Origin of the sequence: Rhodococcoides kyotonense (genome assembly GCF_001645385.1) — a bacterium.
In the GTDB taxonomy this organism is placed as follows: Bacteria; Actinomycetota; Actinomycetes; order Mycobacteriales; family Mycobacteriaceae; genus Rhodococcoides; species Rhodococcoides kyotonensis_B.
Window position 1 is genome coordinate 113,828 of record NZ_LVHI01000038.1, and the last position, 57,076, is coordinate 170,903.

At 65.2% G+C, this 57,076-nt stretch carries 54 protein-coding genes, 1 tRNA gene and 1 riboswitch (2 of these 56 cut by a window edge); of the genes, 25 read left to right on the plus strand and 30 right to left on the minus strand.

Annotated elements, in window-relative coordinates:
- Nucleotides 1-527: the 5' portion of an amino acid permease gene (locus A3K89_RS22215; protein ID WP_068430820.1), read on the minus strand. It extends 1,018 nt beyond the left edge of the window; only the first 527 of its 1,545 coding nucleotides appear in the window; its start codon is at nt 525-527; its stop codon lies beyond the left edge, outside the window.
- A gap of 207 nt (nt 528-734) precedes the next feature.
- Between A3K89_RS22215 and A3K89_RS22220 the strand changes: the two genes are divergently transcribed.
- On the plus strand, nt 735-1,448 hold the full coding sequence (locus tag A3K89_RS22220; RefSeq protein WP_068430823.1) for a TetR/AcrR family transcriptional regulator: 714 nt from the start codon (nt 735-737) through the stop codon (nt 1,446-1,448).
- A gap of 38 nt (nt 1,449-1,486) precedes the next feature.
- On the opposite strand, the gene A3K89_RS22225 is transcribed toward A3K89_RS22220, so the two are convergent.
- The gene (locus A3K89_RS22225; protein ID WP_068430826.1) at nt 1,487-2,830 is read right to left on the minus strand and encodes an MFS transporter; all 1,344 of its coding nucleotides are present in this window, start codon (nt 2,828-2,830) and stop codon (nt 1,487-1,489) included.
- A 227-nt stretch (nt 2,831-3,057) separates the two neighbouring features.
- Here A3K89_RS22225 and A3K89_RS22230 point away from each other — a divergent pair, with 227 nt between their 5' ends.
- Together A3K89_RS22230 and A3K89_RS22235 are read left to right on the plus strand one after the other, a co-directional pair.
- On the plus strand, nt 3,058-3,888 hold the full coding sequence (locus A3K89_RS22230; protein WP_068430829.1) for a spermidine synthase: 831 nt from the start codon (nt 3,058-3,060) through the stop codon (nt 3,886-3,888).
- Between the two features lie 38 nt (nt 3,889-3,926).
- Nucleotides 3,927-4,220 carry a putative quinol monooxygenase gene (locus A3K89_RS22235; protein WP_068430832.1) on the plus strand — a complete coding sequence of 98 codons (294 nt, stop codon included), beginning with the start codon at nt 3,927-3,929 and terminating at the stop codon, nt 4,218-4,220.
- A gap of 15 nt (nt 4,221-4,235) precedes the next feature.
- Here the strand turns inward: A3K89_RS22235 and A3K89_RS22240 are convergent, their stop codons facing one another.
- Together A3K89_RS22240 and A3K89_RS22245 are read right to left on the minus strand one after the other, a co-directional pair.
- Nucleotides 4,236-6,023 (minus strand): bifunctional diguanylate cyclase/phosphodiesterase, encoded by a 1,788-nt coding sequence (locus A3K89_RS22240; RefSeq protein ID WP_254303633.1) that lies wholly within the window; start codon nt 6,021-6,023, stop codon nt 4,236-4,238.
- Nucleotides 6,024-6,229: 206 nt separating this feature from the next.
- Nucleotides 6,230-8,605, minus strand: coding sequence for a lysylphosphatidylglycerol synthase transmembrane domain-containing protein (locus tag A3K89_RS22245; RefSeq protein ID WP_068430835.1), 2,376 nt, complete (start codon nt 8,603-8,605; stop codon nt 6,230-6,232).
- A 131-nt stretch (nt 8,606-8,736) separates the two neighbouring features.
- Between A3K89_RS22245 and A3K89_RS22250 the strand changes: the two genes are divergently transcribed.
- Entirely contained in the window at nt 8,737-9,903 is a 1,167-nt protein-coding gene (locus A3K89_RS22250; RefSeq protein ID WP_217266282.1) for a macrolide family glycosyltransferase, read from the plus strand.
- Here A3K89_RS22250 and A3K89_RS22255 read toward each other — a convergent pair.
- The 5 genes from A3K89_RS22255 to A3K89_RS22275 all read right to left on the minus strand — a co-directional run bounded on the left by A3K89_RS22255 (nt 9,884) and on the right by A3K89_RS22275 (nt 13,845).
- Nucleotides 9,884-10,252: a hypothetical protein gene (locus A3K89_RS22255; RefSeq protein ID WP_068430840.1), complete on the minus strand. Its 369-nt coding sequence runs from the start codon at nt 10,250-10,252 to the stop codon at nt 9,884-9,886. The two genes, A3K89_RS22250 and A3K89_RS22255, sit on opposite strands and share 20 nt — an antisense overlap.
- Before the next feature lie 439 nt (nt 10,253-10,691).
- Complete coding sequence (locus A3K89_RS22260) at nt 10,692-11,468, minus strand: AIM24 family protein (protein ID WP_068430842.1); 777 nt, start codon at nt 11,466-11,468, stop codon at nt 10,692-10,694.
- A gap of 7 nt (nt 11,469-11,475) precedes the next feature.
- A complete protein-coding gene (locus tag A3K89_RS22265; RefSeq protein WP_068430845.1) occupies nt 11,476-12,153 on the minus strand; it encodes an AIM24 family protein in 678 nt (225 codons plus the stop codon).
- Nucleotide 12,154: 1 nt separating this feature from the next.
- Nucleotides 12,155-12,748 (minus strand): AIM24 family protein, encoded by a 594-nt coding sequence (locus tag A3K89_RS22270; RefSeq protein ID WP_068431065.1) that lies wholly within the window; start codon nt 12,746-12,748, stop codon nt 12,155-12,157.
- Nucleotides 12,749-12,867: 119 nt separating this feature from the next.
- Nucleotides 12,868-13,845 (minus strand): LLM class F420-dependent oxidoreductase, encoded by a 978-nt coding sequence (locus tag A3K89_RS22275; protein ID WP_174551494.1) that lies wholly within the window; start codon nt 13,843-13,845, stop codon nt 12,868-12,870.
- Between the two features lie 79 nt (nt 13,846-13,924).
- Between A3K89_RS22275 and A3K89_RS22280 the strand changes: the two genes are divergently transcribed.
- Nucleotides 13,925-14,302 (plus strand): VOC family protein, encoded by a 378-nt coding sequence (locus A3K89_RS22280; protein ID WP_068430847.1) that lies wholly within the window; start codon nt 13,925-13,927, stop codon nt 14,300-14,302.
- A 1-nt stretch (nt 14,303) separates the two neighbouring features.
- On the opposite strand, the gene A3K89_RS22285 is transcribed toward A3K89_RS22280, so the two are convergent.
- From A3K89_RS22285 to A3K89_RS22300, 4 genes are all read right to left on the minus strand, one after another.
- On the minus strand, nt 14,304-15,374 hold the full coding sequence (locus tag A3K89_RS22285) for a S1C family serine protease (RefSeq protein WP_068430848.1): 1,071 nt from the start codon (nt 15,372-15,374) through the stop codon (nt 14,304-14,306).
- A gap of 97 nt (nt 15,375-15,471) precedes the next feature.
- On the minus strand, nt 15,472-16,158 hold the full coding sequence (locus A3K89_RS22290) for a nuclear transport factor 2 family protein (protein WP_068430849.1): 687 nt from the start codon (nt 16,156-16,158) through the stop codon (nt 15,472-15,474).
- 141 nt (nt 16,159-16,299) lie between these two features.
- Nucleotides 16,300-17,832: a metallophosphoesterase gene (locus A3K89_RS22295; protein WP_068430850.1), complete on the minus strand. Its 1,533-nt coding sequence runs from the start codon at nt 17,830-17,832 to the stop codon at nt 16,300-16,302.
- 7 nt (nt 17,833-17,839) lie between these two features.
- A complete protein-coding gene (locus A3K89_RS22300; protein WP_068430851.1) occupies nt 17,840-18,637 on the minus strand; it encodes an IclR family transcriptional regulator in 798 nt (265 codons plus the stop codon).
- Nucleotides 18,638-18,786: 149 nt separating this feature from the next.
- Here A3K89_RS22300 and A3K89_RS22305 point away from each other — a divergent pair, with 149 nt between their 5' ends.
- From A3K89_RS22305 to A3K89_RS22325, 5 genes are read left to right on the plus strand one after another with little or no spacing between them, the layout of a single operon-like run.
- Nucleotides 18,787-19,659: an isocitrate lyase/PEP mutase family protein gene (locus A3K89_RS22305; RefSeq protein ID WP_068431076.1), complete on the plus strand. Its 873-nt coding sequence runs from the start codon at nt 18,787-18,789 to the stop codon at nt 19,657-19,659.
- 11 nt (nt 19,660-19,670) lie between these two features.
- Nucleotides 19,671-20,924: a 3-isopropylmalate dehydratase large subunit gene (locus A3K89_RS22310; RefSeq protein ID WP_068431074.1), complete on the plus strand. Its 1,254-nt coding sequence runs from the start codon at nt 19,671-19,673 to the stop codon at nt 20,922-20,924.
- Nucleotides 20,921-21,457 carry a LeuD/DmdB family oxidoreductase small subunit gene (locus A3K89_RS22315; RefSeq protein ID WP_068431071.1) on the plus strand — a complete coding sequence of 179 codons (537 nt, stop codon included), beginning with the start codon at nt 20,921-20,923 and terminating at the stop codon, nt 21,455-21,457. The genes A3K89_RS22310 and A3K89_RS22315 overlap by 4 nt, the downstream gene beginning before the upstream one ends.
- Nucleotides 21,454-22,785, plus strand: a complete 1,332-nt coding sequence (locus A3K89_RS22320; protein WP_068430856.1) for an MFS transporter — start codon at nt 21,454-21,456, stop codon at nt 22,783-22,785. Before A3K89_RS22315 ends, A3K89_RS22320 begins: the two co-directional genes overlap by 4 nt.
- Nucleotides 22,786-22,812: 27 nt before the next feature.
- Nucleotides 22,813-23,661 carry a DUF72 domain-containing protein gene (locus tag A3K89_RS22325; protein WP_068430859.1) on the plus strand — a complete coding sequence of 283 codons (849 nt, stop codon included), beginning with the start codon at nt 22,813-22,815 and terminating at the stop codon, nt 23,659-23,661.
- Here the strand turns inward: A3K89_RS22325 and A3K89_RS22330 are convergent.
- Nucleotides 23,658-24,401, minus strand: coding sequence for a GTP pyrophosphokinase (locus tag A3K89_RS22330; RefSeq protein ID WP_068430861.1), 744 nt, complete (start codon nt 24,399-24,401; stop codon nt 23,658-23,660). The genes A3K89_RS22325 and A3K89_RS22330 overlap by 4 nt on opposite strands.
- Before the next feature lie 101 nt (nt 24,402-24,502).
- On the opposite strand from A3K89_RS22330, the gene A3K89_RS22335 reads away from it, so the two are divergent.
- The 4 genes from A3K89_RS22335 to A3K89_RS22350 all read left to right on the plus strand — a co-directional run bounded on the left by A3K89_RS22335 (nt 24,503) and on the right by A3K89_RS22350 (nt 27,247).
- The gene (locus A3K89_RS22335; protein ID WP_157105413.1) at nt 24,503-24,745 is read left to right on the plus strand and encodes a hypothetical protein; all 243 of its coding nucleotides are present in this window, start codon (nt 24,503-24,505) and stop codon (nt 24,743-24,745) included.
- Between the two features lie 164 nt (nt 24,746-24,909).
- Complete coding sequence (locus tag A3K89_RS22340) at nt 24,910-26,010, plus strand: serine hydrolase (protein ID WP_068430866.1); 1,101 nt, start codon at nt 24,910-24,912, stop codon at nt 26,008-26,010.
- On the plus strand, nt 26,007-26,492 hold the full coding sequence (locus A3K89_RS22345; protein WP_068430869.1) for an ArsR/SmtB family transcription factor: 486 nt from the start codon (nt 26,007-26,009) through the stop codon (nt 26,490-26,492). Before A3K89_RS22340 ends, A3K89_RS22345 begins: the two co-directional genes overlap by 4 nt.
- Nucleotides 26,493-26,563: 71 nt before the next feature.
- Nucleotides 26,564-27,247 carry a hypothetical protein gene (locus A3K89_RS22350; protein ID WP_068430872.1) on the plus strand — a complete coding sequence of 228 codons (684 nt, stop codon included), beginning with the start codon at nt 26,564-26,566 and terminating at the stop codon, nt 27,245-27,247.
- Here the strand turns inward: A3K89_RS22350 and A3K89_RS22355 are convergent.
- The 3 genes from A3K89_RS22355 to A3K89_RS22365 all read right to left on the minus strand — a co-directional run bounded on the left by A3K89_RS22355 (nt 27,213) and on the right by A3K89_RS22365 (nt 32,868).
- A complete protein-coding gene (locus A3K89_RS22355) occupies nt 27,213-30,470 on the minus strand; it encodes a BTAD domain-containing putative transcriptional regulator (RefSeq protein ID WP_068430875.1) in 3,258 nt (1,085 codons plus the stop codon). The genes A3K89_RS22350 and A3K89_RS22355 overlap by 35 nt on opposite strands.
- A 20-nt stretch (nt 30,471-30,490) precedes the next feature.
- On the minus strand, nt 30,491-32,401 hold the full coding sequence (locus tag A3K89_RS22360; RefSeq protein WP_254303634.1) for a helicase-related protein: 1,911 nt from the start codon (nt 32,399-32,401) through the stop codon (nt 30,491-30,493).
- Between the two features lie 71 nt (nt 32,402-32,472).
- Nucleotides 32,473-32,868, minus strand: coding sequence for a VOC family protein (locus A3K89_RS22365; RefSeq protein ID WP_068430881.1), 396 nt, complete (start codon nt 32,866-32,868; stop codon nt 32,473-32,475).
- Nucleotides 32,869-33,004: 136 nt separating this feature from the next.
- Here A3K89_RS22365 and A3K89_RS22370 point away from each other — a divergent pair, with 136 nt between their 5' ends.
- From A3K89_RS22370 to A3K89_RS22385, 4 genes are all read left to right on the plus strand, one after another.
- Nucleotides 33,005-34,165 carry an alpha-hydroxy-acid oxidizing protein gene (locus A3K89_RS22370; RefSeq protein ID WP_068430884.1) on the plus strand — a complete coding sequence of 387 codons (1,161 nt, stop codon included), beginning with the start codon at nt 33,005-33,007 and terminating at the stop codon, nt 34,163-34,165.
- Nucleotides 34,162-35,448 carry an alpha-amylase family glycosyl hydrolase gene (locus A3K89_RS22375; RefSeq protein ID WP_068430886.1) on the plus strand — a complete coding sequence of 429 codons (1,287 nt, stop codon included), beginning with the start codon at nt 34,162-34,164 and terminating at the stop codon, nt 35,446-35,448. Before A3K89_RS22370 ends, A3K89_RS22375 begins: the two co-directional genes overlap by 4 nt.
- A gap of 68 nt (nt 35,449-35,516) precedes the next feature.
- Nucleotides 35,517-35,612, plus strand: a riboswitch (TPP riboswitch).
- Nucleotides 35,613-35,638: 26 nt separating this feature from the next.
- Nucleotides 35,639-36,394 carry a 3-oxoacyl-ACP reductase gene (locus A3K89_RS22380; protein WP_068431080.1) on the plus strand — a complete coding sequence of 252 codons (756 nt, stop codon included), beginning with the start codon at nt 35,639-35,641 and terminating at the stop codon, nt 36,392-36,394.
- Nucleotides 36,395-36,397: 3 nt separating this feature from the next.
- Complete coding sequence (locus A3K89_RS22385; RefSeq protein WP_068430890.1) at nt 36,398-37,669, plus strand: LLM class flavin-dependent oxidoreductase; 1,272 nt, start codon at nt 36,398-36,400, stop codon at nt 37,667-37,669.
- Here A3K89_RS22385 and A3K89_RS22390 read toward each other — a convergent pair.
- Nucleotides 37,633-38,553, minus strand: a complete 921-nt coding sequence (locus tag A3K89_RS22390) for an alpha/beta fold hydrolase (protein WP_068430894.1) — start codon at nt 38,551-38,553, stop codon at nt 37,633-37,635. The genes A3K89_RS22385 and A3K89_RS22390 overlap by 37 nt on opposite strands.
- Before the next feature lie 70 nt (nt 38,554-38,623).
- Between A3K89_RS22390 and A3K89_RS22395 the strand changes: the two genes are divergently transcribed.
- Entirely contained in the window at nt 38,624-39,100 is a 477-nt protein-coding gene (locus A3K89_RS22395) for a hypothetical protein (RefSeq protein WP_068430897.1), read from the plus strand.
- 48 nt (nt 39,101-39,148) lie between these two features.
- On the opposite strand, the gene A3K89_RS22400 is transcribed toward A3K89_RS22395, so the two are convergent.
- Nucleotides 39,149-39,520, minus strand: a complete 372-nt coding sequence (locus A3K89_RS22400) for an alpha-isopropylmalate synthase regulatory domain-containing protein (RefSeq protein ID WP_254303635.1) — start codon at nt 39,518-39,520, stop codon at nt 39,149-39,151.
- Nucleotides 39,521-39,908: 388 nt separating this feature from the next.
- On the opposite strand from A3K89_RS22400, the gene A3K89_RS22405 reads away from it, so the two are divergent.
- Nucleotides 39,909-41,099: an ATP-binding protein gene (locus A3K89_RS22405; protein ID WP_068430903.1), complete on the plus strand. Its 1,191-nt coding sequence runs from the start codon at nt 39,909-39,911 to the stop codon at nt 41,097-41,099.
- A gap of 61 nt (nt 41,100-41,160) precedes the next feature.
- Here the strand turns inward: A3K89_RS22405 and A3K89_RS22410 are convergent, their stop codons facing one another.
- Nucleotides 41,161-42,279 (minus strand): alkane 1-monooxygenase, encoded by a 1,119-nt coding sequence (locus A3K89_RS22410; RefSeq protein WP_068430906.1) that lies wholly within the window; start codon nt 42,277-42,279, stop codon nt 41,161-41,163.
- A gap of 146 nt (nt 42,280-42,425) precedes the next feature.
- Between A3K89_RS22410 and A3K89_RS22415 the strand changes: the two genes are divergently transcribed.
- Nucleotides 42,426-43,256: an alpha/beta hydrolase gene (locus A3K89_RS22415; RefSeq protein WP_068430909.1), complete on the plus strand. Its 831-nt coding sequence runs from the start codon at nt 42,426-42,428 to the stop codon at nt 43,254-43,256.
- Here A3K89_RS22415 and A3K89_RS22420 read toward each other — a convergent pair.
- Nucleotides 43,253-44,131, minus strand: a complete 879-nt coding sequence (locus A3K89_RS22420; RefSeq protein WP_068430912.1) for an amidohydrolase family protein — start codon at nt 44,129-44,131, stop codon at nt 43,253-43,255. The genes A3K89_RS22415 and A3K89_RS22420 overlap by 4 nt on opposite strands.
- Complete coding sequence (locus A3K89_RS22425) at nt 44,118-44,804, minus strand: dienelactone hydrolase family protein (protein WP_068430914.1); 687 nt, start codon at nt 44,802-44,804, stop codon at nt 44,118-44,120. The genes A3K89_RS22420 and A3K89_RS22425 overlap by 14 nt, the downstream gene beginning before the upstream one ends.
- An 87-nt stretch (nt 44,805-44,891) precedes the next feature.
- On the opposite strand from A3K89_RS22425, the gene A3K89_RS22430 reads away from it, so the two are divergent.
- Nucleotides 44,892-45,881: an NADPH:quinone oxidoreductase family protein gene (locus A3K89_RS22430; protein WP_068430917.1), complete on the plus strand. Its 990-nt coding sequence runs from the start codon at nt 44,892-44,894 to the stop codon at nt 45,879-45,881.
- Between the two features lie 29 nt (nt 45,882-45,910).
- Here the strand turns inward: A3K89_RS22430 and A3K89_RS22435 are convergent, their stop codons facing one another.
- The gene (locus A3K89_RS22435; RefSeq protein WP_068430919.1) at nt 45,911-47,266 is read right to left on the minus strand and encodes an ABC1 kinase family protein; all 1,356 of its coding nucleotides are present in this window, start codon (nt 47,264-47,266) and stop codon (nt 45,911-45,913) included.
- A gap of 182 nt (nt 47,267-47,448) precedes the next feature.
- On the opposite strand from A3K89_RS22435, the gene A3K89_RS22440 reads away from it, so the two are divergent.
- Entirely contained in the window at nt 47,449-48,024 is a 576-nt protein-coding gene (locus tag A3K89_RS22440) for a DUF998 domain-containing protein (protein WP_068430922.1), read from the plus strand.
- Between the two features lie 9 nt (nt 48,025-48,033).
- The gene (locus tag A3K89_RS22445) at nt 48,034-48,381 is read left to right on the plus strand and encodes a helix-turn-helix domain-containing protein (RefSeq protein WP_068430925.1); all 348 of its coding nucleotides are present in this window, start codon (nt 48,034-48,036) and stop codon (nt 48,379-48,381) included.
- Here the strand turns inward: A3K89_RS22445 and A3K89_RS22450 are convergent.
- Together A3K89_RS22450 and A3K89_RS22455 are read right to left on the minus strand one after the other, a co-directional pair.
- Nucleotides 48,378-48,968: a ClpP family protease gene (locus A3K89_RS22450; protein ID WP_068431082.1), complete on the minus strand. Its 591-nt coding sequence runs from the start codon at nt 48,966-48,968 to the stop codon at nt 48,378-48,380. The two genes, A3K89_RS22445 and A3K89_RS22450, sit on opposite strands and share 4 nt — an antisense overlap.
- 5 nt (nt 48,969-48,973) lie before the next feature.
- The gene (locus A3K89_RS22455) at nt 48,974-49,597 is read right to left on the minus strand and encodes a ClpP family protease (protein WP_068430928.1); all 624 of its coding nucleotides are present in this window, start codon (nt 49,595-49,597) and stop codon (nt 48,974-48,976) included.
- A 155-nt stretch (nt 49,598-49,752) separates the two neighbouring features.
- Between A3K89_RS22455 and A3K89_RS22460 the strand changes: the two genes are divergently transcribed.
- Nucleotides 49,753-49,826: transfer RNA gene (locus A3K89_RS22460), tRNA-Met, on the plus strand.
- A 47-nt stretch (nt 49,827-49,873) separates the two neighbouring features.
- Here the strand turns inward: A3K89_RS22460 and A3K89_RS22465 are convergent.
- The 5 genes from A3K89_RS22465 to A3K89_RS22485 form a co-directional block, all read right to left on the minus strand.
- The gene (locus tag A3K89_RS22465) at nt 49,874-50,524 is read right to left on the minus strand and encodes an LON peptidase substrate-binding domain-containing protein (protein WP_068430931.1); all 651 of its coding nucleotides are present in this window, start codon (nt 50,522-50,524) and stop codon (nt 49,874-49,876) included.
- Between the two features lie 16 nt (nt 50,525-50,540).
- Nucleotides 50,541-51,431 (minus strand): alpha/beta fold hydrolase, encoded by an 891-nt coding sequence (locus A3K89_RS22470; RefSeq protein WP_068431085.1) that lies wholly within the window; start codon nt 51,429-51,431, stop codon nt 50,541-50,543.
- 125 nt (nt 51,432-51,556) lie between these two features.
- Entirely contained in the window at nt 51,557-54,103 is a 2,547-nt protein-coding gene (locus tag A3K89_RS22475; protein ID WP_068430934.1) for a non-ribosomal peptide synthetase, read from the minus strand.
- Nucleotides 54,104-54,233: 130 nt separating this feature from the next.
- Nucleotides 54,234-56,771 carry an ABC transporter permease gene (locus A3K89_RS22480; RefSeq protein WP_084424005.1) on the minus strand — a complete coding sequence of 846 codons (2,538 nt, stop codon included), beginning with the start codon at nt 56,769-56,771 and terminating at the stop codon, nt 54,234-54,236.
- A gap of 22 nt (nt 56,772-56,793) precedes the next feature.
- Nucleotides 56,794-57,076 carry the end of an ABC transporter ATP-binding protein gene (locus A3K89_RS22485; protein ID WP_068430941.1) on the minus strand. Its footprint extends 449 nt past the window's final position, so 283 of the gene's 732 nt are visible here — the last part of the coding sequence; the start codon falls outside the window, past its right edge; the stop codon is at nt 56,794-56,796.

Sequence of the window (57,076 nt, forward strand, 5' to 3'; positions counted from 1 at the left end):
GTCAGCACCAGAAGGGCCGAGCCGAGGATGACGGCATTGGCAGCGCCGCTCGGGGACGTGAGGGCGGTGTCGTCGCCGACGATCTGAAATCCGCTCCAGACGCTCGGCAGTACTACCTGCAGCGCGATGGCCGCTGCCGCTGCCGTGACGATCTGCGCGATGATCATGAACCAGCCGGCGAACCATCCGACGATCTCACCGCCCATGCGCCTCGACCACTGATAGATCGCACCCGAAATCGGGTATCGCGCAGCGAGTTCGGCGAAGTTCAGTGCCACCATGAACTGACCCAGGAACACCAGCGGCCACGTGAAGAAGAAGGCGGGACCACCGAAGCTGAAGCCGAGTCCGAAGAGCTGGAAGATCGTCGTCAGGATCGAGACGAACGAGAACCCTGCAGCGAACGACGCGAACTTCCCGAGCGAACGATGAAGCTGCGGTTCGTATCCCAGCCCGACGAGGTCGGAGTGATCGCTCGTGGTCGATGTCGCCGGCCCCTCGGGTGCGGGCAGAGTAGTCGAGCTCATACGTGTCTCCTGAACGGAAGTGAGAGTGACCGCCCGTCTGCGCTGCCGGTGCGGGGGTTTCTGTCACTCGATAGTTTTCCGTCCGGGATCGCTCGTTGGGTGACGAGCATGTAGCGAACGTGTGCCGTCGTGAAACATCTGTGTTTCGTACGTTTCTGCCCGGTGACAGAAACTTCACACCAGGCGATTCGATGCCAGGATGAGCACATGGCCACCACCACCGGCGCAGGCCGACCGAGACTCAGCACGAAGAAGCGCCCGGGTGACACGGCACGCGAGGAGATTCTGGACGCGTCTGCCGAGCTGTTCACGACGCGGGGTTACACGAGCACATCGACGCGCATGATCGCCGACGCGGTCGGGCTTCGTCAGGCATCTCTGTACCACCACTTCGCGGGCAAGGACGACATCCTCGACGCACTCCTCGGCGGAACCGTCGACGAGCCGTTGGCTGTCGGTCGCGGGGTGGCGGAGAGCGACGCGTCGGCGGCGGTGAAGATGTACGCCCTCGTGCTGTTCGACGCGGATCAGCTGGCTCGCTCCACCTGGAACCTCGGAGCGCTCTATCTCCTGCCGGAATTGAGGGCGGATCGGTTCGACGCCTTCCGGCAGCACCGGTACGCGCTCATGAACATCTACGCGTCGCTGGCCTCGGCCACGGCATCCGAGCTGGGCGTCGATGCACTCCCCGGCACCGAGGAACTACCGTTTCGTCTGGTGGAGACCGTCGTGAACGGGAGGGCCGACGCCGAGAACGGCCGAGGAGTCCCCGCCGTCGAATACGCGAGGACCATCGCCGACGCGGCGGTGCGGGTGCTGGGCTGGGTCGGTCCCACCGACACCCTCCGCACGGAGGCAGTGCGGCTGTTGGACTGCTCGGCCGGCGTCGAGACCGTCTGGACGGCACGGCTCCCGTCCTGACCGCCGACGCGGCGAGAACGGGAGCCGGTGGTAGAGCGTCAGGCCATGTTGACTTCTTTCGTCTCGACGAGCGCCTTGGTGCACACGATGCTCAGAAGCGCGAGCACAGCGAGCATGATGCCGACCGACATGCTGCCGAACGACGCAGTCAGAGGCGCGGCCAAGATCGGAGGAACGGCACCGCCGAGCACCCCGGCGAGGTTGTAGCCGAGTCCCGCTCCCGTGTAACGAAAACGGGTCTGGAACAGCTCGGGCAGCAGTGCGCCGGTGGGACCGTATGCGATGCCGAAGATCAGGAGAGTGATGCACATTCCGAGGACGAATGCCGTCTCCGATCCCGAATCCAACAGTGGGAACAGAGCGAGCGACCACGGGACGGCGACGATGCACGACGTCATGATCACCCGGCGACGTCCGATGCGATCGGAGTAGGCCGCGGAAATCGCAGTTGCCAGGCCGAAGACGACGGCCGCGACGATGCCCGTGATCAGGACGAACGGGCGATCGAAGCCGAGTGTCTTGGTGCCGTAGCTCGTGAGGTAGGCGGTGCCCATGTAGAAGAGCGAGAACAACGACGCCAACGCGCCGGCGGCAAGCAGGATCTCTTTCTTCTGCACACGCCAGGCATCGAAGAACGGCAGACGCGACGGTCGATCGGTTCGGGTGTCGCGGAGCTGTCGATCGGCGCGGAAGATCGGTGTCTCCTCGATAGCAAGTCGCATGTACAGCCCGATCAGAACCAGTACGGCGCTGAACAGGAACGGAATGCGCCATCCGTAGTCCAGGAACGTCTGGTTGGTGTCGCCGAGCAAGGCTCCGGTGACCAGGAAGGTGGCACTGGAGAGTACGAATGCCGCGGACGGTCCCAGCTGGGGGAACATCGCGTAGAAGCCGCGTTTGTTCGTGGGTGCGTACTCGGCTGTCAGCAGTGTGGCCCCAGCCCATTCGCCACCGACGGCGAAACCCTGTCCGAACCGTAGGAGCACGAGGATGATCGGCGCGGCCACCCCGATGGTCTCGGCACCGGGGAGCAGTCCGATGACGAATGTCGAGATACCCATCAGCAGCAGTGTGGAGATGAGGGTCTTCTTGCGACCTATCCGATCGCCGAAGTGCCCGAACAACACTGCGCCCGCAGGACGCGCGACGAATGCGACGGCGAACGTCGCGAAGGACGCCACGGTGCCTGCTGTCGAGCCGAGCGCGGGAAAGAACACCGTCGGAAAGACGAGAGCGGCTGCGGTTCCGTAGATGAAGAAGTCGTAGAACTCGATCGTCGTCCCGATTCCGCTCGCGAACGCGACTCGGCGAACGCTGGTGGTCGGTCTGGACGTAGTCGGTCGCTCGGGGGCGGCTACGTCGGGTTTGGAAATATTGCTCATTGCACTCCTCGTGGACAGTGCTGGCTCGATGACCAGTACGAGGAAGGTATGTGACCGACGACACAGTGGACTACCCCCTGATGGGGGTAGCCGCACGGTCGCGTTCCCGGGCGACGACGAGCGGGTCTCGCCTCCTCGACGGGCGTAGTCGCATACTGGCAGGGTGACTGTTCTACCGAATCGGGCCGAGCGCCCCGACACGATGACGCCGCCGGCGCTGGAACCGCATGCCTAGGAAGAAGGATTCGGCCGGTCCGACGGCAGGCGTCTACGACATCGACACCGGTACGTGCGAGTTGATCAGGGACACACTCGTTTCCGACGGCTGGACCGTGCAGATCAACGGTGTGCCCAGTTCGCACATCGACATGGACGACCCCACCCAGCTCGACTTCGAGTACATGCGGTGGATGGCCGGACTCGTTCGGCACCACGACTTTCCGGGATCACGATTGCGAACATTGCATCTGGGCGGTGGAGCCTGCACTCTCGCACGGTATTTCGCCGCGGCGTACCCGGACGCGCGGCAGGTGGTCGTCGAACTCGACGGTAGGCTCGCCGAACTCGTCCGCGACTGGTTCGACCTTCCGCGCGCACCGCTGCTGCGCATCCGCGTCGGCGATGCACGTGAGGTGACCGAGACGCTCACCGAGAACAGTCGAGACGTGATCGTCCGTGACGTGTTCGCCGGCAGCACCACGCCGGAGGCGTTGCAGACGAGGGAATTCACCGATCATGTTCGACGCGTCCTCGCGCCCGGCGGTGTGTACGTCGTCAACTGTGGCGACACCCGGGACCTCCAGCGGACGCGGCGGGAGGCGTCGACCATCGGTTCGGTCTTTCCACACACGGCGATCGTCGCCGATCCCGCGATGCTGAAGGGCCGACGCTACGGCAACGTCGTCATCGCAGGCAGCGACGTCCCGCTGGCGCAGGAACCGGCTTTGGCTCGTGAGCTTCTCGGTGGCGGCGTACCGGCCCACGTGTGGCAGGACGAGCAGGTGCGCACGTTCGCTCGCGACGCGAAAGTTCTTCGAGACCCTGTGCAGAAACAGTAGTGTGAGCGGCGGACACCGTTCGCACACGAGGAGAGAAAATGGCACTGATCGCACTGCTCGATCTGAAGCTGAAGCCCGAGGTTCTCGACGACGCCAAGGTCGTGCTCGGCCGCGTGCTGGGTGAGACCCGCGCGTTCGACGGCTGCCTCGGTGTCGACGTCCTGATCGACGAGGCGGACGAGACCCATTGGATCGCCTACGAGCGGTGGGAGTCGTCGGACGCCGACGCGAAGTACCGCGAATTCCGGGCCGGCCCAGGCAAGATCACCGACCTCGCGCCGCTGCTCGCCGGCGCGCCGAGCCTCACCAAGTTCACGGTCGCCGACGTCTAGGACGAACGAAACATCTCAGGACGCGCTCGGCGCCTCGGGGCGACCGGTGAGGAAACCCTGCACCATGTCGACGCCCAGTTCGAGGGCGACGCGTAATTCACCCGCGGTCTCGACGCCTTCCATGATGAGGGTGGAGCCGACGTCGTGCGCGAACTTCGCGAGCGCGGCGGCTACGGCTCTGCGGGTCGGGTCGGTGTCGATACCGCGGACGAGAGAGATGTCGACTTTCAGCGCATCGGGTTTCAGCTCGACGACTTGGCGCAGACCGGAGAACCCTGCGCCGACGTCGTCCACCGAGATCCGAACCCCGGCGGCGCGCAGGCCCTCGACCGACCGCGCAACCGAACGGTAGTCGTCGACGCGTTCGTGTTCGGTGATCTCGAGATACAGCGTGCGTGAGCAGACGTGCGGTGAGAGCCTGGCGAGAAGGTCGGTGGTTCTGATGGTTTCGGCGGAAGCGTTGATCGACACGAAAGCATCGGGCGGCAGGGTGGCCATGGCGCGAAGTGCTTCGTCGATGGCGGCCAGTTCGAGACGGGGCCCGATTCCCGCCTGCGACGCGTCGCGGAACCAGATCAACGGCGACCCGTGACCGAACGGAAAGCGTGACAGCGCTTCGTAACCGACGATTTCGGTCGTCGCGGTGTCGCAGATCGGTTGGAACACCACGCTCGGGCCGCCTGCCGCGATCATCGAGTCGATTTGGTCGCGTACCTGTAGTGGATCGATTCGGTGCACGGGCACCAGCGCCTGCGGGTGAACCTTGCTGCGGTACAGGTCGATGTCGGCGATCGCGATCAACTTGCGAAGCTGCGCCCCGGTCGTGTCCCCCCGCGTCGCGGCTTCCCCGGCCGAGCCGACACTGGCCGTGAAGGGTGGGCCGTCGACGGTTTCCTCCAGCGCGGCCCGAATCCGCCGCTCGATACCGTCGACGTCGGTTCTGGATCCGACATGGACGCAGACGAATTCGTCGCCTCCGAGCCGGGCGACGACCGTGTCCGACGACGCGGCACCGCGGAGCCGGTTCGCGACGTCGACCAGGACCGCGTCACCGGAGGGATGGCCGTAGCGGTCGTTGATCGCCTTGAACCCGTCGATGTCGATGACCAGTACGCCGATCACGATGTCCTCGCGCGGCGAGTCCGGTACGGACTCGTTGAACTCCTCGACGGCCTCGAACAGTCCGCGACGATTGAACAAGCCCGTCAACGAGTCTCGTAGCGCGACCTCGGCCTTTCTGCGGAGGTCGTGCAGATACGGCCGAACCGCGAACGGCACGACGAACAGGGCGCCCAACGTGACGCACCGCGAACCGGCCAACCACGGATCGATTCCGTCCAGAACCGACAGGACGGCGAAGACGGCGAGCGCCCCGATCGAGAACACCAGATGCAGGACCAGCATCTGCTGCGAGGTCGCCACGATCGCGAACACGGCGATGACGGCGAACATCGCACACCCGGGCATCGCGGCGAACGGTGACTCGAAAGCCAGCAGGACACCGAGGATTCCGACGTCGGCCCACAGCACGTTGAGGGCGGCGAGACGCGGGCTGGGCCAACTGCCGAGGCACCACGCCACGGCGACAGGAACGGTCGACAGAGTGGCAAGTCCTACGAAGATCGATTCACCGGTACTGAACTGGCCCGACGGAATGACCAGCATTCCGGCCAGCCCGAACGAGAGAGTCATCGCGCCGACGAGCAGACGTGCCCATCGCTGATCGTCTGGTGCAGGGGACCACGATCGGTCACCGGTCAGCAGGTCGAACGTGGCCGACCGCGACGGGAGAATGTCGCCCACCGATATGTGGCCTCTCGTTCTAGGACCATGTGCACCACGGGATCATCCGTGAATCACTCGATCATGTCGTATCGGCCCCGACCCGATGAAAGAAACCGTACCAGTGCCGGGTTCGAGTGTTCATTCGAATCCCGCACTTGGCTTGTCGTGTCGAAACAGTCCGCTGTCGAGCGTTCGAGACTTTCCGCCGACGGCCGTCGGTCACGTCAGACCATGTCCTTGCGCGTCAACCAGCGCAGTGTCGGCCAACCGCAGAAGACCGGGAGCCAGCATGTCAGGACGCGGTACAGCAGCACCGACGGCACCGCGACGCTCGCGGGCAGGCCGAAGGTGGCCAGGCCGCCGATCAGAGCTGCCTCGACGGCGCCGACGCCGCCGGGCGTGGGCGCGGCCGATGCGAGCGTTCCGCCGATCATCGTCACGACGGTGACGGTCACGAAGGTGGTTCCGCCGCCGAATGCCTCGACGCTGGCCCACAGTGCGAGCGCGGCGCCGAGTGTGGTTGCAGCACAGCCGAGAACGATCAGCAGGAATCGCTTGGGGTCCTTGGCAAGCTGTCCGAGTTCACCGAACACCTCGGTGAGCTGGGGGCGAACGGCGTTGCGCAACCACCGCCGTAGCGTCGGGACGAACATGAACGTGCCGACGATGCCCAGTGCGACACCGGCGATCAGGTACAGAACCGTCGGATCCGGAACGAAGTGCGCGAGATCGGCCGACGTGCCCGCGACCACGCTGAAGAACACCAACAGCGATACGTGCGTGATCACCTGGACCGACTGTTGCAGTGCGACAGCGGCCGTCGCGCGGACAGCGCCGAGCCCGCCCTTCTGCAGGAATCGCACGCTGAGCGCCAGGCCGCCGACACCTGCGGGCGTCGTCGTGGCCGCGAACGTGTTGGCCACCTGCATGATCGTCAGATTCTTGAAGCTGACCATGCCGAAGGCGCACGCCCACAACGCCGCGGCGGCACCGATGTACGTCAGTGCCGACACGGCGAGTCCGAGCAGTGCCCACCACCAGTTGGCCGTTCGCAGTTCGCTGACGAACGTCGGGACTGCGCTGATGAACGGGTAGGCGACGTAGACGAGTCCGATCAGCAGGACGAGTTGGATGATCTGGTTTCGCGTGAAACGTGTGACCTGCTCGGCGCGAATCTCGTCGGTGCCGGTCTGCTTCACCACCTCGTCGCGTACCGCGTTCATCACGCCGGTGCCGTCGGGTACGGACTTTCGCACCCGCGCGGGAATCGCGGAACGGGTGAGTCGTCCCGACGCGGTCAGCACGGTCTGCGTGCCCAGCGTGTCGATGGCGATGCGGACCGCGCGTTCCTCACCGAAGAGTGCCGACGTCGAAATCAACAGCTGCGCGACGTCCGACTGCATCTGAGCGTCCGACGCGCCGAGCTCGGCGTTGGAGAATCCGCCGAACAGGGCGGTCCCCTCGTCGTCTCTGAGCTCGGCGCTGCGCAGGTCACCGTGCGAGATCTGATGTGAATGCAGTATCTGCAGTCCCTTCCAGATACTGGTGGCCAGTGCGTCCTCCGACGATTCGTCGACGGGAACACCGCGCGGCGCGGTGTGTGCGTACATCGCCCAGCCGCGCGCGAGCGCCGAAACCGCCAGCGGTCTGCTGCTGGCCACGCCCAGGTCACCGATGGCGATACCCATCAGAGCGCGATGTTCGACGGCTCGTCGCATCGACGCGTGCAGTGGCGCACTCTCGCTGTTGCGGAACGACAGCCAGCGCCACGCCTGCCGGAGAGCGCCCCCGCTGCGTTGGTTCTGCCCGTACATCTCGACGACGATGTTCGGTTCCGCACCGCGCACAGCCGCGGCGAGCACGAGCGGTCCCGGCCCGGCGGGCTTCAGAACGCGGAACGAGTCGACGGGATGGCCCCGCTCGGCGAGCAGGCGAGCGGCCGCGTCGAGCGGAACCTCGAGTGCCGGGGTGCCGACGAACAGCACGATGATCGCGCCGACGCACCAGCCGACCGACAGGCCGAGCAGCGACCGCGCAGGCACGACGGTGCTGACGAACAGGTGGATCGGGACGAACGCCAACAGCAGGAACCACCACAGCCGACGCCATCGCGCGGGCAACCAGGGGCCGGACACCGTCAGGACCGCGGCGAGCATGGCGATCCACCGGGAGTCGTCGAGGAATTGAGACAGGAACGTGTCGAGGCGGTCGGGTACGTCGAGGTGCCATGCGGGCGTCGAGATTCCGGTGCCGGTGATGGACAACGCCAGCCCCGCGATGAGTCCTGCTGCCGCATACCCGGCCAGCAGCTTCCATTGCCGACGCGCGATCAACCCGATCAGAATGCCGAACGGCAGAGCCAGGATCGCGACGCCGTACAACAGGTAGACGAGGTTGGACTGGTCGGGGCTGAGGACACCGACGATGTTCGACACCGACTTCTCGAGCGCGTCCCACTGCCCGCGAGTGATCAGCGACCCGGCGATGACGGCGGCCAGCAGAACGAGCGACAACACGAGACGCAGGATGTCGCTCGTGCGCCGATTCAAAGGCTGCAGCAGGCTCCCGCTGACCGGAATATCCCGCCCGTCGACCCGCATGCTGTGTCTGTTCCTCGTCGGTTGCCTCGCTGGTTGATGTGGGGTCAACCTACCGTGCCGTGCCGTGGACCCGCGAACGTCTCCCGTGAAAATCGGTGGAATCGGACATCGCATCGGGTTACCGTCACCGAGTGCACATCGCCATGATCGGCTGTACCGCGCCGAGTCATATTTATCCGTCGCTCGGCCTGATCGCCGAGCTGGTGCGACGCGGACACCGCCTCACGTACGCGGTCGGCGCATCGATGGCCGGCGTCGTCGAACCTGCTGGTGCTCAGCTCGTTTCGTTCGATTCGATACTGCCGCAGGGTGAAGCGGCCTGGCCCGAGGATCCGGCGTCGGCGATGCGGGTGTTTCTCGACGAGGCGATCGAATCGTTCCCGATTCTCACCGAGTTCTACGACGCCGACCGTCCGGATCTGTTGCTGTACGACATCGGCGGTCTTGCGGCTCCGATCCTCGGGCGCCGCTACGGTGTTCCGGCAGTGCAGCTTTCGCCGACCTACGTCGCGTGGCGAGGCTACGAGGACGAGATGGGTGAGGCGCTGGAGTCGATCCGGCAGTCCGATGCCGGCAGGGACTACCGCGACACCTACGCGAAGTGGTTGCAAGACAACGGGATCGAAGCCGACCCATGGGAGTGGATCACGTATCCGGAGAGCGTGCTGTCGCTGATTCCACGCGCGATGCAGCCGAATGCCGATCGGGTGCCGGGTTCGGTGCAGTTCGTCGGGCCGTGTCTCGACCCGGCTCGGATGGCAGACCAGTGCTGGAGCGCACCCGCCGGCAGGAAAACTCTGCTCGTCTCGTTCGGCACCGGATTCAACGAACGCCCCGACTTCTATCGCCTGTGTATCGACGCGTTCCGTGACTCGGATTGGCACGTCGTCATCGCGATCGGCTACCGCGTCGACGCGGCATCTCTCGGTGAAGTGCCGTCGAACATCGAACTGCATCAACAAGTTCCGCAACTGACGGTGTTGGCGGCCGCGTCGGCGTTCGTCACACACGCCGGTATGGGCGGGTGCACCGAGGCGCTGTGGTTCGCCGTGCCCACCGTGGCCGTTCCTCAGGCTGTCGACCAGTTCGGCAACGCGGCGATGCTCGAGGAGTTGGGCGTCGGAGTGCAACTCGCCGACGGCGACGTCACCGCGAACGCGCTGCGTGAGGCCGTGGACACCGTCGCCGGCTCGGCGGACATCGCCGCACGACTGGCAGGCATCAGCGCCGACATCAGAGCGCACGGCGGCATCGAGAGTGCAGCAGACGCCGTCGAAGCTAGTCTTCGAGCACGCTGACGCTCACTCCGTACGGCAGGAACCGCACCTTGCGCGTCGGATCAGTGTTGTCCTTGTGCGCACGCAGCGCGTCGAGTTCCGTCGCGAAGACCTGGTCGATGCGTGCGGAACCGTCGTCGGCTGCGGTGTAGATCGCCCACACGCCGTCGCCCTTCGCGCCCGTCGTCTCGGGCTCCGGGGCAGGCCGCGACGGCGTCTCGCCGAAGAACGCGCCCCAGGGCGTTCCCCCGCCGGATTGTCCGATGAACTTGCCCACCTGGTCGACGACGTCGCGCAGTCCGTCGCTCGCCTCTTTCGCGAAGCGATCGAAGTCCTCGGGGTCGATTCCGAAAGGTCCGTTGTTGGTCATGTCTCCAGTGTGCGCTCGCTGTACGTCGACGCGCACCTCGGATCGCTCTCCGTCGCGCAGGTTGCAGCAGGCGCGCACGTTGYAACCTGCGCGTTTGCYGGAAGGTGCGCGGCTACGGTTGCGGCCTCGACCTCACCCCTGATCTGCGCAGGTTGCAGCAGGCGCGCGCGTTGTAACCTGCGCGTTTGCTGGAAGGTGCGCGGCTACGGTTGCGGCCTCGACCTCACCCCTGATCTGCGCAGGTCTCGACCTCACCCCTGATCTGCGCAGGTTGCAGCAGGCGCGCACGTTGCAACCTGCGCGTTCGCTGGAAGGTGCGCGGCTACGGTCACGGCCTAGACCTCACCCCTGATCTGCGCAGGTTGCAGCACGTGCGCGCGTTGTAACCTGCGCGTTCGCTGCAAGGTGCGCGGCTACGGTCACGGCCGGTGCAGCCGCACTACTGCTGAAGCCGTGACCCGATGGTCTGGTGCAGCGCCCGCAGACTGTTCTGCCCCAACGAGACGGTCTGCGACTCGATGTGGCGGAGCAGGTGACCGTCGTCGAGAACCTTCTCACTGGACTGGATGAGAACGGTTCCGGCGCCCGTGAAGTCGAACTGCCGCTCTTCACCGCTGTTCGCGCCGAGGAATCCGCGGGCCGCACCGAGGAAGTTCTGCATCCACCCGGCGTCGAAGTGATGCGACGGCGACGGGCAATCGGCCCATCCGACGAGCGCTTCGGGGTCGATGCGCAGCGGCGGTTCGGCGAACATGACCTGCCCGTTCGACGACGCCAGGAATTTCCCGGTGCCGAGGAGCGTCAGGAACCCGGGCACGATCGACTGCTTCAGATCGAGCGTCGGCTCGAACGCGAGGAGGTTCGCGGCGCGGATCGTCAGGTTGCCCTCGTCGAGGTCGTAGGAGTTGATGTTGAAGCCCCGGTCACCGAGGATCAGCTTCCCCTGCCCCTGCGCGAGAACCCAGTCGTTCGAGTACAGCGGCGACGAGAAACGCGCGGCGACGATGGCGGGCATCGACGTCTGTCCGAGCGGCTCGAACCGCACGTTGCCGTAGTACGCGATCATCGCGCCCTTCGACGTGAACCACGGCTGACCTGCTAGTTCGACGCAGAAGGCGTAGTCGTTGCCGGGCACGTTGTCGTTGACCGGGAGGGTGTAGGGAGTGTGCACTTCGGCGGGAGTGGAGCCCGCGGAATGACCCGGAAAAGTAGTCATGAGGGCCTCAGAATTTCTGCTCGGACGCCTGGACCCACACGGTGCCCATGCCGGTCATCTTCAGTTGCATCGCCTCACCGCTTCCGCGGCCGACGGCGTCGCGCCAGCCCACGTTGGCCGAGATGTCGACCTGGATGTTTCCGATGTGGCAGACGTACGCCTGCGGATCGACCACCACGTGCGGGCGTTGCGGCCCGACCTCCAGCGGAATCGCACCGCCGTGTGAGAGAACCGCGACGGTGCCCTGCCCGCTGAGTTGGGTGGTGAACAGACCTTGGCCGGTCATCGCGCCGCGCACGGCTCCACGGACACCGCCTTGCGACGTCAATGCCACGACCGAGGTCTGCAGGTACCCGTCGTGCGCGAGGAGGCGATCGGCTTCGACGGTCAGCAGCGACGAGCCGTCGAGATGAATGACTTCGACGTACAGGCCTGCGTGGCCGTAGAAGACCTCGCCCTGGCCTTCGGCGGCCATCATCGAGACGTGTTCACCGGACATCATCCGTCCGGCCATTCCCGCGACCCCACCCAGACTCGGCATGCCTGCCGCCGAGCCGCCCATCGAATGAGGAACGAAGCGGACATCGCCGGTGTAGTAGAGCATCGCGCCCTTGCGGGCCAACACGTTCTGGCCCTGCGCGAGTGTCGTTTTGACGACCTTGCTGTTGACGACTTCGAGCGGCACGTCAGCGCTCCTCGGGTTGGATGTAGACGACGCCTTGGCCGTCGAAACGAAGCGAGAACGCCTCACCGCTGCCGCCGCCGATGGCGGAACGCCACGTGACGTCGGTGACGAAGCTCTGGTTCAGTGGGCCGCGGTGCGCGACGAAGGCGTCCGGGTCCACGACGAGGGGGTACTGCGGGTCGACGGCGAGTGCGATGAGCGGACCACCCGCCGACAGCAGCGCGACGGCGCCGGATCCGCTGACGACGGTGGTGAACAGACCTTGACCCGACGACGCGCCACGCAGGCCGCTGAACTTCACCTCGGTTTTCAGCTGACCCGTCAGTGCGAGAAGTTGTGACGCCTCGACGTGCATCGAGTCGCCGGCCAGTTCGACGACCGTGATGTCCTGTGCGTCGACGGCGAAGTAGACGGTGCCCTGGCCGGAAACCTCCATGAGAGAGAGGGATTCACCGGCGACCTTCTGTTTCAACGCGGCTCTCAGTCCGCCGCCGCCACCCATGCCCGCGTTCTTGAAGGAAACGTCGCCTTCGTAGGCGACCATCGATCCCGACATCGCGCGCAGCGAATCGCCTGTCAGATTCGCGACGAGCACGCGGTGCCCGTTCGTCGTCAGCTGTGCCACGGGGGAACTATGCCACGGCCCGTTCCCCCGTGCCAGCTGTTGCGCCCCGTGCGTGGGAATGTACAGCCCGCTATACATTCCCACGCACGTCAGACGAGCGGTTTCAGCGTCTTACCTGCGAGTTCGACGATGCCGGGCTGGTGTCCGTTGGTCACCAGGTTGATGATCACGCCGTCGATGCCCTGGTCGAGGACGCGTCGCTGGACTTGCTCGGCGACGTCGTCGGGGGTGCCGCAGAACTGGCGATCGGTGGCTGCTGCCTTGTCGTCGTCCGAGAGGTTCGACAGGTCGACGCCCGTCGACAGCAAGTAGTCGTGTTGGAGCTGCCGGGCCTTGTCGCCGTCCTCGTCGATGATCACGAACGCGAGGAAGCTGGTCTCGAGGTCCTTCGGGTCGCGATCGATCTCCTCGCACCGGGCCTCGACGGCCTTGACCTTGCGTGGCAATTCGCTTGCGTCGCAGATGATGTTGAGGTGATCGGCGAACTGGGCGGCCAAGCCGAAGGTCTTCTTCTCACCGCCACCGCCGAGCATGATCGGAAGGTCGTCGCGAATACGGGGTTCGTTGATGGCCTCGTCGACCTGGTACCAGAGTCCGTCGAATGTCGGACGCTGTCCGCGCAGCATCGGCTCGATGATCTGCAGCGCCTCGTCCAGGCGTTCGAACCTGTCGGTGAACGTACCGAACTCGAGCCCGAAGCTGTTGTGCTCCAACTCGAACCAGCCTGCGCCGATACCGAGGATAGCGCGGCCGCCGCTGACGACGTCGAGCGTCGTGACGGTCTTGGCGAGGATTGCCGGGTTCCGATAGGTGTTTCCGGTGACGAGTGCCGACAACTGGATGGTGTCGGTGGCCGTCGCGAGGCCGGACAGTGCGGTGTACGCCTCGAGCATGGGCTCGTCGGGCGCACCGATTCCGGGCAGTTGGTAGAAGTGGTCCATGACGAAGGCAGTGTCGAATCCTGCTGCCTCAGCCTCGCGCGCCTGCGCGATGACCGTGGGGAACAGTTCCTTCACGGAACCCGAGTAGCTGAAGTTGGGCATCTGGTATCCGAGACGAATGGTCACCTGGTCAACGCTACTCGCGGTCCGGCGGTGATGCGTCGTTTGCGCCCCGATACGCGCGGACGAGGCGCACCATGGACCGATGACACTCGAACTGACCCGATCCCCGTTCTCCGGATTCGCCGTCGACGACATCGAGGCGGCCCGATCCTTCTACGCCGACACACTCGGAATGACCGTGGTCGACGGCGAGATGGGGCTGATCCATCTTCGCCTGAGCGAGAACTCCGAGGTGTTGGTCTATCCCAGGCCTGGGCACACGCCCGCCCCGTACACGATTCTCAACTTCCCCGTCGCCGACATCGAGGCCGCGGTCGACGCGTTGACGGCCAAAGGTGTGGTGTTCCAGCAGTATCCGGACATGGGCACCGACGAGCGTGGCATCTTTCGCGGTGGTGGGCCGTTGATCGCGTGGTTCACCGACCCGGCAGGCAACGTTCTGTCCGTGTTGGAGGCGTGACTCAGGCTGTCGGACTGCCTGTTTCGAGTGTCGCCATCTGCGTTCGCCGGACGCCGGTCGTGGTCACCCACTCCAGCCGCACGATCTCGCCGGGTCGTCGTCCCACCATCTCCGCGGCGAGATCGTCGGACGAGCGGACCGGGCGGCCGTCGAACGAGACGATGACGTCACCGCGTACGAGGCCCGTCCGTTCTGCAGGCGAGTTGTACTCGACTCCGACGACCGAGGCCCCCTGTGACGGGTTCGCGTTCCAGGCCGACACATCTCGGACCTGCACGCCGAGGAACGGCGTCGGGCCCACGTGAACCGTTCCTGCAGAACGGCCTTCGCGAATCTGGTCGACGACGGTCATGGCGATGTCGATCGGGATCGCGTACGCTTCCGGCGCCTGAGTGAGCCTGGCTTCGTCGGACAGGCCTGCCGCGTCGACGCCGATGACACTCCCCCACGCGTCGACGAGCGGCCCTCCCGAGTCACCTGCTCGGACGTCGGCGTCGATCTGGATCATTCCGGTCAGCTCGTTGCGTGAGCCGTCGACGGAACTCTGCGCGGTGACGGTCTTGTCGAGCGCGACGACCTGTCCCGGGGCCGGAACGAGAACCCCTGCGCCCGAAGCGTTTCCGATTGCCGTCACTGCGTCCCCGACGGCTACGTCCGCGGAACGTCCGATCACGGCCACCGGGAGGCCTGCTGCCGAATCCAACTTCAGGACCGCGAGGTCACGCGTCTTGTCGTACCCCAGAACCGATGCGTCGTACATCAGTCCGTTGCCCACCGCGGTGACCGAAGCTGCGGTCTCGATGACGTGGTAATTCGTCAGGACGAGACCGGCCGGGTCGACGACGAATCCCGTCCCTGCAACTCCCGACGTTCCCCACTCGGCGGTGATCGTGACGACGGACGGGTCGACCTGGCTCGTGATCTGCTCGGGGGTGAGCGGGAGTGGCGACGGTGCGGCGACCGGCGGAGGTGACGGCGGTGCGTCGACCACGCCAGGGGTGAGCGGCGCCGCGAACGCCGACGCAGCAGCGGTCAGCACGACGAGGAGTGCCGCTCTGCCAGCCGCCTGCATGAGGGTCGATTATTGCTCAGTTCTCACTAAGCGCGCACCTTTCAGCGAATGCGCAGGTTGCAACCTGCGCATTCGCTGAAACGTGCGCGTACGGGGCTCAGCGAAACAGCGTCACGGATTCGACGGTCAGGGATCCGGGTGCGAAGTTCACGAACACGACACCTCGTTCGGTACCCCATCGAACTGTCGCGCTGACGGTGCGTCCGGCGGCGATGAACTTCTCGAACGTCGCGCCGTCATGGTCGGAGCGCAGTCGGTCTGCCGCGACGGACTTGCCCTTCGCGCCGACGGATCGAAGGCCGGACATGAAACCGACAAGGCCTGACACACCCTGATTTCCGATCATCTGAGGAGTCAGGGCGATCGACGACCGCACTCCCGCGAATCCGCCGCGCAGCAGTTGGCCGATCATGGACGCCAACTCCCAATGCGCGGCGAGTCGTGCGATCTCGAGCGAACCACCGTCGTCGACGAGGTCGTAGCGCAGATGCATCGGGACCGTCACGACCCCGCCCGCCGACATGGTGATCGTCAGCGACAGGTCTCGAACGACGGACATCCCGGACACCATGTCGTGCTCGACGTGGAATTCGATCGTGTTCGGCGCGATGAACGTGTCGTAGAAGCGCGCGATCGCGTCGTGACCCCGATGGGGCCGCGACCCCACCGGATCGTTGACGACCCCGTCCCGGGCGTAGAGATCGACCCACGCGGTGCGGTCGTGCACGGCCACCGCGGCAGGCGAGCCCTCGACGAAGGCCAGCAGTTTATCCGAGGCGTACACGCTTCGACGCTATATCGGCGCGCCAGGTCAGGTCTTGGAATCGGCGAGATCGAGTAGACGCGCACGCTGTGGTCGGACGCACGTCGAATTGCTGGCTATTCGGCGTGCGTGTGGCCATTCGGTGCGCGTTTGTCGTGTTGCCTACCGCGCCGTCACGGCCCTCGGCACATCCGCCCGCAACGTGAAGTCGGTGACGAACTCGCCGTCTTCGGGCACGAAACGCCGTCGCGGATCGAAATTCTCGACGTCGAATCGGTCGAGCGACGGCGAATGGGTCGTGACGGCCATCGTGCCGCCGTCCAGGTCGAACTGCAGCAGTCGCTGGAAGCCCGTGGTGCGTTCGCCGTCGACCTCGAAGTACTGGTAATCGGCGAGCAGCTGAACGACGGTGCGATCGGTGTCCCCGATCTGCCGGTCGACGACGGTCGCCTGCCCGTCGACGTGGCCGGACAGTACGAGGAACACCGAATCATGCGGTACTACAAGCCGATTCCAGATCTGCTGTCCCGAACTCGCGCCGATGTCCCCGAAGGCCATCAGCTTCTTCTCGCCACCTTCGTCGAGGTAGTAGTGCGTTCCGATGACGACGTTGCGATCCGGGTGCTCGTCCAACACTTGCTCGGCCCATTGCATGACCTTCTCGGGCGGGTTGTACCCGATGTACAGCATCAGGAATTTGGCACCTGCGATGTCGATCAGGTCGTAGTGTGCCGAATTGTCCGTAGGTGTAAAGGAATCCCCCCACCACGGCTGATTCTCGTACCGCTGCGGACCGAAGTATTCGTTGTAGAGCTCGTGGTTCTGCTCGTGCATCCCCGGTACGAGCTTGCCTGCGACGTTCCACAGATTGTCGTGATTTCCGGGCAGTACGCCGTGGGGGATCTCGGCGTCCTCCAACACTTTCATGGCCTCGCTCGCAGCGTCGAACTCGATGCGCGACTGCGTGTCCGGACGCCCGGGGCTGATCCAGCTCTGGATGATGTCTCCGGTGTGCATGCTGTATTCGATGCCGTATTTCTCGGCGTTGTCGACGGTCCATCGTGTCATGTCGTCGTACACACCCGGGTCGTCGCGGGAGATGTACTGGGTGTCGGTGATGTGTTGCAGCGCAAAGTCGTACGTGCCGGGCGTCGCGAATGTTGCATCGGGTCCGGCGTTGTCGTTCGCGAACGAGCGGTCCTCGCGCGGCGAGTCGACGATCATCACTTCGAGTGTGCCGTCGATGTTCGCGACCGTCGCCGTGAGATCGATGGGCCCACCGGGCATCGACGGGGTCGCGGTGGCCACTGCCGGACCCCACGACTCGGTTCCCGGAGCGCGGACGTGCATGGCGAGATCGTTCAGGTTGACCGACGTTCCGGTCCAGTCCATCTGCGCGACGGTGACATCGGGCCCGAAGGTCACCGTGTAGCGGAGATACGGGTAGTCGTCCCATCCGGAGGTGCGGGCCGACGAGTCCGAGAACTCTTCCCCGTCCAGGACGCCCGCGACCATGTCGGCTGTGATGGGCGCGGGTTCGGCCGTCAGACCGAGCGCGGGAACAGCGGCCGCGGGCACCTGGGTCGGCAGTCTCGACGGATCGGCGACGGCGTCGGCCCCGACGAGCGCACAGGCAAGGAGAAGAGATCCGACGGTCGGGAGGCTCCGCCACCCGTGCGCGGATAGTTGGTCCATAGTCCAACTATGCGCGCACGGGCAGCGACGCTGCAATGTGCGTGAGACGCGCGGCCGCGTCGCACACTCGGTCGATCTTGTCCTGAAGCGCGTCCCCTTCGAAGGCCTCGACGCGTCCGCCGATGCTGATCGACGCCACGGCCGTCCCGTCACGCCCGAGTATCGGTGCCGCGACGGCGGCGACGCCGTCCAGGTAGTCGGAACTGCTGACCGAATATCCCGCGGCCCGAACGGAATCCAAGTGCTCGGAGAGCGCGGTGGCGTCCGTCAATGTGCGGTCGGTGTACGCCGGCAGTTCGCGTCGAAACCATCGCTCTCGCAACGTATTCGAGAACGCAAGCATCGCGATGGGGCCGGCGGCGGCGTGGTACGGCATGACCGATCCGATGTTGATCCCGGCGACGACGAGAGGGTTGTGGCCTTCGAGCCGGTCGATGCACACGGCGCCCTCGTCGGCCGGGACCATCAGGAATGCGGTGTCGCCGAACGTGGTCGCCAAGCCCTCCATGTACGGACGGGCGGCGGTGCGAAGGTCGAGCTGAACGAGTGCGGCCGAACCGATTTCGAACAACGGCATCGCCACGCGATACGAGCCTTCGGACGTGCGGTCGATCCATCCCGCGTGGATGAGTGTCGCCATGAGTCGATGCACGGTGGTCTTGTTCATGCCGCTCGCCGAGGTCAGATCGTTCAGTGTCCAGACGGGCCTGGACGCGTCGAAGTGCTCGAGCAGGCTGCAGGCTTTCAGTACGGCCCCGACGATGTCGCGGCCCGACCGGTCGTCGGACTCGATGGGCGCAACCACAGATGCTCACTCTTTCGTCGGCTCGAAGAAGGTCTCGTCATCATACGAACAGCGTTTCCGAAGAAGCCGCCTTGACATGTGACGACCACCACTCTAGCTTCATTCTCGCGGTCTGCGGAATGCGTTCCGCAATACGGAATGGAGTGATGATGGCAGGGACAGCCCCCACCCTGAAGGACCTCACGACGCAGGGACTCGTCTACGCGCCCGGCGTCTGGGACGGCTTGACCGCTCGCCTTGCCGAGCAGGCAGGATTCAGCGCGCTCTGCGCTTCGGGATTCGCGGTGTCCGCGGCGCTCGGACTGCCCGACGCCGAGCTGTACACGGCAACCGAGAACCTGCAGGCTGTGCGAACGGTTCACGAATCGTCGTCGCTACCGCTGGTCGCCGACATCGACACGGGCTACGGCAACGCCGTCAACGCCGCGCGCACCGCCAGGAAGTTCGTCGACGCGGGTGTGCAGGGCATGTTCATGGAAGACCAGGTCTCGCCGAAGTCGTGCCCGATCTGCGTCGGCGACCCCGTCGACCTCATCACCGTCGAGGAAGGCACCGGCAAGATCCGCGCAGTACGCGACAACATTCCCGACGACGTCCTGCTCATCGCCCGTACCGATGCACGAGGTGACGACGCGATCCGCCGCGCCCAGGCGTACGTCGACGCCGGCGCGGACATGATCATGCCCGTGACGAAGACGTTCACGACGATCGAGGAGTGGGAGCGGTGCCACCAGGAGGTCGGTGTTCCGCTGATGGCGACGCTGACCGCCTCGACGTGGACCGAGCGCGAGTTCACACCCGAAATTCTCGAGAGGATCGGCGTGCGACTCGCGCTCCTGCCGACGCAGATCCTGATGGCAGCCACGGGCGCAGCACGAGAGGCGTTGCGACGCTTGGCCGGCGGCGAGGCTCCGGCGTCCGTCAGCGCCGACGCCTTGCAGCACCACGAGTTCGTCGACCTCATCGGCTTCTCCGAGGTCGAGGCGCAGCAGCGCAAGTACCTTCCGGAGAAGATCTCGTGAGCGGATACACGATGACCGAGAAGATTCTCGGCAGGGCATGCGATGCCGACACCGTCGGCGCCGGTGAGAATCACGCCGTTCGCCCCGCGCGGATGATCGCGTACGACTTCCCCGGTTACACCGACGTGATGTTCCGTCAGATGCGTGACGACTTCGGCATCACCGAACTGTCCGATCCCAGCCGCTACGTCGTGTTCATCGATCACATGCTGACGAAGAACAACGACAAGGAAGCCGAAGTCCACCAGGTGACACGTGACTGGTGCGAGTTCTACGGCATCGAGTTGCACGAGGGCGCAGGCATCGGACATCAGCTGACAGCCGAACTGGGGCTTGCCATTCCGGGTGACTTCCTCGTGCATTTCGACGGGCACATCAGTGGCGTCGGCGCGTTCGGAGCGCTCGGATGGGGAATTCGACGCGATCTCATCGAAGCCTGGGTGACCGGCAAGCTGTACGTCGACATTCCGGCGACGACGCGGTTCGACCTCGTCGGCGAGTTCGCGCCCGGTGTCGACAGCCGCGACCTCGTGCACACCATCATCGATCTCGTCGGTGCCGCCGGATGTGCCCACCACGTCATGGAATTCGGTGGCCCGGGCGCTCGGTCGATGAAGATCGATCACCGGCAGGGCCTCTGCGGCATGGCGATGTTCACCGGTGCAGTGTCCGCGATCTTCGAGCCCGACGACATCTCGCTCGCGTACGCGAACGAGGTTGCGCGGGAGAGTTTCTCGCCGGTTCATCCCGACGCGGACGCGTCGTACGCTGCGCGACACACTATCGACCTCGCGACGATCGTGCCCCGTGTCGTGCAGCCCGGTTCGGCACGCGCCGCGAACACGAAGACCGCGAAGGAGGTGTCCGGCACGCCGATCACCAGGGCCTTCATCGGATCCTGTGCCAGCGGTCGGATCGAGGATCTTCGGGCCGCGGCGCTCGTGCTCGACGGCCGAACCGTGGCACCCGGCGTCGAACTGAACATCGTGCCGACGTCACAGAAGGTGCACCAGCAGGCCGAGGACGAAGGCATTCTCGATGTGCTTCGTGCGGCAGGCGCGAACATCGCGGTGTCGAGTTGCGACTTCTGCTTCGGATACCAGAAGCCGTTGCAGGCCGGAGAGAACTGCATTTCGACTGGCGTGCTGAACATTTCGGGACGCATGGGCAGTTCGGATGCGAACATCTACATGGGGTCGCCGTACACGGTGGCGGCGAGTGCAGTCGTCGGTGAGGTGCAGGAATGGCAGGAGGCAAGTCGGTGAGCGCTTACCCACCCCCGCCCGACGTCATCGAGGGCCGCGTCGCCTGGGTCTTCGGCGACGACTTCGACATCGATCTCGTGGTCGGAGTGTCCAACATCAAGTCGTACGACCCCGACCACCTACGGTCCGTGTGCATGAAGGCCTACGACGACGGGTTCGTCGACCGAGTGCGTCCGGGCGACATCGTCGTCGGCGGACGCAACTTCGGGTACGGTCATCCGCACTATCCGCCGATGGTCGCGCTGCGCAATGCAGGCATCTCAGCCATTGTCGCCGAGTCGTTCTCGCCCGGTTTCTGGCGCGGCGAGACCTTCAACGGCATGCCGCTCATCACCGTGCCCGGCGTGTCGACGGCCGTGAAGACCGGTGACGCCGTGTCACTGGACTGGCGCGCCGCGACAGTGCGTACCGACGACGCAGTGCTTGTCGGCACTCCCCCGAACGCGCGAACCGTCCAGGTGATCGAGGCCGGCGGTTCGTACGAGCTACTCCTTCGAGAACATTCCCTCGCACAGCAAGGACAGAACCGATGACGAACGTGGAACATCCCCCCGCACGTTCCGCCGAGAGCGTGCCTCAGAACAAGGCCTCGTCGACGACGGCCCGACGCGCCGCGATCGCAGGCGGCGTCGGAACGCTCATCGAGTACTACGACTTCGCGGTCTACGGCTTCCTCGCCGTCATCATCGCGCCGTTGTTCTTCCCGTCGACCAGTCCTGGCGTCTCGATTCTGGCGACGTTGGCCGTCTTCGGCGTCGCCTATGTCGCACGCCCACTCGGTGGCATCTTCTTCGGGCGACTCGGGGACCGTCGCGGGCGTCGATCCGCTCTCGTCATCACCGTCGTGTGCATGGGTATCGCGTGCGGAATTCTCGGTCTGTTGCCGACGCACTCGTCGGTCGGCATCCTCGCACCCATCCTGCTGGTGGTCATCCGGCTCGCGCAGGGCTTCTCGGCCGGTGGTGAAATCGGCGGCGCCGCAACGTACATCGCCGAGTCGGCACCGCCGAACCGTCGCGGATTCTTCGGTTCGTTCACGCCGATCGGGTCGACGCTCGGGTTCGCCGTCGCGGCTGCGGTCGTCGGTCTCGTGACACTCGGTACGACGGACGAGCAGATGGCGTCGTGGGGTTGGCGCATCCCGTTCCTGCTGGCGCTGCCCCTCGCGGTGATCTGCCTCCGTGTCCGACTGAAGCTCGAGGACAGTCCCGAGTTCGAGGAGATGGCCGAGAAGAACCAGGTTGCGAAGAGCCCGCTGTCGGATGTCGTGAAGCGAAACCCGTTGTCGGTGTTGCGCGTCATCGGTATCGCGATCGCGATGAACGGATCCGGTTACATCGGTCTGACGTACTTCAGCGTGTATCTCATCAAGGATCTCGGATTTTCGAAGGACTCCGTGTACTGGACGTCGGCGATCGCCATCGCGCTGGCCTGTGCGACGTTCCCGCTCAGCGGCATGCTCACCGACAGGTTCGGCCGCAAGCCCGTTCTGCTCGCCGGCTATCTCGCGTACGTCGTGATCGCGTTGCCTGCCTTCATGATTCTCGGCGCGACCACCAGCATCGTCGTCGTCGGCATCGTGTACTTCGTGTACATGGTGCTCAACGGGGTCGTGCAGGTGCCGGCGTTCCCGCTGTTCACCGAGCTGTTCCCACGTGCGGTGCGCTACACGGGTGTGTCCCTCGGATTCAACATCGGCACCATCGCCGCGGGCGGCACGGCGCCGTACGTCGCAGCGCAGCTGGTGGAATCGACCGGCAACGCCATGTCGCCCGCCTACTGGGTGATGGGTGTATGTGCCGTCGGTGTCGCGACGGTGCTGACGATCCGTGAGACCGGAAAGAAGTCGCTTCCGGTGTAGTGCGCCGTATGCGCCTAGGCTTTCCACATGACCCCACGCTCGGCCAAGACCGAAGTCCGGATCGGCATCTCCGGGTGGACGTACGCGCCGTGGCGTGGGGATTTCTACCCGAAGGGCCTCGCGCACCGGCGGGAGCTGGAGTACGCGTCGGAACGGCTGACGTCGATCGAGATCAACGGAACGTTCTACGCCATGCAGAAGCCGACGAGCTTCGTGAAGTGGCGCGACGAGACGCCGTCGGACTTCGTGTTCTCGGTCAAGGGCGGCCGCTACATCACGCATCTGAAAAGGCTTGTGGGAGTGGAGCCCGCGCTCGCGAACTTCTTCGCGACGGGTGTGCTGGGGCTCGGCAGCAAGCTCGGACCCGTGCTGTGGCAGCTCCCACCCAACCTGCAGTTCGACGCAGACACACTGGCGAACTTCTTCGAGCTGCTTCCCCGAACGATGTCGGAGGCCGTCGCACTGGCGGACAAACGTGACGACAAGCTGACCGACGATCGGGTCGCTCTCGGTTACGACGTCGATCGGCCTATCCGCTACGCCCTCGAAGTGCGTCACGAGAGTTTCGCGTGCGCGGAGGCGATCGAACTGGTCCGCGCGCATGACGTCGCGTTCGTCGTTGCGGATACAGCCGGTCGATATCCGTTCGTCGAGACCCCGACGTCGAACTTCATGTACGCCCGGCTGCACGGCGACAAGGAGCTCTACGCGAGCGGGTACGACGACGCCGCGCTCGACGTCTGGGCGGAGCGTGTCAGGGCCTGGACCTCGGCGGGGATGGACGTCTTCGCGTATTTCGACAACGACATGAAGGGCTATGCACCGTACGACGCGATGCGGTTGATCGAGCGTGTAGGTCTCTCTACGAATATCTAGCTGTCGCCGTAGATAGCGCTAGTGTCCACTATCGACCTCAACAGTTCCGCCGGCAGAGCCAACGGCGGCATCGAGTTCAGGTGGATGCTGTCGTCCTGCCGATCCGACGCGCTCTTGATCTCGGCGACCTCGTCGTGCAGACGTTCCATCGTGACGTCGAGGCGGTTCGCGCTCTCGGCGGCGTCGGTCAGCTCGTCGAGTAGCGGCGTGGGGATGGTGCCGTCGTACTTGTAGAAGATCTTGTGTTCGAGGCTCGCCCAGAAATCCATCGCGATCGTGCGGATCTGGATCTCCACGGGAACGGGTTGCACTCGGTCGCTCATGAACACCGGGATCTCGACGATGAGGTGAAGACTCTTGTAGCCGTTGGGTTTCGGGTTCGCGATGTAGTCCTTGACCCCCAGCACGGTGACGTCGGTCTGGTTCGACAGCATGTCCGCGATGCGGTACGTGTCCGAGATGAAACTGCACGTGATGCGAATGCCGGCGATGTCGACGATGGTGTTGCGAATGTCGTCGAGCGTCAGAGGGCACTTCTTGCGACGCGCCTTGGTGATGATGCTCTCGGGCGTCTTCAGCCGTGACCCGACGTGTTCGATCGGACTGTAGCGGTGAATGTGAGTGAACTCTTCCTTCAAGATGTTGATCTTGGTCATGAGTTCGTCGATCCCGAACTTGTACGCCATCATGAAACGCGTGAATTCGCTGCGGAGGCGATCGAAGTCCGTGCTGCTGTTCATGTGATCGATTCTGTACTACGACGTCATCGGTGCTGGTCGGAGCCTCGGGAGTCGAAACTCGCGTCCGCGCACCGCGGTCCGAGCGGGGGCGTGAACGTCACGTGCCCGCACGTTCTGCACTCGTGCGTGCGGTGGTGACCCCGTCCGCAGGAGCATGCCCTCGACCCGACCAGCACGGTTCGTGGGCCGAGGGCATGACCGCGGGCGCACCTGCACGGAGCGCTCTCGGCCCATCGATCGCCCAATCGATGGAGCGTCGCGGAGGCGTCGAAGGATTCGCCGCCTGTTTCGTCGGGTACCACCATGCTCGATACCGCCTTGCTGTGACATCGGTAGTGCTGTGACATCGGTACTGCTGTGACGCCGGTAGTTCTGGACCGTCCGCGAACGCGTCCCGGACGGCTCGGCCAGCCTACCACGCATTCGAACGTATGTTCCCATTGCAAGTGTCCGAATTGCCCCATACGCTTGTTCGTAATTACGGAATTGCCGAAAAGATGGGGAAGACATGCGACGGATCGCGACACTTTCTGCAGCCTGCGCCACGGCCCTCGTCGTCACCGGGTGTTCATCGACGTCTGCGGAATCCGAAGAAGTCTCTGCGCAGTCCGACGACTGCGCGGCCGTGACGTCGACCGATCTCGCGACCGAGGAGGGATGGCTCGGATCGATCGACCAGGCACCCGACACGGTCAGCCTGCTGATCGACGACGGCAGGGGCCGAACCGTCGAGCACCGGCCGGACGAAGAGCAGGTGTTGGCGTCGGCGATGAAAGTGGTGCATCTCAGCGCGTACGCCAAGGCGGTCGCCGACGGTGATCTCGATCCCGACGAGCAGATCCCGCTGCTGGAGTGGGAGCGCTGGTACGTGCCGGGGACCGACGGCGGTGCGCATCCGGCGGCGTTGACGCGACTCGGAATCGCGAACGACGGGATCAGTGCCACGGACCTGAATGCGACGGCCCGGCTCGACGACATGGTCACCGCGATGATCCAGGAGAGCGACAATGCGGTTCCGGACTACCTCCGATTTCGGCTCGGCGACGATTCTGTGAAAGATGCTGCGGCAGAGAGTGGTTGGGATGGATTCGTGGTGCCGACGCTCGTCGGCGATTCCCTGCCGTTGTTCGATCCTGCGCTCGCGGAGGGGGATCGCTGGGAGACGGCGAACCGTTGGGCGTTCGACCAGCCGTTCCGCGAGAGTGTCAGTGCGTCGGTGCAGATCCCGTCGTACGACGAGCAGGCCGCGGGCGTCGAGAAGTTCTTCACGCGCGGGTCGGCGGAACAGCTGACGGCGTTGTACAGGTCGTTCGGCGACGGCAGCTTCGGGCCGGGCGCCGACACGGTGCTGCGTCACCTCGAGTACCAGCCCGCGCCCGCGGGAACGCTCGGCCTCGGCTTCAAGGGAGGCAATCTCCCTGGAGTCCTCACGCAGGCAATGGAATTGCGCCGGGACGACGGCACTGTCGCGACGGCGGTATGGCTCGTCGACGGGCTGCCCGCCGATCGGTACGAAGAGGCGATGAACACCTTCACCGTGCAGCAGGGCTTGATCGTCGACGCCATGAGCTCGTCCGACGCTCTCGACCGGATAGCCTGCGTCGTGTGAGTGACGACGTCGAAGCGCGATTGGACCGCCTCGAAGCGCGGGTGGCGGAACTGGAGGGGCGCGGCAAACCTCCACACGCTGCCCCGTCGGGCGGGACGGTTACGTACCAGGGCGACGTGCACCTTCATGGCGACGTCGAATGGTCCATCGGATATTCACCCGATGCGATTCTCGAGCTGTCGGTGGCGCGTACCGCCGAGGTGCTCGCCGCGCTGGGGCATCCCGTCCGTCTACGGATCGTGCGGACGCTTCTGCGTGGCCCGGCGAACGCGTCCAATCTGCAGGAAGCGGTGGAGCTCGGATCCACCGGGCAGGTCTATCACCACCTGAAGGCGCTGGGCTCGGCGGGCGTCGTCGAGCAGCATGCGCGGGGCGAGTTCCGGATCTCCGCCAGGAAGGTTGTGCCGCTGCTCGTCTCGATGTTGGCAGCGGCGGACATTTCGGGGGAGGTGGCTTCGCCACCCGTGCGTGCGAATGTATAGCCCTCTATACATTCGCGCGCACGTGTAGCCCACCAAGTCGCGACCAAGTGGCCCGGGCCAACCTTCCGCACATGAACATCACACCTTCACTCCTGTACCGGCTCAGCGGCGTGTCCGTGATCGTCGCGTTCGTCCTCAATCTGATCGGCGGAACCCTCCACCCCGTGGTGGGTGGCTGGGCGCACTCGGTGGAAGCGCTGAGCGCACCGTTCAATCCCTACGCGCAGTACTTCCTTCTGATCGGAACGCTTCTACAGTTCCTCGGCCTCCCCGCGGTGTACGTCTGGGTGTCGAAGAAGGCGGGCCTGCTCGGACTGATCGGCTTCGTCCTCTACTTCTTCTCCAGCATGCTGGTGATCCTCCCGCACCTGACGGTCGAAGCGTTCGTCTCCGTGCCCATCGCGAAGGGACCCGAAGTGGCCCACTTCCTCATTCCCGACGACGATTCGCTGTTCGCCGCTCCGGCATTCCAGAGCCTGCAGATGATCGCAGGCATCGCGTTCATGGCGAGCATGCTGCTCATGGGCATCTCGTTGCTGCGTTCACGGGCGGTGCCGGTGTGGATCAGCGTGGTCATGATCCTCGGTGCTCTGGTCCTGTTCGTGCCCCTGCCGCAGGCGCCGGTGCTGACCGGCTTGGTCATCGAAATTCCGCGCGGACTCGCCATCGCCGCGATCGGCGTGCTGATGCTGAAGAGAAAGAACATCGACGCCGACGCGGTCACCGAGAGCCGCGTCGACGCAGTGACTCGATGAGTCGATCTCCGGAACGTTCGAACTCCTCGGCGGCAGTAGTGTCGCCGAGGAGTTTTGCCGTTGCCGCCAAGGCGAAGTCGACGGGTCCTGCGTAGAACGCGCCCGAGTTCAGACCCCCGATTCGACCCGCGAACGGCAACAGTTCGTCGTGAATTCGACGTGACGCGTCGATATCGCCGAGCCGCGCGGCCGCGTGCGCGGAATACGTCGTCATGCCTAGCCAGTAGTAGTCCCGTGGGTACGGTCGTGCGTCGGACCAGAGCTGACGGGCCTGTTCGACGTCGCCGCGGTCCAACAGTGCGACGATCAGCGGCAGTCGTAGGCTGTGCGGCCGCATCGACTCGACAGCGCTCAGCTCGTCCACCATCGGCGACAGATCGTCGAGATATGTTGCGACGCCGAGTCTTCCGATCATTGCAATGAAATAGGCGACGGCGTTTCCGCCTGCCACCATGTGTTCGGCGATGGCGGCATATTCGGCCAGCGCGGCGTCGGTGTTGCCGACCATGATCTTCGACGCGGCTTCGTAGATCTGCAGCACGCCCAGCATCTCGCCGAGCTGATGACCCGAGGCGTGCTGGATCGCCGCGGCTGCACTCGACTCGGCAGCGTCGAGTTCGGTTGCCGCGCAGTGAGCCAAGAAGGCGTAATAGTAGGCGAGGGAAGTGAAAGCCGCGTCACCGTCCGCGGCGGTGAGCAATTCGTCCGCGATAGAAGGTAGCCGATCCGCGAGATCCGGTCCGAGTGCGATGTAACCCAACGCATTCAGGGCGCGGCACAGCACCGCGGAATCGCCGGTTGCACGGGCGAGATCGACGGCTTCCGTGGCCGCGGCGATGGTCTCGTCCGTGTCGTCGCCTTCGATCTCGAACACCAACGCGACCAGGAGCAACGCACGATCTCGCGGGGCAAGATCGTCTGTATCCAAAGCACTTTCGATGTGGTCGACGACCGCTCGATCGATGTCGACCTCCGACCGGATCGACCAGACCACCGGTGCGTTCCACGACGTCAGCGCCGCAATCAGTTCCGGACGCCCGATGCCCGACGCGATGTCGATGGCGCGTTGCCGTTCGGTGCGTGCGGTCGTGGTGTCCCCTGCCCGTGCGAGCGATCCGACGAGTGGAGCGAGAACTTCGAGAAGCGACGACGGGGATGCGTCGACGGCCTGAGCGTGCAATGTGGCCGCGGAGCGCCACAGCGCCAGTGCCTCTCGGTGTGAGCCGAGCGATTCGTACCTGCGGGCTGCGTCGACGGCGTACGGCAGAACGTCCACGGCCGTCGACGGGGTGGCCGACAGAATTGCATGGTGTGCCAGCGCGGCATGATCGTTCGGTGTGCGATCGGCGAGCACACGCAGAGTCGCGCCGTGCAAGCGTGTGCGACGCATCAGCGGTAGCTCGCCGTAGAGGGTGTCGCGGACGAGCGCGTGCGTGAAGCGGAGGCGATCGGGCGATGGTTCGATCAGAAGACCTGCGAGAACGGCAGGTTCGAGCGCGTCGAGAAGCGCGTCTTCGGATCGTTCGCCCATCGATGCGAGCACTCCGAGGTCGACGTCGCGACCCAATACGGATGCGCGTCGCAGCGTCGTGACGCTCTCGCCCGGCAACCGGGTGATTCGACGCCTCAGTACGTCACCGATGGTGTCGGGCACGGCGGACAGTGCGACGTCGGAGCCCTCGGACAGGATGAGACGAGCGAATTCCCGTACGAACAACGGGTTTCCATCCGTGCGTTCCGAAAGAATCTGGAGTACATCGGGGTTCGCCTCGGTGTACCCGGAGTGACGCGCCACCTCGGCGACGCCGGCCGCGGAGAGCCCGGTCAGGTGGATCTTCGTCGATCCCGCACCGGCCGTCGCAGCCCAGGTCGTGTCCAGTTCGGCCGAGACCTCGGACGACCGAAACGTTGCCACGACAAGCACTTTCACCGAGGCGAGCGCGGCGAGCAGGTGTCGTAGAGTCTGCATCGTCAGCTCGTCGGCACGGTGACAGTCGTCGAGAATCACTGCGACAGGACTGTTGTCGGCGACGAGTGCGAGGTAGTCGGCGAGAGTCTTGGACAGCCAGAACGGCCCGACCGCAATGGATTCGACGTTCGACATCAGGGGCAGTAGTTGTTTCTCGATGGTCGACGGCATGGGGAACTGCTGCGACAGTGCGGCCGCGATGTCCGCCCACGGCCATCCCGGCGGAGTGCCGTCGACCTCCCGACAGCGACCCCACGCCGTCGCCCATCCGTCGGACCGCAGTTGTTCGACGACGTTCGACGCCAACGTCGTTTTCCCCTGTCCCGGCTCGCCACCCACCCACACGACTTCGACCTGGCCTGCGGCGACCGTCGTCGCGATGGTCAGCACCGTCTCCGTCTCGTCGGGTCGGCAGTTGATTCGACGCTGCGCAGCAGGTGTTTTCGGGCGTAACGCCGGTGCGTCGACGCGTCGCGGCGCCTCGAGATGTGGGCTCTGCGCGAGTATGTCGGCTTCGAGGGTGCGCAGTTCGGAGCCTGGGTCGATGCCGAGTTCGTTCGCGAGGTACGTGCGTGCACGACCGATGGTGTCGAGCGCGTCTCCCTGCCGGCCTGCTCGATACTGGGCGAGGGCGAGCAGGTGCGCCGGACGTTCACGTCCGGGGTTCTCCGCGACGTGGTGAATCAAGGCGGTGATGACAGCGGTCGGCGGTTCGCCCAGTTCGAGCAACGTGCGTGCGCGTTCTTCGACCGTAGTGCGGTGCAGTTCGTCGAGACGTGCGATTTCGGGTGCAGCCCAGGAGGTGTCGGCCACTTCCTGGTAGGGCCGCCCCGCCCACACGCCGAGTGCAGTGTCGAGAATCGCGAGCCGCTCGTCGTGGGCTGTGATGCGCAGGGCGTCCGTCAGGAGTGACTCGAAGTGCCAGGCGTCGACGGCGTGGGCTGGAAGGTTCAGCGCGTACCCGGGAGACGAGCTGATCAGAATCGTCGCGGGCGTGCGCGGTAAGCGTTCTGGTTCGAGTACCCGTCGGAGATTGGAGACGTGGACCTGCAGCGCAGCCAGTGCTTTCGGTGGCGGTTCGCCGGACCACAGGTCCTCGATCAACAGATCGGTCGACACGACGGCACCCTTCGCCAGGGCCAGTCGCGTCAGGACGGCGCGACGGCCGGGGCCGGCGAGGTCGACGACATTGCCGTCCCGTAGCGCACGCAACGGGCCGAGCACGTGAATCGACAACGGGTGCGAGGTACTCATGGTGTCTCGCAGACTAATCGCTACGCGGGTGAAGCTCTCGCTGCAAGAAACGCCTCCGGATCGATCAGGTCCGCTTGACCGACGATCGACCCCAGATCCGCGATGCGCTCGATGCCCGTCAGCACCATTTCTTCCTCGACCGTGCCCTCGGCGAAGCCGTAGTAGCAGGTCGACGTCGTGTGGTTGTGGTCCTTGTCGATGCGGTTGGCGCGTCCCTCGATCTGACGGATGTCGATGGGAGTCCAGCGCGGGTCGTGGATCAGCGTGACGCGGGGCGCCGCGGTCGACACGGTCCGCTCCGGCAACAAGAGTTCGCCCGCGTGCAGGTTGATGGCACTGGTCGTGGTCGAGATGATCACGCGCGCCGCACCGGTCTGGAAGCGTCGGATCTCGATCTCCTGATTCGCACTGCTCATGCTGCCGTCGACGACCGCGACGTCGAGCCCCTCGTCGCGCAGGGTCTCGGCGAGAGCAGCCACCGATTCGCGATAGAACATCGACACGAACACCTGATTGCCCTCGCGGACCCACGACCGGACCTGGTCTGCCGACGCCGGAATCCGCAGGTACGAACACTTCTGCCGGAACCGCAAGGTCGCTGCTCGCGTGCTGGGATTCTTCTGCAGAACCCGCTTGCCACCGACGGACTTCCACAGCGGCAGACCCAGTTCCTTGCGGTAGTCGACCCACGCGGAGTTGTAGAGACGCTTCTGCGCAGCCGTCAGTTCCTGCCCGAGGGGTTCACGCGGCGTCGGAGGGGACGGCCGCGAAATGGACCACGGCACCGCACCGCCCGCGAGCCACCGATGAATGGTCGAGATGTCGCGGTCGCGTCGGGCAGCGTCTTCGGGCTCCCACCGCCACGACTTGAGGCCGCCCGCCTTGCCCTCTTTCAGTGCGAATCCGGCGTTCTCGAGGAACGTGGCCCACTGGGTGGTGACGGCGTATCCCAGCGAGTCGTCGTCGACGATGGGCTCGTTGCCGCGGCTCTGTTCGATGGCCCGGGCCATGTACGCGAAGTGCATCGGCTGATAACCCGGGGTTGCGGACATCCAGACCACTGCGCGCGCAGCTTCCTGATAGCGCCAGATGATCTGCGACTGCTGCGATTCGATGTTCATCAACGCGTGGGACTCGTCGGCGATGACGACGTCGATGTCGAAGCGCAGTTCGCCGAGCGCGATGGTCCGCTTGTTCTGTGTTTTCTTGCGTTTGCCCAGGTCGGTGTCCTCGGGCACCGTCAGCAGCTTCTTCGTCGACTGGTAGGTGACGAGAAGCCACCGCTTCCGGTCAGCCGGGTCGAGGTCGGCCTCGGTGTCGGCGATGGTGCGTCGCCACCCGGGAAGCGCACCCTTCGGGGCGACGACGAGAACCGTGGAGATCGCAGGATCGTCCATCTGCCGGACGGCCTCGCACACGGCGAGCGTCTTACCGAGACCCGTCGAATCCATCTGTGCGAAGTACGGGAACCCGTTGTCGAGAGCGTCGAGATGCCGTCGTACCGATTCGAGCTGCGTCTCGCGCGGCTTCATGGAACGCTCGTGCACGACCTCGTCGCGCCACGTCTCGTTCGCGTCGTCCTCCACCCACCGCTGCAAGCTGTAGGGCATCGACTCGAACGAGGCCAAGGCGTCGGGAAGCTCGGTTCCGTAGTAGGCGAACACCCGTGGCCCCGGGTACCAACGGGCGCCCGACGCCGACGCGAGGGACCGGTCCTCGAACGGGACGTCGAGGACCCAGACGCGCTCGCCCGGGTCCGGGAGCCGAAGGTCGGGTGAGACCGTCTTGCGGACGGACCGCTTCCTCGGCGCGGCCTTCTTCTTCGCGGTCGACGTGCCGCTCGCCTGCTTGAACTTGCGCGCTGCAGCGCTCTTCCCCGCGCCGACGGTACGGGCGGTGGTGGAGGCGGGCTTGCGTCTGCGAGGTGGCACGGCAAACACCGTAGAGCACCCGTCCGACACCTCCGATCAGGCGGGAGTGGAGCCTGCAGGAATGACCCTTATCAGGCAGGTGCGAAGAATTCCAATGCGATGTTGTCGGGATCGCGGAACGAGATGCCGGAGCCGTAGTGGGCGTTCTTGATGCCGGAGTGGGTGATGCCCAGCTCGTCGAGCCTCGCCGGCCATTCCTGCAGCTGATCCTGGGTACATCCGAAGCCGACGTGGTCGAGTCCGATGTGGTGCTCGTCGAACGGATCCCCGGTGGCGTGGCCGGGATGGGTGTGCAGGCCGAACAGCATGCCACCGCCGATGGCGAACACCGTGTGGTGAAAGGTGCCGGATTCTTCGTCCTCGTCGAGGACCGGATCGGAGCCGAACAGTCGCGAGTACCACGCGGTACTGGCGGCCAGGTCGGAAACGGTGATCGCCACGTGGGCGAGTCCTGGGAACTCGGTCATGATGTTCGGGCCCTTCGATCGATGTCGTACGTAGGCGTGTTCACGCTATGACCGAGACCGCGTCCGCACCGGCAGATGAGGGTGAAACCGCCCGACAGGGCAGGTGAGGTTGCGCGCTCCTATTACGGTGTGAAACATGAACTTCAGCGACCACCAGATCGGCATCTACGCCCAGGGGATGTTCACCGATACGAGGCCGGAGATCACGACCAATCTCGCGACGCTCGAAGAGCAGGCCGCGGCCACGCTGACGCCCGAGGCACTGGGCTACATCGTCGCCAGCGCGGGCAGCGGTTCGACGGCGCGCGCGAACCGCGATGCGTTCGACGCCTGGCGCATCGCACCGCGTATGTTGCGGAGCGCCGCCGAACGCGACCACGCGACGACGATCCTCGGCACCGCACTGCCCGCGCCGCTGATGATCGCGCCCGTCGGGATCCAGACCCTCGCGCATCCCGACGGTGAACTCGCGACGGTGCGCGCGGCCGCAGCCCTCGGCGTGCCCTACATTCACTCGACGCAGGCCTCGCACTCGTTCGAGCAGGTCGCCGAAGCGGGCGGCGACGCGCCTCGCTGGTACCAGTTGTATTGGCCCACCGATGAATCGGTGTTGCTGAGCTTCCTCGGACGGGCACAGGACACCGGCTTCACGACGCTCGTCCTGACTCTCGACACCACCCTTCTCGGCTGGCGACCCGCCGACCTCGACCGTGGTTATCTCCCCTTCCTGGCGAACCTCGGTATCGAGAATTACCTGTCGGATCCGGCGTTCCGAGCGGGCCTCGAACAGCCGGTCGACGCCAATCCCATTGCTGCCGCGATGCATTGGGCGCAGATGTTCCCGAATCCTGGCCTGAACTGGTCGCAGCTGGCGTTCCTGCGTCAGCACTGGGACGGCCCGATCGTCCTGAAGGGAATCTGCACCGTCGGCGATGCACGATCAGCGCTGGAACACGGCGTCGACGGTATCGTCGTGTCGAACCATGGCGGACGCCAGATCGACGGTGCACGTGCATCGTTGGATGCACTACCCGAGATCGTCGACGCAGTGGGCGATCGTCTGACGGTGCTGTTCGACTCCGGTGTACGCACCGGCGCCGACATGGCGAAGGCTCTGGCGCTCGGCGCCGATGCAGTCCTTCTCGGCAGGCCGTTCCTGTACGGTCTGGCGCTCGCGGGCCAAGCAGGCGTCGAACATGTACTACGTTGTATCCTCGCGGAATTCGATCTCGTCACCAGTCTGTCCGGCCACACCGGTGCGTCGGAACTCGGCCGTGAGTCGGTGATCCGAGCGTGACCGCACCGGCGTGGGTCCAGCACGCGATCTGGTGGCAGGTGTATCCGCTCGGCTTCGTCGGTGCGCCCGTTCGGAATTGGGACGGATCGTCGTCGGCGGACGAACACAAGCTGCGTGGCATCGTCGAATGGCTCGATTACGCAGTCGAACTCGGAGCGTCGGGAATCGCCCTGGGGCCCATCTTCGCGTCGGAGGGCCATGGATACGAGACGGTCGATCATTTCCGCGTCGACGAACGACTCGGCACCGCCGAGGACGTCGACGCGCTGATCGAGGCCGCACACGACCGCGGAATGCGGGTATTACTCGATGGTGTGTTCAATCATGTGGGACAACATTTTCCACGATTCCAGGAGGCACTGGCCGGTGACGCGAAGGCCGCGTCCTGGTTTCACTTCGACTCCTCCGGTCGGCACCGCAACTTCGAGGGCCACGACGAACTGGTGATGCTGAACCACGACAACGAGGACGTCCGGCAGTACGTCGTCGACGTGATGTCGCACTGGCTCAGTCGCGGCGCCGACGGCTGGCGTCTGGACGCGGCCTACGCGGTTCCGACGTCGTTCTGGGCATCGGTCGTACCCCTTGTGCGTCAGTCCTTTCCGGATGCCTACTTCCTGGGCGAGGTCATCCACGGTGACTACGGCCGCATCGCAGCGGACAGTGCACTCGACTCGGTGACACAGTACGAGCTGTGGAAGGCGATCTGGAGCGCGATCTCCGAGAAGAACTTCTTCGAACTGTCCCATGCGCTGGGCCGACACAACGAGTGGCTCGACGCGTTCGTTCCCGCCACGTTCGTCGGTAACCACGACGTCAACCGCATCGCCAGCACCATCACGGACGAACGGCACCTCGCGCACGCCCTCGTCGTCCTGTTCACCGTCGCGGGGACGCCGACGATCTACTACGGCGACGAGCAGGGTTTCCGCGGCACCAAGGAGGAACGCGTCGGCGGGGACGACGAGGTTCGCCCCGAATTTCCCTCGCACAAGGATGATCTCGCCCCGTACGGGTGGCCGATCTTCCATCTGCATCAGGGGTTGATCGGCCTGCGCAGGCGACACTCGTGGCTGCACACGGCACGGACGGAGGTCGTCGAGCTGTCCAACACCGCACTGGCGTACCGCGCGTCCGCGGGTGAGGAACGGATCCACGTGATCCTCAATCTCGGCGACGACAGCGTGGAGTGCCGGTTGAGCGGACCCGTGTTGGCCGGCGAGGCCGCGGTGCAGGGCGGGCATGTCACCGTGCCACCGCACGGATGGGTGGTTCTCGGCTGAATCGGGCTGTATATCGTTTTCTAGTTCTCAAGCTAGAAAAAGATATACAGGCGATACGGCTACACTCGGCAATCGACACGGGGTGCCGCTGCACGGCGGCTGAGAACACACCCGTCGAACCTGATCTGGCCAGCACCAGCGTAGGGATGTCTATGTCTGAGCTGTGCCTGTGAGCGAGAGGCGCATTCACATGAAGTTGGACGAGCAAACAGTTCTGGTCACCGGTGCCGGCCGCGGTCTCGGGTCCGCGATCGCGCGGGCCTTCGCGGCGCACGGTGCACGTGTCGTCGTCAACTATCGACGCAGCCAGGAGGCAGCCGAGAAGCTGGCCACCGAGATCGGTGGCGTTGCGGTACAGGCGGACGTCACCGATGCGGACCAGGTGGATGCGCTGTTCGCCGCGGCCGAGAAGCACTTCGGCACGCCGATCACGACGGTCGTTAACAATGCGCTCGCGGACTTCTCGTTCGACGGTGACGCGCGCAGCAAGGCCGATTCGATCGAGTGGGAACAGTTCGATTCTCAATTCCGTGGGGCCGTTAAAGGTGCTTTGACGACGACGCAGCGCGCGATCCCGGGCATGCGCGCCGCAGGCTTCGGCCGGATCGTGAACGTCGGCACCAACTTGTTCCAGAACCCGGTGGTCCCGTACCACGACTACACGGCATCGAAAGCTGCGCTGCTGTCTCTGACACGCACTCTCGCAACCGATCTCGGCGCTGATGGCATCACGGTCAACATGGTCTCCGGCGGGCTGCTGCGCACGACGGACGCCAGCGCCGCGACACCCGACGAAGTGTTCGACCTAATCGCCTCGTCGACCCCACTGCAGCGCGTCGTCACGCCCGAAGAGTTCGCCGACGCACTCCTGTTCTTCGCGTCTCCGTGGTCACGCTCGGTGACCGGGCAGAACCTCGTCGTCGACGGCGGTCTCGTCAAGGGCTGAATCATGCTGCATTTGAATGCCTTTCTGTTCGGTTGCGGTCACCACAGCGCTGCCTGGCGCCACCCGGATTCGCGGGTCGAAGACCTCGGTGACATCGCGTACTACGAGGAACTGGCGCAGATCGCCGAACGCGGCAAGCTCGACGCAGTCTTCTTCGCCGACGGCCATTCGGTACGCGACCCCGCAGGCGCCGGAACCTGGTTCCTGGAACCGATCACGGCTCTGTCGGCCATGGCGCGGGCGACGACGCACATCGGACTCGTGACGACGGTGTCGACGACGTTCTACACTCCGTTTCACGCCGCCAGGATGCTGGCGTCGCTGGATCACATCAGTGGCGGCCGAGCCGGATGGAATGTCGTCACCTCGATGTTCGACGCCGAAGCACGGAACCACGGTTTCGACGACATCCCCGGCAGGAAAGAGCGTTACGAACGAGCCGAGGAGTTCGTCGACGTCGCACTGGCATTGTGGGACACGTGGGACGCCGACGCGCTCGTTCTCGACCGCGGTGGAATGTATGCGGATCCAGCGAAGGTGCATCGGATCGACCATGACGGCAAGCACTTCCGCGTCGACGGTCCGCTGACGGTTCCACGATCGCCGCAAGGTAGGCCGGTGCTGTTCCAGGCGGGCGCGTCGGGGCAGGGTCGTGATCTCGCGGCCCGGTACGCCGAGGCCATTTATGCGGTGGCGTACGACATCTCGTCCGGATCTCGGTACTACGCCGACGTCAAACAGCGGATCGCGGAGGCAGGCAGGGACGCGTCGGCGGTCGGGATCATGCCGGGGCTCGTCACGTACGTGGGATCGACGATGGACGAGGCGAGAGCGAAGAAAGCAGAACTGGACGCGCTACTCCCCGTCGAACAGTCGCTGCGTCAGTTGAGCATGTTCGTCGAACAGGATTGCACTACCTGGGAACTCGACGCACCCGTACCGTCACTGCCGCCGCTCGAGGAGTTCACCGGTCCGCACGGTAGGTACGACACGATCCTGCGCATCGTCGAGAAGGATGCGCCGACGGTCCGCGAACTACTCGGCACCCTCGCGGCGGGCGGTGGACATGCGACGATGATCGGTACGCCCGAGTCTATCGCCGACGAGATCGAGGCCTGGGTGCAGGCAGGCGCCGCCGACGGCTTCAACCTGATGCCGCCGCTCTATCCCCACGGCCTCACCGAGTTCGTCGACCACGTCGTTCCGATCCTGCAGGCACGCGGCGTCTTTCGTCGCGACTATGCCGGGTCCACGTTGCGGGAGAACCTGCGCTGACGCACGGGTGGCGAAGCCGCAAAGCTTTTCGTCAACTCCGCGATCTCCGACGCATGGGAGATGGGTGACCAATGCCCGGCGCGAATTTCGCTGCGCGTCAGGTTCTTCACCCACTTCTCGGTGTCGTCGTAGTGGAACGGCCGAACCGCGACGTCCTCGGTGTTCACGATCAACTGCACGGGCACGTCGATGTGACGCTGCCTTGGCTGGGTCAACCGGGGGACGATGTTGGCGCGGTAGCGGTTCGTGCCGTTCACCGCGTCGGACCACAGCGTCGAATTCTGGGTCACCAGTGCGGGATCGACGTCCGAGAACTCCTGTAGGAACGCGGGCCATCCCTTCGCGAACTGTCGCTTGATGCGGAACGTCGACAGCCCCGGAATGTGGAACGTGACCGTGTACCACGAGGCGCGGGTCTGTGCGAGCACCTGCTTGATGCCTGTCCACGTCGGCTTTCGCAGTCGGGACCGCGACCACTGGGCGAGATGATCGAGGTTGGGCCCCGACACCGACGTGTACGACGCGATCCGGTCTACCGCGCGAGGCTCGCCTGCCGCCTCCCATACTTCGACGGCCCCCCAGTCGTGCGCGAGCACGTGGACCGGTCGATCGGGGCTGACCGCGTCGATCACCGCGTAGAAGTCGCTCGCCAGGTTGCTCAGGCGATATGCGGACTGCTCCTCGGGGACCGTGCTCTCCCCTGCGCCGCGGGTGTCGTAACTGATGACGCGGAACTCGTCGGCCAGTAGCGGAACGATGTGACTCCACAGGTCGTGGGTATCCGGCCAGCCGTGCACCAGGACGATCGGTTCGCCGTCCGGGTTGCCGGTCTCGAACACCGCGAGCCGCATTCCTTCGTTGACGACGACGCGTTTGGTAGTCATACGAACCAACTTAATATGAACGCCGGTTACATGTACAAAGTTTGTCGGTGCGGCCTGCCATGATCTGCGCGTGACTTCCGACTGGCCGCACGACTGGCCCCTGACCGCACGCACCATCGCGGCGGCAACCGACGACGCGATCGCTGCCGCGACGGCACGATCCGTCGAACAGTTCGCCGACGCGATCGAGACGCTGACGTCCGAGGATCCCGCCCAGCTCGGACTGATTCATGCGGAGATGGTCAGGTCGTTGCTGGAGGAGTTACATCCCGACGGTCTGACCGGCGAGGACGTCCAGGACGCCCTCACGCGGACGGTCCGCAGCGCGGCGGAATGGAACCCGAGCGTCGACGTCGACGGCTTCGTCGAGGTGCTCACCGGCGCGTTGGGCGTCGCCGACACCGAAGAGCGCCGCCCCCGTCCGAGGCCCGAACATGCAGTGCTGCTGATGGCAGATCTGCTGGTCAGGCGGAAGGCGTCGGGCAAGCTCTACATCCGCCGCGCGGTCGCAGAGGTGCAGCGCGCGCAGACCATGGAGATGCCATAGGCACTTCTATCGCTATCTAGCTTTTGGGCTAGATACCGATAGAGCCTCCTACAGGTGAAGCATGTTCGCCGCACCGATGACGGCCCGAACCGACGACAGCGATGCGTCGGCCTCGATTGCCATCGACCACTCGCGGTGACCGTCGCACTCGAACGCGACGAACGTGGCCGTCGATCCTTCGGTGAGTGTCTGCTGGTGGAATTCGAGTATCTCGACGTGACAGCCGAGGTCGTAGAGCATCGACGTCAACGCGTCGATCGGCCCGTACGTCGTCGCCGACGCGGTGTGGATGGCATCTCCGATACCGAATGTGGCGTCGAACGTCGTTCGGCCACCCCGTGCGGCACTGGCTTCCCAACTGCCGAGTCGGATCGGGCCGGCGGTCGACGTGAAGGTCTGGCTGAAAGTAGTCCAGTTCATGTCCTGTGCCTGAGTTCGAAGGTCGCGCGGGAGAGGGGTTCCGTAACGAGCGGCGAAGCAGTCTGGCGACGAAAGAGCGGTGAGAGCGTTCATGAAGGTGGTCCTCGAAATGTGAAGGAAGGACCGAGGTAGCACGTTGACCCGCAGCGAGGGGTCGGTCCGAATCAGACCCCGCTACGGCGGCGTACTACGAGAATGTTCTTCACGAACGCCAATCTAGACCTGGTTCGGAAGGCGATGCAACCACTATTTTCCGATCTAACGCACTCTACGGTCGGCGATAGACAGGTCGATAATCACCGAGAAACTTCATTGCCGTCGATAGCGGTCTCTAGAACACGACCTAGATGTCCGCATAAACGCCTAGTCGTGTTGTTACTTTGACCTCATGGACCCCGTGCGTAACCCTTACGCTCCCGGCGCAGGCCAGCGGCCGCCCGAGCTTGCAGGTCGGACCAAGCAGCTCGACGCCTTCGACGTCGTACTCGAACGCATCACCCGCGGCAGGCCGGAACGCAGCGTCGTACTGACGGGGTTGCGTGGCGTCGGGAAGACGGTGTTGCTGAACCAGCTGCGATCAGCGGCCGGCGCGCGGGGGTGGGGCACGGGAAAGATCGAGGCGAGACCGGATCAGGAGCTTCGACGACCGTTGTCGTCGGCGCTGCACATGGCGGTGCGCGGCATCGCGGCGTCGCATCGGGATCCGGAACGCGTCGACGAATTCCTCGGTGTGCTCAAGGCTTTCGCGTTGCGCGCGTCGGCGGGCAAGGGCATGCGCGAGCGGTGGCAGCCCGGCATCGACGTGCCGGCGAAGACGGGTCGTGCCGATTCCGGTGACATCGAGATCGACCTCGTCGAACTGCTGCTCGACGCGTCCACGCTGGCGGGGGACGTCGGGGTCGGCATCGCGATCTTCATCGACGAGATGCAGGACCTCGGCCCGGCCGACATCTCGGCGTTGTGCGCGGCGTGCCACGAGCTCAGTCAGGACGCGGCCCCGCTGATCATCGTCGGAGCCGGGTTGCCGCATCTGCCTGCCGTGCTGTCCGCGTCGAAGAGCTATTCGGAACGACTGTTCAGTTACCACCGCATCGGACGGCTCGAACGCAAGGCAGCCGATCTCGCGCTGATCGCGCCCGCCGACCGCGAGGACGTCGAGTTCACCACCGAGGCACTCGATGCGCTCTACGAGGCTGCCGACGGCTACCCGTATTTCGTGCAGGCGTACGGCAAAGCGACGTGGGATCTCGCGCCCGAAACACCGATCACCGCGGAAGACGTGCGTGTCGCAGCGCCGACGGCCGAGGAGGAACTCGCCGTCGGATTCTTCGGCTCACGGTACGAACGGGCGACGCCCGCCGAACGCGAGTACATGCGCGCGATGGCGGACCTGTCGGAGGAGGACGCGTCGGTGCCGACGGCTGCGGTCGCGACGGAGCTGAAGCGCAAACCTGCGTCGTTGTCCCCCGCGCGCGACGGGCTGATCAAGAAGGGCCTGATCTACTCGGCAGAGCGCGGAACGATTGCCTTCACGGTCCCCCACTTCGGGCGGTACCTGAGGGCGCAGACGGACGAATAGGCAGCTTCGCTGCACGTGCGCGCGAATGTATAGCCCCCTATACATTCGCGCGCACGTGGCGTCAGCCGCCATTGATACGCGCCATGTCCCCGTCGTAGTAGTCGATCAGCCTCTGGTCCATCACTTTTCGCCACAGCGGCGGAACGAGCGCGCAGAAAATCATGACCGCGTAACCGGCCGGAAGCTGCGGAGACTCGTCGACCGTCCGTAGCGCCTGGTACCGCCGAACCGGGTTCGCGTGGTGATCACTGTGCCGCTGCAGGTGGTACAGGAACAGATTGCTCCACAGGTGATCGCTGTTCCAGCTGTGGGTGTGGTTCGTCCGCTCGTACCGCCCCCGCTTGGTCTTCTGGCGCAACAGGCCGTAGTGCTCGAGGTAGTTGGCGGCCTCGAACAGGATCACCGCGATGGCAGCCTGCAGAACGAGATACGGCGCAACCTGCCACCCGAAGATCGCGATCAACGCCGCGAACACCACGATCGACATGGCGAGCGCATTGAACAGGTGGTTGTGCGCGGTCCACGTCTTCTTGCCGACGCGATCGAGGCGCCTCTGTTCGAGCTCCCACGCCGACTTGATCCCGCCGAACATGCTGCGCGGCAAAAACTTCCAGAAGCTCTCGCCGTACCGAGCCGACGCCGGATCCTCGGGGGTCGCGACGCGTACATGATGGCCGTGATTGTGCTCGACGTAGAAGTGGCCGTAGAACGATTGCGCCAGAGTGACTTTGGACAGCCAGCGCTCGACGTTCTCGCGTTTGTGACCGAGTTCGTGCGCCGCGTTGATGCCGACACCGCCGACCACGCCGACCGTCACCGCCAGACCGATCCGCTCCGGAACACCGAGCGGCCCGTGAGCCCACAGGTAGCATGCCGCTATCAATCCCGCGTACTGCAATGGAATCAACAGGTAGAGGCACCAGCGGTAATACCTGTCGTTCTCGAGGGCTTCGGCGACCTCGAGCGGCGGATTGGACTTGTCCACGCCGGCGAACGCGTCGACCAGGGGGACGACGATGGCGATGATGATGAGCCCCAGCGCCCAGAATGCTCCGGGGCCGAGCCACGCCACTAGACCCCACGCCAAGAAGGGGCTCAGCGGGATGACCAGACCCAACGGCCAGAGGTATCGCTTGGGGTCACGCCATCCGAAAGCGGGCGCAGAGGGGGTGGCGTTCATCGGGGCTGCACATCCCCTCGCCGTAAGTCACGCATCGAAAAAATTACCTTTTCTAACTATCGCATCGAATCTACTACTCTCCTGTACTTCGCCGCAGCCCCGTGGTGGGATTACCGAATCCGGCGCCTGTGTGAGGGGAACAACACATGAAGACCAGCGAATCGACGTTCACGGGCGTGCACGGGACACGGATCGTCTACGACGTCCACACGCCCGACAACGCGACGGGGTTCCTCGTTCTGTCGCACGGCCTCGGCGAACACGCAGGTAGATACCGTGAGGTCGTCGAGCGCCTGACCCAGCTCGGTCTGACGGTGTACACGATCGATCACCGCGGCCACGGACGTTCCGGCGGCAAGAGGCTGGAGCTGAAGAGTTGGTCCGATTACATCACCGATCTCCACGAACTGTTCCGCATCGCGCGTGCCGAGCATCCTGACGAGAAGGCATTTCTCCTCGGCCACAGCATGGGCGGCGCGATCGCGCTGTCGTACGCACTCGAGTATCAAGCGGAGCTCGACGCGTTGATGTTGTCCGGACCCTTCGCCGTGGTCGGCGACGACACCCCGAAGATCCTGATCACGATCGGCAAGGTGCTCGGCAAGATCGCGCCGCGCGTGCCGGTGCAGACGCTCGATTCGGCCGACGTCTCGCGGGACCCGGCCGTCGTCGCCGCCTACGACGCCGACCCGCTCGTGCATCACGGCAAGATCCCCGCCGGTGTGGCCGGCGGTCTCGTCGGCGCGACCGAGAGCTTCCCGACGCGGCTGCCCACCCTCACCTTGCCGGTACTGGTGCAGCACGGCAGTGAGGACAAGCTCGCCGACGTCGCGGGAAGCCGCATGATCGCCGAGAAAGCCGGCTCGAAGGATCTCACGATCGAGATCTACGACGGCCTCTATCACGAGATCTTCAACGAACCCGAGCGCCAGCAGGTGCTCGACGACCTGGTGGCCTGGCTGAAGCCACGCCTCTAGCGCTCGAAGAGCCGGGTTCCGTTGTAGTAGCAGACATCTCGCACCCAGTCGTCGCCGAGGTCGAGTCGCTGGACTGCGGTCAACGCCTCCGCGTAGGTGTACGGGATGTTGGGGAAGTCGCTGCCGAACAAGATGCGATCCTGCAGGTCCACCAGCCGTGACCGGCTGCTCGGTGGAAACGGCCACGCCGCCTCGGAGAAGTCGGTGAACGCCATCGTGGTGTCGAGTCGGACCTCCGAGTACGCGTCGGCGAGGTCGAGAAAGTCGTCGTACTCCGGCATGCCCATGTGTGCGATGACGAGCGGCAAACGTGGAAAACGCTGCAGCAGAGCGTCGATCGGGCCGGGTCCGGTGTACGTCCCCGGTGCAGGCCCGGACCCGCAATGGATGACGACGGGTATCCCCGCATCCTCTATCGCACCCCAGACCGGATCCAGCAACGGGTCGTTCGGCGAGTAGTTGCCGACCTGGATGTGCGATTTGAAGATTCGCGCACCACCCGAGATGGCAGCGGCGACGTAGTCGCCGGCGGATTCCTCGGGATAGAAGGTCGCCGTGTGCACGCAGTCGGGCGTACGCTCGGCGAATTGTGCGCCCCATGCGTTGAGCCACGCGGCCATGTCCGGCTTGTGGGGATAGATCATCGACGTGAATCCGCGAACGCCGAACTCGCGCAACGTCTCCAAGCGCACGTCTTCGTCGTGACGATACGAGATCGGCCAGGTCATCCCCGTGAGGGGGCCTACCGCGTCGAAGTAGGCCCAGACCTTGTCCATGACGTTCTTCGGCATGAAGTGGGTGTGGACGTCGAAGATTCCGGGCAGGCCGAGGCCCTCCCAGAACGTCCGAACCTCTACGGTCTCAGCGGGCGACATGCGCGTCGAACCAGTCGAGGGTCTTGGACCACGCATCGGCCGACGCGTCGGCGTTGTACACCGCCGGGCGATCGTCGCAGTGGAATCCATGGTCCCCCTGGGCGTATCGGGTGATGTCGGTAGCCACCGGCGATGTGGCCGCGGCGGTGCGCAACTGTTCGACCTCCGAGGTGGGGATGCCCTTGTCCAGATCGCCGAAGAAGCCGTGCCACGGTGTCTGCAGAGCATCGGCGACGCTCAGCATCGTCGGATATCCGAAGCGGCCCTTGTCGATTCCGCCGCCGTAGAACGTTGCGGCGGCACCGAGGGGGCGTCGGGCAGCGGTATGGAAGGCGACCGTACCGCCCATGCAGAAACCGACGATCGCGCACTGTGTCGGCTCGAACCCACGCTCGGCCAAGCCTCCGAGCGCAGCGTCGACATCCGAGTCGACCTCGTCGGCCTTCAAGGAACCGATCGACGACATCGCGGCTTTCATGTCGGTGTAGTCGTGTATCTGCTTGTTCTGCCGGTGGAACAGATGCGGTGCGACCGCAACCCACCCGGCGTCGGCGAAGCGTCGGCAGACGTCGACGATGTGGTCGGTGACGCCGAACGCTTCCTGGATCACGACGACACCACCACGGGGTGCAGCGCCTCCGGACGGTTCACGAAAGGTGAGAGGAGTGGTCATACCTCGATTGGAGCACAACCCGGTCCGTGCGCAGGTCGGGGGTTTTGTAGGCTGCATCACACGTCATCACTCTGGAGAGGACACTGTATGCGCGCGGTACACATCACGAGGCTCGACGGTCCGGAATCGGTGGAGATCGTCGACATCGACGAGCCTGCGGCACGTGACGATGCGGTCGTCATCGACGTGCACGCCGCGGGCGTCGCATTCCCGGATGCACTACTGACGCGTGGGTTGTACCAGTACAAGCCGGAACTGCCGTTCGTACCGGGCAGCGAGATCGCAGGTGTCGTACGTTCGGCTCCCGAGGGTTCGGGGTTCGCCGCGGGTGACCGCGTCGCCGCGCTGACCGGCCTGTCCGACGGCATGGCCGAGGTCGCCGTCGTGTCCGCCGACACCGTGTTCAAGCTCCCCGACGCCGTCTCGCTCCCCGCAGGCGCCGGCCTCCTCTTCAACGACCTGACCGTGCACTTCGCGTTGCGCGAGCGCGGAAGACTGACCGAGGGCGAGACCGTCCTCGTCCACGGTGCCGCGGGCGGCATCGGCACGTCGGCGCTGCGGATGGCACCGGTGCTCGGTGCGTCGCGAGTCATCGCTGTCGTCAGCTCCCAGGCGAAAGCCGACATCGCCCGCGCGGCGGGTGCCACCGACGTCGTGCTGGTCGAGGACGAGAACGGACGCGGCTGGAAGGACGCCGTCAAGGAGCTCACCGGAGGGAAGGGCGTCGACGTCGTCGTCGATCCCGTCGGTGGTGACCGCTTCACGGACAGCATCCGCAGCCTGGCGCCGTCGGGACGCGTTCTCGTTCTCGGGTTCACCGGCGGCGAGATCCCGACCGTCAAGGTCAATCGTTTGCTGCTGAACAACGTCGACGTCGTCGGAGTCGGCTGGGGCGCATGGTGGATGACGCGTCCGGGTTACCTCGCGACGCAGTGGGCCGAGCTCGAGCCGCTGCTCGCGTCCGGCAAGCTGACAGCGCCGGAACCGTCGGTCTTCCCGATCGAGAAGGCGGCCGAGGCCATCGCATCGCTCGAAAACCGCACGGCCGCAGGCAAAGTGGTACTACAGATTATTTGATGGTCGTTCCTGCGGGCTCCACTCCTGCCTCAATCAGGTAGGACGATGCCCCTCGCCTGGGACAGGGCTGCCACCTCGGCCGGAAACACGTTCTTGAACACGAACGGGTCCGTGCCGAGAGCCCAGTCCGGGGCCAGTTCGATGGCGTATCTCTCGAAGTAGCCGAGCTGCTTGCCGACGAGAATCAACTCCTCCGGGCTCGACGTGCGGTACTGCTGGCCCATCCCGACGAGCGCCTTGATGAAGTCGGTCAAACTGAAGTGCGCCAACGTATCCGACAGCATCGGAGCGAACACGGTCTGCAGGATCATGCCGACTTCGGCGTCGGTGCCGACGTCGTCGGACACGATGCCGAGTCGTTTCACGCTGCCCGCGAGACGGGTGAAGTCGCCGTCGATGACGGTGGCATGGAACAGATCCTGGAGCAGCAGTCGCCACTGCTCGTCGATCTCGCCCATGACGCCGAAGTCCAGGAATGCGACGCGGCCGTCGTCGAGCACCCAGACGTTGCCCGCATGCACGTCGCCGTGGAACAACCCGTGCAGGACGAGCGCTTCCATCCACACCTTGGCGGCGCGCCGCACGATCAGCTCGGACTCCACGCCGGGCGTGCATTGGTCCAGTGGCGAACCGTGCATGCGCTCCATGCAGATGACTCGGTTGCCGCAGTACTCGGTGATCACCTCGGGCGCGGTGACGAACTTGTTGTCGTCGAACGCGGAGATCCCCGCGCGGAACGCTGCTTGCCGACGCGCCTCGACGACACTGTCCAGCTCGGCGAAGGTGGCGGCATGCAGATCGACGATGATCGCCGACGCATTGGCCGTGGAGAAGAACGCGATGTACTTCTCGAGCGCACGCGCGAACACGTATGCGATACGCAGATCGACCTTCATGCGGTGGTAGATGCCGCGGCGCTGCACCTTCATGACGGCTTCCCTGCCGTCGTGCAGCACGCATCGATGCACCTGCGCGACAGACGCCGACGACAGCGGAACGTCGTCGAACAGCTGGAAGAGCTCGGAGGTACTACGCCCGAGGTCGGCCTCGATGACGGATCGCGCCTGGGCCGCGGGGAACGGCGGCACTTCGTCGAGACATCGCAGGCAGGTGTCGGCGAGGACCTTCGGGAACAACCCGGGCGACGACCCCATCAACTGCCCGACCTTCACGAATGTCGGCCCGAGCGCGAAGAACGCGTCGACGACGCCTTCCGACGCATGGACCGCCCACCCGCGTCGCGGCCGTCCGATCCATTTGCCGACGGCGATCACCTGGTAGAAAACGAGGACAGCGCCGATCACGACGAGGCGGAGGAATTCGCGGACGCCAAACGTGCGCAGAGGAGGAGGCGAGACCCGTGTCGCCGTAATGCCGCTGGTCATGCCACCCCTTGTGAGATTCTCCACATTTCCGCCATCCGAATCGCAGTCGACTGTACCTACCGGTAAGAGACGGTCACAGCCCACCCGGACCTGCGGAATGACCAGAAGAACAGGAGCGCACCATCCACCGCATTCGACCAGGCCGCGCTGCTGCCGCAGCCGCTCTCTTCGGTGTCGCGGGCGTGCAGTATCTGCTGGCGGAGGCGTGGGCGTCGAGCCGGTACGACGGGTACGACCATCTCCGCGACACCGTCAGTCAATTGGGCGTTCCGGCGTCACCGGCGCATGTGGTCATGAACGCCGCGTTCTGCGTGTCCGCAGTGTCGGTGGCGATCGCAGGCTGGGCCTCCGCCCCCGTGCTGCGGCGTCGGCGCCGCCGGGTGTACCTGGGCGCAATCGCAACGTATTCGGTCGGCAGTCTTCTCGTGGCCGCAGTACACACCAGCGCAGAGAACGCAGGTGTCCACGTGGCAGGCGCGATCGCGGCCATCGGTGCAGGCAATCTGATTCCGATCCTCGTCGGAACGGGCGTGCCGGACTGCCCACGCTGGTATCGGGCTGCGAGCATCGGTCTGGGGGTCGTCGGATCTGCGGGGTCGGTTCTACTGATCGCCGGCGTCGGTCCGGTGGGCTTGGCCGAGAGGATCGGGATCGACACCTTCGTCGGCTGGGAGATCCTCACCGCAGTCGCTCTGGTGCGTTCTGCCGTCAGCAGAAAAGTTGTCGATAGTCCGGCGGACACACGTCCGCACTCCTAGCCTGAGGCCATGGCCGACACGAACGAGATCGCACCGGTAGTGCCACTGCGTCGTCCAGAGGACGCCTCGGAACCTCTCGTGCGCGACGGCATGGGCAAGGTGTTGCGTCGTCTGCGGCAGGACCAGGGACGCACCCTCGACGACGTGGCGTCGGAAGCCCGCGTGTCGACGCCCTACCTGTCGGAGATCGAGCGTGGCCGCAAGGAGGCGTCGTCGGAGGTCCTGTCGGCGCTGTGCGGCGCTTTGGAGATCAAGCCGTCGCACCTGATGATCTTGACGGGCCGCGAGCTCGCCGGGGCGTCGCCGCTCCGACGAGTCTCGCGTGGTCCGGCACCGGTGACGATGATGGCGGCCTAGTTCCTCGACTGTGCGATGTGATCCGCGAGCCCGTACTCGACTGCTTCGGTCGCCGAGAAGATCTTGTCCCGGTCGGTGTCGCGCCGGAGGATCTCGGGGTTCTGCCCCGTGTGACGGGCGAGGATGGTCTCCATCTCCGAGCGGACGCGAACGATCTCGTCCCGCTGCAGCGACAGATCCGAGATGACGCCCTCGCCGCCGCCCGACGGCTGATGCAACAGAACTCGTGCGTGCGCCAACATGATTCGCTTGCCCGCGGCTCCCGCCGCCATCAGGACACCGGCGGCCGACGCGGCCTGCCCGACGCAGAACGTCGACACGTCCGGCCGGATGTACTCCATCGTGTCGTAGATGGCCGTCATCGCCGTGAACGATCCACCGGGCGAGTTGATGTAGAGGCTGATGTCGGCGTCGGGGTTGTCGGACTCGAGATGGAACAGCTGGGCGATGATCACGTTGGCGACGCCGTCGTCGATCTCCGTCCCCAGGAAGACGACCCGCTCGCTGAGTAGACGGCTGTAGATGTCGTATGCCCGTTCGCCGCTGTGCGTGCGTTCGACGACGGTGGGAATCGTGTACTGACCCATGAGATTCACAGCCCCACTTTCGGTTTCGACGCCGATGGTCTGATGTCGTCGAGCGTGGTGACGACGGTGTCGACGAGACCGTACGCGCGTGCCTGTTCGGCGGTGAACCAGCGGTCACGCTCGGAGTCCGCGGTGACGGTGTCGACGTCGTGCCCGGAATGCTCGGCATTGAGCTTGTGCATCAACGCCTTCGTGTACTCGAGATTCTCGGCTTGGATTTCGATGTCCACGGCGGTGCCACGAATCCCGGCCGACGGCTGATGCATCATGATTCGAGCGTGCGGCAGGCTGTACCGCTTGCCCTTCGTTCCCGCGGACAGCAGGAACTGGCCCATGCTGGCCGCGAAACCCATTGCGAGCGTTGACACATCGTTCGGAACGAGCCGCATCGTATCGAAGATCGCCAGACCCGCGCTGACGGATCCGCCGGGAGAGTTGATGTAAAGGCTGATGTCTCGCCGTGGATCGGACGCCGACAGCAACAGAAGCTGCGCGCAGATGCGGTTCGCGATCGCGTCGTCGACCGCGGCGCCGAGCACGACGATGCGTTGGTCGAGCAGCCGGGAGGACAGTTGGTCGTCGAACGGCGAGGCGCCAGGTGCGTCGCCGTCGTTCATCATGGGGGTCATATCAGTCCTTTCGGTCGGTACGAGAACCAGACTGAAAGCGACAGGCCCTGGAGGGAAGGATTCTCTGCCCGAGGCAGAATCGCTGTCGGCAGAACCGCTCTGACCAGGCGATTGGGCGTTAGGTGGATAGGGCATGTACGGTAGAGGAACAACGACGCGGGGTGGAGCAGCTCGGTAGCTCGCTGGGCTCATAACCCAGAGGTCGCAGGTTCAAATCCTGTCCCCGCTACAAATAGAAGAACCCCGGGAAGCATCAGCCTCCCGGGGTTCTTGCTTTCACCCCTGCAGACGGAACCGGACGATGTCCGTGGCCGTGTCGATGGCGTCGAGCAGCGCACGGAGCCTCTCGCCGGGTCCCGGTGCTTCGAGGATGGTCTGCCGGTCCGATTCGCCCATCGGCACCTGTGACGCGAGCAGGAACAGGCGCTCTCCCGGATCGTCCGGAAGTGAGGAGAAGCTCGGCGCGGGAGGCGCCGCGGCATTCTCGGCGGCCGCGAGTTTGCCGACGAGTCGGTACATCTCGTCGATCTTGTCGCGTAGTACATCCAATTCCAGTGCAGCGAGCGGAGATCGGGGAGGTGCGCCCGACGTCTCGTCCGGCCACGCGCGCACATCGGCCCGTGGATAGGGGTCGTCCTCGAGCCAGACGTCGACGCGGATCCGCTCGGCTCCGACGCACTCGATGAGGTGCCGTCCGCCGCCGATGTCTCGGTGACCGACGATGCGAGCCTTCGTCGCCACGTCGTACCGCACATCGCCGCCGCCCGCTTCTCTACCGCGCGCAATCAACACGACGCCGAAGCTCGGGTCCTCCGTCGCCAAGCAGTCGCGCAGCATGTCCTGGTACCGCTGTTCGAAGATGTGCAGGGGCAAGCGCTCACCGGGCAGCAGTGCGCTGCCGAGCGGGAACATCGGAGTCACGGTCATGGTCGTGAGTCTGCCGTCAGTCCGATGCCGCTGTGCTGGTGGGCAATCGAGGGACAGCGTTCGCGGCGAGGAACTCGTCGAGCACGCGGTAGAACAGGTCGGGCTCGTCGAGCTGCGGGAAATGCCCGGCCGACGAGAAGATCTCGACGCGTGACGCCGGCACCTCACGCCGAATGCTGTCGGCGTGCGACGCGGGAATCATCCGGTCGCGGCCACCCCAGATCAGCAAGGACGGCATACCTTCGAACTTGTCGAAATGTTGTTTGGCGCTGACGGTTTGACCACGCGGGCCGACGACGGCACGAGTCGACGCAAGGAATGCTTCGCGAGAACGCTTGTCCGACACGGTCTTGAACGCGCGCCACGTCTCGTTCAGGCTCTTGCCCGGCCGGACGGGGAGACCCCACCGGTTCAGCTGGCCGACGACGTTCTCGGTGTTCTTGCGTACCCAGTCCGACGCGAGGAGGGGCAGTACCAACTCGCTGCCGGGAAGCGTCGCCGCCTTGAGGAGGAGCGATACCTCGGGTCCCAGCCCTCCGCTGCTGACGAGCGCGAGCCGGTCGACGCGCTCGGGAAACAGGTACGTCGCCTGCATGACGATGCCGCCACCGAGTGAATGTCCGACCATCGGTGCGGACTCGATCTCGAGATGGTCCAGCAGGTCACGGATGGTGGCCGCGTGCGAGCTCAACGAATAGTCGCCGGACGGCTTGTCCGAGCTCCCGTGACCGAAGAGGTCAGGTGCGATGACGCGGTACTTCTCGGACAGGCGCTCGATCTGACCTGCCCAGGACTGGTGTGACCCCAGCAGGCCGTGCACCAGAACGACCGGCGGACCGTCGCCCTCGTCGACGTAACGGAGCACGTCCTTGTGCAGCTCCACGCAGTCGAGCTGGTACTCGCTCATGGCCCGTTGCACCCCCTCCAGCGCATCGACGTTCGGCAGACTCACAGTGTCCTGGCCCAACGTACGCGTCTCGGCCGGTGGTGAACAGGTCAAGCCGCGATGCGCCGCGATGGCGGCCGTGAGCGTCACCGGTCGGACTCGAGGGTGCGGTCGATGACCTCGGCGACCTTGCTCACGACCGGTTCGCGCACCAGCCCGATGTGCTCACCCGGCATCTGTTCGATATCCAGGCGTCCCGGGGCGAGGACTTCCCACGACCGGCGGTCAGCGGTGTTGCTCTCGGTGACGACGACGGTCACCGACCCGTCCCACGGCTTCGGCGTATGTCTGCGCAGTGCCATCGCTCCGATGATGCCGAACGCGAGCCAACGTTCGGTGGTTCGGAACCGGACGAGTCCGGCGGTCGCGACCTGTGCCCACTGACGGGCGACGGCCCGAAAACCGGGCTTGTAGCTTTCCGAATAGGGGTCCGGTGGCGCTGCTTCGAGATGCTCTCCGCCTCCCGGCACCTTGTTCAGCAGCCACTGGTACAGGCGTGGGTCGAGCAGCACGACACGCTCGACGGTCTCACCGTGCGATTCGAGGACGTGCGCCATCTCGAGCGCGATCCAGGCCCCGAGCGAGTGCCCGGCCAGCGTGTAGGGCCCGTGAGGCTGCACTTTCTGGATCTCGCGAGCATAGGCCCGCGCGGCCCGGGAGATCGTGCGATGCGGGAGCGCACGGGTGTCGAGGCCCCTGGCCTGCAACGCGTACACCGGGCGGCCGGTCAGTCGTTTCGCGAGCGGGGCGAGGCCCACGGCAGGAACACCTGCACCCGCGACGACGAACAGTGGCGCTCCCGTCCCTTCCTCACGAAGCGGTACGAGCATCGGGTTCTTCGGTCCCCTGCTGCGATCGGCCGCGGCGAGCCGTCGGTCGATCAACTCGGCCAGGCGACGTACCGTCATCGCACTGACGAGGTCGGCCGGGGACAGTTCCACGTGGAACGCCTGCCGGATCTCGACGAGGATGCGCGTCGTCACCAACGACGTGGCGCCGAGTTCGGCGAAGTCCGCGTCGCGATGCAGTGTCGTCAACTCCAACTCGCGAGTGACGATGATCGCGAGCCAGTACTCGGTCGCGCCCGACAGCACGGTTTCAGACGACGCCGCCGCGCCGTGTCGATCCGTCGGAGGTATGGGTGGGAGCGAGGCCCGGTCGACCTTGCCGCGATCCGTGCGCGGAATCGCATCGAGCCGGGTGACGAACTTCGGCACCATCCAGTCCGGCAGCGTCTCGCGGAGAGCGCCGCGCACGTCCGTGTCGGTGATCGAGTCCCCGACGAAGAACACGGCGAGTTCGAGAGCCGAATTGTCCTCGGACGCAATGACGACCGCGTCCGTGACGCCGTCGAGCGATCGCACCGCGCTCTCGACCTCGGCGGGTTCGACGAGATAGCCGCGGATCTTGACCGCGTCGTCGATCCGGCCGACGAGGTGCAGGACGCCACGTTCGTCGATGCGGCCGAGATCGCCTGTCCAGTAACGCTGTCGGCCGGAGTCGACGGAGAATCGACGCGCGGTCTGATCGGGCATGTCGAGGTAGCCGTCGGCGAAGCAGTCTCCGGTGACTCGGACCTGCCCGACCTCACCGGGCCTGGCGAGAACGCCGTCGGATCGCACGATGTCGATGCTCTTGCCTCCGGGGCACCTGCCCGCGTCGAGAAACCCGTCGGGAAGCGGAGCGCCGGGGACGTAGTGCATCCGCGCGACGGCACCCGCCTCGGTGGTGGCGTACCAGTTCACGAACGTTGCGGCACAGTCGGATTCGTGCCGAAAAGCGACCACGTCACGTGCATGCAGAGCTTCGCCGTAGGTGATCACGTACTGCAGCGACGGAAACCGACGCGTATCGGAAGGAATGCCCGCGATCGCGCGAACGAGGGACGGCGAGCAATGCAGCGTCGTCAACTCGTTCCGGGTGACCCAGTCGGTGAACTCCACGGCATGCGCGGCCCGTGGATCGCGACAGTGCACCTGCGCGCCGCTGAGGATGCCGGCCAGCAACGTGTTGATGCCTGCACCGAAACTGACGGGAAGAGCATTCCCGACGCGGTGGCGTCCGGACAATCCCAGAGTGGAGCTCACTTCGTACGCCTTGCTCAGGCACATGCGGTTGCTGAGCAGTACGCCTTTCGCGGCACCGGTAGATCCGGACGTGAACGCGATGAGTGCGATGTGGTTTCCGGTGACCATCGGGAGCGGCACCGACGACACCTCGATGCCGTCGACGTCCTCGATTGCGAGGCGTCGGGCGCTGGACTGCGCGACGATCTGTTCCCGGCGCGCTTCGGGCAGGTGGGGGTCGAGTGGAACAAGGACCCTGCCCGACGCGAACACCGCGAGCATCAGGACCACTGCGTCGATCGTCGACGAGGTCTCGACGGCGACGGGTTCTGCTTCGGTCGGCGCGAAGGTCACGACCTTGCGGGCGACCGCATACGTGCGGTGCATCAGATCGTCGAACGTGATGGACCCGTCGTCGGTCACCACGGCCGTTGCGGACGGCATTGCGTGGGCGACCTCGCAGAGACGGCCGAGAACGGTGTCGCGGACGTCGGGCCTGCTCAGAGGCGCGAGAGTCTCGTTGAAGCGTCGATCGGCCTCGCGCGCCGTGCTTTCCTGGACCGACATGCGCCTCCCCTTGCCACTGCCGACGGACCACTCAGTAATCGTGCACTAAACCATCCTTCGGTCTGTTTTACACGTTCACGGTAACTGGGTGGTCCGTTTTCCGGCAATTGGTGGCGCTGTTCGGGCCTCGTCAGGCCTCGCTGATCACCTCCAGTGGGCGGGTGCGCGCGGCCCGGATCGCCGGGAGCAACGCGGCTCCGATGCCGACGACGGCCGAACCGACCAGCATGCCGACCATCTGTCCCCATGGAATGGTCAGGACGCCGAGTCCTTCGTCGCGCAGAGTCCGCACGAAGCCCCAGCCGAAGACGACGCCGAGGATCAGTCCGACGATTGCACCGAACAGGGCGATGAGCATCGATTCGAGATAGATCGTGCGCCTGACCTGCGGACGCTGCATGCCGACGGCCCTCAGCATGCCGATTTCGCGACGTCGTTCGACGACGGACAGCGCGAGCGTGTTGACGATGCCGAGGATCGCGATGACCACCGCGAGGGCGAGCAGGCCGTAGAGCACGGCGAGCAACGTGTCGATCTGCTGACTCTGCGCGCCCTTGAACTCCTCGCGGTCCTGCACCTGGACGACGACGAACGGCTTCACTGCGTTCTCGAGATCGGCACGCAGTTGACCCAGGTCGGTGCCCGGTGCCGCGCCGATCAGGACGGCGATGTCCGAGCGCACGACTCCCGGCGTGACTGCCTGGTAGACGTCGTCGGACAGGATCCAGTCGCCGACGAGAGGGTTGTCGGCGAAGATCGTCGTCACCTCGACCGAGACGGACTTGCCGTCGAGCGAGACCATGTCGATGGTCGACCCGAGCGGCCAGTCGTTGTTCTTCGACGCCGACTCGGACACGCCGATGCTGTTCGGCGTCTGTTCGCCGGATCCCGCCACGACGCTCTGATCGAAGAGACCGTCGGGGCTGCCTTCGAGGGCGACGCCGAACGCCTGCTCGTCGTCGATCTTCACCGACACGGGATGCAGGATCGCGACGCGTTCGACGCCGGGGACGTCCCGTGCGGCCCGTCCCGCGCCCGTCGGCACGCCGATCGACGGCGGCCCGCTGAAGATGTAGTCGGCTTCGATGCCGTTGTCGACGAGCGCGTCGACGCTCGCCTTGGCGGTCGAGCCGAGCACCCCGATGACGGAGACGAGCATCAGACCGAGCATCAGTGCGAACGCGGTTGCTGCCGTGCGCCGCGGATTGCGCACCGAGTTGGTTCGCGCGAGGCGTCCGATGGCGCCGAACGGCCTGGTCAGCACGGCGCCCAGCGCGCCGACGATCGGCCTGGACAGCGACGGTGCGGCGAGTGCGACGGCCACGATGACGGCAACCGCACCGACTCCGACGGTCGCGGCGGCGCCACCGCCGGTCGACTGCGCCCCGACGACGAGGGCGAGCAGACCCAGCACACCGAGTACTGCGCCGACGACTGTGCGCACGCGCAGACTGTCGCCGGTGGACGCGAATTCCTCCCGCATGGCGGCGACGGGTGGAATGTTCGCGGCACGCCGCGCGGGCGCGTACGCGCTCAGAACGGTGACGACGATGCCGACGGCGAACGCGACGATCACCGTTCGGGGTTCGAGAGCCAGTGTGCCCGAGGGTAATCCGAGATCGAATGCGTTGAGTAGCTCCCGTAGGCCGTATGCGAGACCGACGCCTCCTGCGAATCCGAGTGCGCTACCGATGATTCCGACGACGAGGGCCTCCAGCACGACCGATCGGCTCACCTGGCCGCGGCTGGCACCGATCGCCCGCAGCAGTGCGAGTTCGCGGACGCGTTGCGCGACGATCATCGAGAAGGTGTTGTAGATGATGAATGTGCCGACGAGAAGCGCGATCCCGCCGAACGCCAGCAGGAAGTAGTTCACGAACGACAGCGCGGTCTCGACCTGGGCCTGCGCCTCGTCACGCACCTCGTCGGCCGTCTGTACTTTCAGGTCGGGAAGGGCGGCGGCGATCTCGTCGCGCAGATCGCTCTGGGTAAGACCCTGTGCCGCAAGGTCGTTTCCGGCAGTATCACCGCCCGCAACGTCGTAGTACTGCACGTGCGTGCCGTCGGTGAACAATTCGTCGGCCTGCGACTCGTAGAACTGCAGGCCGATGTATCCGCCGGATTCGACGGGTGTGTCGTAGATGCCGACGATGGTCACGTCCACGGTGCCCTTGGACGGTACGAGGACCTGCGTCGCGTCGCCGACGGTCAGTCCGGATCTCGTTGCGCCGCCTTCGTTGACGACGACCTGGCCGGGTGCGGTGGGCGCTGTTCCTGCGACGAAGACGGCGGGGTCGCCGAGGCGTCGATCGTCGGCCAGGTAGGCCTCGCCCACCGTCGGCGCGCCTCCGGTCTGCACCGCGGCGCCGTCCTTGCCGAGGAGCACGACCTGTCCGCCCACGTACGGTGCGACCGCGCGCACGTTCGGAAGGGCTGCAATGACATTCGCGTCGTCGACCGGTACCCCGCTCGACCCGGCTTCCTGCGCGCTGACGCGGACGTCGGCACCCTGCGCGGTGTCGGAGAAGATGGACGAGAAGGTGCGCTGAAGCGTGTCGGTGAAGACGAACGACCCCGACACGAACGCGGTGCCGAGCACGACCGACAGCACGGTCAGCGCGAGTCGAACCTTGTGTGCGGCAAGATTTCTGAGCGACACCTTGCGCATGGGGTTGTGAGTGCGCGACATGTCAGACCGTCTCCAGCTGCTTCATGCGGTCGAGCACGGCCTCGGCGGTCGGGTCGGCGAGATGATCGATGACCGCACCGTCGGCGAGGAACACGACGCGGTCGGCGTAGCTGGCAGCGCGGGGGTCGTGCGTGACGATAACGACGGTCTGGTCGAACTCATCGGCTGCGGTCCGCAGAATGCCGAGGACCTCGCCCGAGGAGCGCGAATCGAGATTGCCGGTCGGCTCGTCGCCGAAGACGATGTCGGGGCGCCCGACGAGCGCACGGGCGCACGCGACGCGC

Coding starts and splice junctions, on each gene's coding strand:
- A3K89_RS22430 (WP_068430917.1), top strand. CDS start 44,892: ATGCGCGCGGTACACATCACGAGGCTCGACGGTCCGGAATCGGTGGAG.
- A3K89_RS22285 (WP_068430848.1), bottom strand. CDS start 15,374: ATGCAGGCGGCTGGCAGAGCGGCACTCCTCGTCGTGCTGACCGCTGCT.
- A3K89_RS22310 (WP_068431074.1), top strand. CDS start 19,671: ATGACCGAGAAGATTCTCGGCAGGGCATGCGATGCCGACACCGTCGGC.
- A3K89_RS22455 (WP_068430928.1), bottom strand. CDS start 49,597: ATGACCCCCATGATGAACGACGGCGACGCACCTGGCGCCTCGCCGTTC.
- A3K89_RS22420 (WP_068430912.1), bottom strand. CDS start 44,131: ATGTCGCCCGCTGAGACCGTAGAGGTTCGGACGTTCTGGGAGGGCCTC.
- A3K89_RS22295 (WP_068430850.1), bottom strand. CDS start 17,832: ATGGACCAACTATCCGCGCACGGGTGGCGGAGCCTCCCGACCGTCGGA.
- A3K89_RS22470 (WP_068431085.1), bottom strand. CDS start 51,431: ATGAGCGAGTACCAGCTCGACTGCGTGGAGCTGCACAAGGACGTGCTC.
- A3K89_RS22445 (WP_068430925.1), top strand. CDS start 48,034: ATGGCCGACACGAACGAGATCGCACCGGTAGTGCCACTGCGTCGTCCA.
- A3K89_RS22220 (WP_068430823.1), top strand. CDS start 735: ATGGCCACCACCACCGGCGCAGGCCGACCGAGACTCAGCACGAAGAAG.
- A3K89_RS22405 (WP_068430903.1), top strand. CDS start 39,909: ATGGACCCCGTGCGTAACCCTTACGCTCCCGGCGCAGGCCAGCGGCCG.
- A3K89_RS22230 (WP_068430829.1), top strand. CDS start 3,058: ATGCCTAGGAAGAAGGATTCGGCCGGTCCGACGGCAGGCGTCTACGAC.
- A3K89_RS22390 (WP_068430894.1), bottom strand. CDS start 38,553: ATGACTACCAAACGCGTCGTCGTCAACGAAGGAATGCGGCTCGCGGTG.
- A3K89_RS22340 (WP_068430866.1), top strand. CDS start 24,910: ATGCGACGGATCGCGACACTTTCTGCAGCCTGCGCCACGGCCCTCGTC.
- A3K89_RS22475 (WP_068430934.1), bottom strand. CDS start 54,103: ATGTCGGTCCAGGAAAGCACGGCGCGCGAGGCCGATCGACGCTTCAAC.
- A3K89_RS22225 (WP_068430826.1), bottom strand. CDS start 2,830: ATGAGCAATATTTCCAAACCCGACGTAGCCGCCCCCGAGCGACCGACT.
- A3K89_RS22305 (WP_068431076.1), top strand. CDS start 18,787: ATGGCAGGGACAGCCCCCACCCTGAAGGACCTCACGACGCAGGGACTC.
- A3K89_RS22385 (WP_068430890.1), top strand. CDS start 36,398: ATGCTGCATTTGAATGCCTTTCTGTTCGGTTGCGGTCACCACAGCGCT.
- A3K89_RS22235 (WP_068430832.1), top strand. CDS start 3,927: ATGGCACTGATCGCACTGCTCGATCTGAAGCTGAAGCCCGAGGTTCTC.
- A3K89_RS22450 (WP_068431082.1), bottom strand. CDS start 48,968: ATGGGTCAGTACACGATTCCCACCGTCGTCGAACGCACGCACAGCGGC.
- A3K89_RS22425 (WP_068430914.1), bottom strand. CDS start 44,804: ATGACCACTCCTCTCACCTTTCGTGAACCGTCCGGAGGCGCTGCACCC.
- A3K89_RS22245 (WP_068430835.1), bottom strand. CDS start 8,605: ATGCGGGTCGACGGGCGGGATATTCCGGTCAGCGGGAGCCTGCTGCAG.
- A3K89_RS22400 (WP_254303635.1), bottom strand. CDS start 39,520: ATGAACTGGACTACTTTCAGCCAGACCTTCACGTCGACCGCCGGCCCG.
- A3K89_RS22410 (WP_068430906.1), bottom strand. CDS start 42,279: ATGAACGCCACCCCCTCTGCGCCCGCTTTCGGATGGCGTGACCCCAAG.
- A3K89_RS22260 (WP_068430842.1), bottom strand. CDS start 11,468: ATGACTACTTTTCCGGGTCATTCCGCGGGCTCCACTCCCGCCGAAGTG.
- A3K89_RS22280 (WP_068430847.1), top strand. CDS start 13,925: ATGACACTCGAACTGACCCGATCCCCGTTCTCCGGATTCGCCGTCGAC.
- A3K89_RS22355 (WP_068430875.1), bottom strand. CDS start 30,470: ATGAGTACCTCGCACCCGTTGTCGATTCACGTGCTCGGCCCGTTGCGT.
- A3K89_RS22380 (WP_068431080.1), top strand. CDS start 35,639: ATGAAGTTGGACGAGCAAACAGTTCTGGTCACCGGTGCCGGCCGCGGT.
- A3K89_RS22465 (WP_068430931.1), bottom strand. CDS start 50,524: ATGACCGTGACTCCGATGTTCCCGCTCGGCAGCGCACTGCTGCCCGGT.
- A3K89_RS22350 (WP_068430872.1), top strand. CDS start 26,564: ATGAACATCACACCTTCACTCCTGTACCGGCTCAGCGGCGTGTCCGTG.
- A3K89_RS22480 (WP_084424005.1), bottom strand. CDS start 56,771: ATGCGCAAGGTGTCGCTCAGAAATCTTGCCGCACACAAGGTTCGACTC.
- A3K89_RS22365 (WP_068430881.1), bottom strand. CDS start 32,868: ATGACCGAGTTCCCAGGACTCGCCCACGTGGCGATCACCGTTTCCGAC.
- A3K89_RS22255 (WP_068430840.1), bottom strand. CDS start 10,252: ATGACCAACAACGGACCTTTCGGAATCGACCCCGAGGACTTCGATCGC.
- A3K89_RS22320 (WP_068430856.1), top strand. CDS start 21,454: ATGACGAACGTGGAACATCCCCCCGCACGTTCCGCCGAGAGCGTGCCT.
- A3K89_RS22415 (WP_068430909.1), top strand. CDS start 42,426: ATGAAGACCAGCGAATCGACGTTCACGGGCGTGCACGGGACACGGATC.
- A3K89_RS22325 (WP_068430859.1), top strand. CDS start 22,813: ATGACCCCACGCTCGGCCAAGACCGAAGTCCGGATCGGCATCTCCGGG.
- A3K89_RS22370 (WP_068430884.1), top strand. CDS start 33,005: ATGAACTTCAGCGACCACCAGATCGGCATCTACGCCCAGGGGATGTTC.
- A3K89_RS22330 (WP_068430861.1), bottom strand. CDS start 24,401: ATGAACAGCAGCACGGACTTCGATCGCCTCCGCAGCGAATTCACGCGT.
- A3K89_RS22435 (WP_068430919.1), bottom strand. CDS start 47,266: ATGACCAGCGGCATTACGGCGACACGGGTCTCGCCTCCTCCTCTGCGC.